At 63.9% G+C, this 56,472-nt stretch carries 49 protein-coding genes and 4 pseudogenes; 23 read left to right on the top strand and 30 right to left on the bottom strand.

Annotated elements, in window-relative coordinates:
- Window positions 1-113: 113 nt before the first annotated feature.
- Complete coding sequence (locus tag ACQR1H_RS18800) at window positions 114-929, bottom strand: NAD-dependent protein deacetylase (RefSeq protein WP_316238501.1); 816 nt, start codon at window positions 927-929, stop codon at window positions 114-116.
- Between the two features lie 110 nt (window positions 930-1,039).
- Between ACQR1H_RS18800 and ACQR1H_RS18805 the strand changes: the two genes are divergently transcribed.
- Window positions 1,040-1,192: a hypothetical protein gene (locus ACQR1H_RS18805; protein ID WP_316238502.1), complete on the top strand. Its 153-nt coding sequence runs from the start codon at window positions 1,040-1,042 to the stop codon at window positions 1,190-1,192.
- 6 nt (window positions 1,193-1,198) lie between these two features.
- Here the strand turns inward: ACQR1H_RS18805 and ACQR1H_RS18810 are convergent, their stop codons facing one another.
- From ACQR1H_RS18810 to ACQR1H_RS18830, 5 genes are read right to left on the bottom strand one after another with little or no spacing between them, the layout of a single operon-like run.
- Window positions 1,199-2,104, bottom strand: a complete 906-nt coding sequence (locus ACQR1H_RS18810; RefSeq protein ID WP_316238503.1) for a polysaccharide deacetylase family protein — start codon at window positions 2,102-2,104, stop codon at window positions 1,199-1,201.
- Window positions 2,105-2,108: 4 nt separating this feature from the next.
- Window positions 2,109-2,906 carry an ABC transporter permease gene (locus ACQR1H_RS18815; protein ID WP_434908002.1) on the bottom strand — a complete coding sequence of 266 codons (798 nt, stop codon included), beginning with the start codon at window positions 2,904-2,906 and terminating at the stop codon, window positions 2,109-2,111.
- Window positions 2,906-3,772 carry an ABC transporter permease gene (locus tag ACQR1H_RS18820; RefSeq protein WP_434884145.1) on the bottom strand — a complete coding sequence of 289 codons (867 nt, stop codon included), beginning with the start codon at window positions 3,770-3,772 and terminating at the stop codon, window positions 2,906-2,908. The genes ACQR1H_RS18815 and ACQR1H_RS18820 overlap by 1 nt, the downstream gene beginning before the upstream one ends.
- 2 nt (window positions 3,773-3,774) lie before the next feature.
- Window positions 3,775-4,845 (bottom strand): ABC transporter ATP-binding protein, encoded by a 1,071-nt coding sequence (locus ACQR1H_RS18825; RefSeq protein WP_315800662.1) that lies wholly within the window; start codon window positions 4,843-4,845, stop codon window positions 3,775-3,777.
- A complete protein-coding gene (locus tag ACQR1H_RS18830; protein ID WP_315800663.1) occupies window positions 4,842-5,876 on the bottom strand; it encodes an extracellular solute-binding protein in 1,035 nt (344 codons plus the stop codon). Before ACQR1H_RS18830 ends, ACQR1H_RS18825 begins: the two co-directional genes overlap by 4 nt.
- A gap of 197 nt (window positions 5,877-6,073) precedes the next feature.
- On the opposite strand from ACQR1H_RS18830, the gene ACQR1H_RS18835 reads away from it, so the two are divergent.
- Window positions 6,074-6,811, top strand: a complete 738-nt coding sequence (locus tag ACQR1H_RS18835) for a GntR family transcriptional regulator (RefSeq protein ID WP_315800664.1) — start codon at window positions 6,074-6,076, stop codon at window positions 6,809-6,811.
- Between the two features lie 15 nt (window positions 6,812-6,826).
- Here ACQR1H_RS18835 and ACQR1H_RS18840 read toward each other — a convergent pair whose 3' ends face one another.
- Window positions 6,827-8,899 carry an adenylate/guanylate cyclase domain-containing protein gene (locus ACQR1H_RS18840; RefSeq protein WP_434908003.1) on the bottom strand — a complete coding sequence of 691 codons (2,073 nt, stop codon included), beginning with the start codon at window positions 8,897-8,899 and terminating at the stop codon, window positions 6,827-6,829.
- 313 nt (window positions 8,900-9,212) lie between these two features.
- Between ACQR1H_RS18840 and ACQR1H_RS18845 the strand changes: the two genes are divergently transcribed.
- The 4 genes from ACQR1H_RS18845 to ACQR1H_RS18860 are packed head-to-tail and all read left to right on the top strand — an operon-like array spanning window position 9,213 to window position 11,777.
- Window positions 9,213-9,518 (top strand): BufA1 family periplasmic bufferin-type metallophore, encoded by a 306-nt coding sequence (locus ACQR1H_RS18845; protein ID WP_315800665.1) that lies wholly within the window; start codon window positions 9,213-9,215, stop codon window positions 9,516-9,518.
- A 39-nt stretch (window positions 9,519-9,557) separates the two neighbouring features.
- The gene (gene bufB, locus ACQR1H_RS18850) at window positions 9,558-10,478 is read left to right on the top strand and encodes an MNIO family bufferin maturase (protein ID WP_434908004.1); all 921 of its coding nucleotides are present in this window, start codon (window positions 9,558-9,560) and stop codon (window positions 10,476-10,478) included.
- Window positions 10,465-11,247 carry a DNA-binding domain-containing protein gene (locus ACQR1H_RS18855; protein WP_316215538.1) on the top strand — a complete coding sequence of 261 codons (783 nt, stop codon included), beginning with the start codon at window positions 10,465-10,467 and terminating at the stop codon, window positions 11,245-11,247. The genes bufB and ACQR1H_RS18855 overlap by 14 nt, the downstream gene beginning before the upstream one ends.
- Window positions 11,247-11,777 (top strand): DoxX family protein, encoded by a 531-nt coding sequence (locus tag ACQR1H_RS18860; protein ID WP_409997873.1) that lies wholly within the window; start codon window positions 11,247-11,249, stop codon window positions 11,775-11,777. Before ACQR1H_RS18855 ends, ACQR1H_RS18860 begins: the two co-directional genes overlap by 1 nt.
- Here the strand turns inward: ACQR1H_RS18860 and ACQR1H_RS18865 are convergent.
- From ACQR1H_RS18865 to ACQR1H_RS18875, 3 genes are all read right to left on the bottom strand, one after another.
- A complete protein-coding gene (locus tag ACQR1H_RS18865) occupies window positions 11,717-13,306 on the bottom strand; it encodes a hypothetical protein (protein WP_315800669.1) in 1,590 nt (529 codons plus the stop codon). The genes ACQR1H_RS18860 and ACQR1H_RS18865 overlap by 61 nt on opposite strands.
- Before the next feature lie 132 nt (window positions 13,307-13,438).
- The gene (locus tag ACQR1H_RS18870; protein ID WP_316215537.1) at window positions 13,439-14,947 is read right to left on the bottom strand and encodes a bifunctional class I SAM-dependent methyltransferase/glycosyltransferase family 2 protein; all 1,509 of its coding nucleotides are present in this window, start codon (window positions 14,945-14,947) and stop codon (window positions 13,439-13,441) included.
- 398 nt (window positions 14,948-15,345) lie between these two features.
- A complete protein-coding gene (locus ACQR1H_RS18875; protein ID WP_315800671.1) occupies window positions 15,346-15,843 on the bottom strand; it encodes a YchJ family protein in 498 nt (165 codons plus the stop codon).
- A 505-nt stretch (window positions 15,844-16,348) separates the two neighbouring features.
- On the opposite strand from ACQR1H_RS18875, the gene ACQR1H_RS18880 reads away from it, so the two are divergent.
- A complete protein-coding gene (locus ACQR1H_RS18880) occupies window positions 16,349-17,383 on the top strand; it encodes a hypothetical protein (RefSeq protein WP_434908005.1) in 1,035 nt (344 codons plus the stop codon).
- Window positions 17,384-17,424: 41 nt separating this feature from the next.
- Here ACQR1H_RS18880 and ACQR1H_RS18885 read toward each other — a convergent pair whose 3' ends face one another.
- Entirely contained in the window at window positions 17,425-17,760 is a 336-nt protein-coding gene (locus tag ACQR1H_RS18885) for an MmcQ/YjbR family DNA-binding protein (protein ID WP_434908006.1), read from the bottom strand.
- A gap of 192 nt (window positions 17,761-17,952) precedes the next feature.
- On the opposite strand from ACQR1H_RS18885, the gene ACQR1H_RS18890 reads away from it, so the two are divergent.
- A complete protein-coding gene (locus ACQR1H_RS18890) occupies window positions 17,953-18,561 on the top strand; it encodes a hypothetical protein (protein ID WP_434908007.1) in 609 nt (202 codons plus the stop codon).
- A 177-nt stretch (window positions 18,562-18,738) separates the two neighbouring features.
- Here the strand turns inward: ACQR1H_RS18890 and ACQR1H_RS18895 are convergent, their stop codons facing one another.
- Window positions 18,739-19,641, bottom strand: coding sequence for an HNH endonuclease (locus tag ACQR1H_RS18895; RefSeq protein ID WP_434908008.1), 903 nt, complete (start codon window positions 19,639-19,641; stop codon window positions 18,739-18,741).
- Between the two features lie 158 nt (window positions 19,642-19,799).
- Window positions 19,800-20,558: a DUF7168 domain-containing protein gene (locus tag ACQR1H_RS18900; protein WP_434908009.1), complete on the bottom strand. Its 759-nt coding sequence runs from the start codon at window positions 20,556-20,558 to the stop codon at window positions 19,800-19,802.
- A 460-nt stretch (window positions 20,559-21,018) separates the two neighbouring features.
- Here ACQR1H_RS18900 and ACQR1H_RS18905 point away from each other — a divergent pair, with 460 nt between their 5' ends.
- Window positions 21,019-22,074 (top strand): sugar phosphate isomerase/epimerase family protein, encoded by a 1,056-nt coding sequence (locus ACQR1H_RS18905; RefSeq protein ID WP_434908010.1) that lies wholly within the window; start codon window positions 21,019-21,021, stop codon window positions 22,072-22,074.
- 11 nt (window positions 22,075-22,085) lie between these two features.
- Window positions 22,086-23,261 (top strand): Gfo/Idh/MocA family protein, encoded by a 1,176-nt coding sequence (locus ACQR1H_RS18910; protein WP_434908011.1) that lies wholly within the window; start codon window positions 22,086-22,088, stop codon window positions 23,259-23,261.
- 563 nt (window positions 23,262-23,824) lie between these two features.
- On the opposite strand, the pseudogene ACQR1H_RS18915 reads toward ACQR1H_RS18910, so the two are convergent.
- A pseudogene (locus tag ACQR1H_RS18915) lies at window positions 23,825-24,040 on the bottom strand (hypothetical protein); the annotation flags it as partial.
- Between the two features lies 1 nt (window position 24,041).
- On the opposite strand from ACQR1H_RS18915, the pseudogene ACQR1H_RS18920 reads away from it, so the two are divergent.
- From ACQR1H_RS18920 to dinB, 3 genes and pseudogenes are all read left to right on the top strand, one after another.
- Window positions 24,042-24,686: pseudogene (locus ACQR1H_RS18920) on the top strand (SOS response-associated peptidase family protein); the annotation flags it as partial.
- Window positions 24,683-25,774, top strand: a complete 1,092-nt coding sequence (locus ACQR1H_RS18925) for a hypothetical protein (protein WP_434908012.1) — start codon at window positions 24,683-24,685, stop codon at window positions 25,772-25,774. The pseudogene ACQR1H_RS18920 and the gene ACQR1H_RS18925, both read left to right, overlap by 4 nt.
- Window positions 25,767-26,870, top strand: a pseudogene (gene dinB / locus ACQR1H_RS18930) (DNA polymerase IV). The gene ACQR1H_RS18925 and the pseudogene dinB overlap by 8 nt, the downstream one beginning before the upstream one ends.
- Before the next feature lie 29 nt (window positions 26,871-26,899).
- Here the strand turns inward: dinB and ACQR1H_RS18935 are convergent.
- From ACQR1H_RS18935 to ACQR1H_RS18955, 5 genes are read right to left on the bottom strand one after another with little or no spacing between them, the layout of a single operon-like run.
- Window positions 26,900-28,408: an SAVED domain-containing protein gene (locus tag ACQR1H_RS18935; protein WP_434908013.1), complete on the bottom strand. Its 1,509-nt coding sequence runs from the start codon at window positions 28,406-28,408 to the stop codon at window positions 26,900-26,902.
- A 3-nt stretch (window positions 28,409-28,411) separates the two neighbouring features.
- A complete protein-coding gene (locus ACQR1H_RS18940) occupies window positions 28,412-29,290 on the bottom strand; it encodes a CBASS oligonucleotide cyclase (RefSeq protein WP_434908014.1) in 879 nt (292 codons plus the stop codon).
- Window positions 29,287-29,787: a hypothetical protein gene (locus ACQR1H_RS18945; RefSeq protein WP_434908015.1), complete on the bottom strand. Its 501-nt coding sequence runs from the start codon at window positions 29,785-29,787 to the stop codon at window positions 29,287-29,289. The genes ACQR1H_RS18940 and ACQR1H_RS18945 overlap by 4 nt, the downstream gene beginning before the upstream one ends.
- Window positions 29,784-30,248 carry a hypothetical protein gene (locus ACQR1H_RS18950; protein ID WP_434908016.1) on the bottom strand — a complete coding sequence of 155 codons (465 nt, stop codon included), beginning with the start codon at window positions 30,246-30,248 and terminating at the stop codon, window positions 29,784-29,786. The genes ACQR1H_RS18945 and ACQR1H_RS18950 overlap by 4 nt, the downstream gene beginning before the upstream one ends.
- Window positions 30,245-31,120 (bottom strand): AAA family ATPase, encoded by an 876-nt coding sequence (locus ACQR1H_RS18955; protein WP_434908017.1) that lies wholly within the window; start codon window positions 31,118-31,120, stop codon window positions 30,245-30,247. Before ACQR1H_RS18955 ends, ACQR1H_RS18950 begins: the two co-directional genes overlap by 4 nt.
- Window positions 31,121-31,280: 160 nt before the next feature.
- On the opposite strand from ACQR1H_RS18955, the gene ACQR1H_RS18960 reads away from it, so the two are divergent.
- Window positions 31,281-31,604, top strand: coding sequence for a helix-turn-helix domain-containing protein (locus tag ACQR1H_RS18960; protein WP_434908018.1), 324 nt, complete (start codon window positions 31,281-31,283; stop codon window positions 31,602-31,604).
- Between the two features lie 59 nt (window positions 31,605-31,663).
- Window positions 31,664-32,509, top strand: a complete 846-nt coding sequence (locus ACQR1H_RS18965) for an ImmA/IrrE family metallo-endopeptidase (RefSeq protein WP_434908019.1) — start codon at window positions 31,664-31,666, stop codon at window positions 32,507-32,509.
- A gap of 726 nt (window positions 32,510-33,235) precedes the next feature.
- Here ACQR1H_RS18965 and ACQR1H_RS18970 read toward each other — a convergent pair.
- From ACQR1H_RS18970 to ACQR1H_RS18995, 6 genes are all read right to left on the bottom strand, one after another.
- Window positions 33,236-36,634 carry a TM0106 family RecB-like putative nuclease gene (locus ACQR1H_RS18970; protein ID WP_434908020.1) on the bottom strand — a complete coding sequence of 1,133 codons (3,399 nt, stop codon included), beginning with the start codon at window positions 36,632-36,634 and terminating at the stop codon, window positions 33,236-33,238.
- Between the two features lie 36 nt (window positions 36,635-36,670).
- Window positions 36,671-38,908 (bottom strand): DEAD/DEAH box helicase, encoded by a 2,238-nt coding sequence (locus ACQR1H_RS18975; protein ID WP_434908021.1) that lies wholly within the window; start codon window positions 38,906-38,908, stop codon window positions 36,671-36,673.
- Entirely contained in the window at window positions 38,877-40,208 is a 1,332-nt protein-coding gene (locus ACQR1H_RS18980) for an ATP-binding protein (RefSeq protein ID WP_434908022.1), read from the bottom strand. Before ACQR1H_RS18980 ends, ACQR1H_RS18975 begins: the two co-directional genes overlap by 32 nt.
- Window positions 40,205-42,517, bottom strand: a complete 2,313-nt coding sequence (locus ACQR1H_RS18985) for a TerB N-terminal domain-containing protein (RefSeq protein ID WP_434908135.1) — start codon at window positions 42,515-42,517, stop codon at window positions 40,205-40,207. The genes ACQR1H_RS18980 and ACQR1H_RS18985 overlap by 4 nt, the downstream gene beginning before the upstream one ends.
- Before the next feature lie 472 nt (window positions 42,518-42,989).
- A complete protein-coding gene (locus tag ACQR1H_RS18990) occupies window positions 42,990-43,205 on the bottom strand; it encodes a conjugal transfer protein TraD (protein WP_434908023.1) in 216 nt (71 codons plus the stop codon).
- A 1-nt stretch (window position 43,206) separates the two neighbouring features.
- Window positions 43,207-43,533, bottom strand: coding sequence for a conjugal transfer protein TraD (locus ACQR1H_RS18995; RefSeq protein WP_434908024.1), 327 nt, complete (start codon window positions 43,531-43,533; stop codon window positions 43,207-43,209).
- A 170-nt stretch (window positions 43,534-43,703) separates the two neighbouring features.
- Between ACQR1H_RS18995 and traA the strand changes: the two genes are divergently transcribed.
- Both traA and ACQR1H_RS19005 read left to right on the top strand, forming a co-directional pair.
- Window positions 43,704-46,715 (top strand): Ti-type conjugative transfer relaxase TraA, encoded by a 3,012-nt coding sequence (gene traA / locus ACQR1H_RS19000; protein WP_434908025.1) that lies wholly within the window; start codon window positions 43,704-43,706, stop codon window positions 46,713-46,715.
- A 126-nt stretch (window positions 46,716-46,841) separates the two neighbouring features.
- Complete coding sequence (locus ACQR1H_RS19005; protein WP_434908136.1) at window positions 46,842-47,045, top strand: helix-turn-helix transcriptional regulator; 204 nt, start codon at window positions 46,842-46,844, stop codon at window positions 47,043-47,045.
- A gap of 452 nt (window positions 47,046-47,497) precedes the next feature.
- On the opposite strand, the gene ACQR1H_RS19010 is transcribed toward ACQR1H_RS19005, so the two are convergent.
- Window positions 47,498-47,770, bottom strand: coding sequence for a DNA -binding domain-containing protein (locus tag ACQR1H_RS19010; protein ID WP_434908026.1), 273 nt, complete (start codon window positions 47,768-47,770; stop codon window positions 47,498-47,500).
- A gap of 133 nt (window positions 47,771-47,903) precedes the next feature.
- Here ACQR1H_RS19010 and ACQR1H_RS19015 point away from each other — a divergent pair, with 133 nt between their 5' ends.
- Window positions 47,904-48,479 (top strand): hypothetical protein, encoded by a 576-nt coding sequence (locus ACQR1H_RS19015; RefSeq protein ID WP_434908027.1) that lies wholly within the window; start codon window positions 47,904-47,906, stop codon window positions 48,477-48,479.
- Between the two features lie 58 nt (window positions 48,480-48,537).
- Here the strand turns inward: ACQR1H_RS19015 and ACQR1H_RS19020 are convergent, their stop codons facing one another.
- Entirely contained in the window at window positions 48,538-49,023 is a 486-nt protein-coding gene (locus tag ACQR1H_RS19020) for a hypothetical protein (protein WP_434908028.1), read from the bottom strand.
- 108 nt (window positions 49,024-49,131) lie between these two features.
- On the opposite strand from ACQR1H_RS19020, the gene ACQR1H_RS19025 reads away from it, so the two are divergent.
- The 5 genes and pseudogenes from ACQR1H_RS19025 to ACQR1H_RS19045 all read left to right on the top strand — a co-directional run bounded on the left by ACQR1H_RS19025 (window position 49,132) and on the right by ACQR1H_RS19045 (window position 54,586).
- Window positions 49,132-49,545 (top strand): hypothetical protein, encoded by a 414-nt coding sequence (locus ACQR1H_RS19025; protein ID WP_434908029.1) that lies wholly within the window; start codon window positions 49,132-49,134, stop codon window positions 49,543-49,545.
- Window positions 49,546-50,001: 456 nt separating this feature from the next.
- Window positions 50,002-50,394, top strand: coding sequence for a hypothetical protein (locus tag ACQR1H_RS19030; protein ID WP_434908030.1), 393 nt, complete (start codon window positions 50,002-50,004; stop codon window positions 50,392-50,394).
- Between the two features lie 105 nt (window positions 50,395-50,499).
- Window positions 50,500-51,648, top strand: a complete 1,149-nt coding sequence (locus tag ACQR1H_RS19035) for a hypothetical protein (RefSeq protein WP_434908031.1) — start codon at window positions 50,500-50,502, stop codon at window positions 51,646-51,648.
- An 18-nt stretch (window positions 51,649-51,666) separates the two neighbouring features.
- Window positions 51,667-52,327, top strand: a pseudogene (locus ACQR1H_RS19040) (SOS response-associated peptidase).
- Between the two features lie 1,308 nt (window positions 52,328-53,635).
- Window positions 53,636-54,586, top strand: a complete 951-nt coding sequence (locus tag ACQR1H_RS19045; protein WP_434908032.1) for a hypothetical protein — start codon at window positions 53,636-53,638, stop codon at window positions 54,584-54,586.
- A gap of 84 nt (window positions 54,587-54,670) precedes the next feature.
- On the opposite strand, the gene ACQR1H_RS19050 is transcribed toward ACQR1H_RS19045, so the two are convergent.
- The 3 genes from ACQR1H_RS19050 to ACQR1H_RS19060 form a co-directional block, all read right to left on the bottom strand.
- The gene (locus ACQR1H_RS19050) at window positions 54,671-55,048 is read right to left on the bottom strand and encodes a hypothetical protein (RefSeq protein ID WP_434908033.1); all 378 of its coding nucleotides are present in this window, start codon (window positions 55,046-55,048) and stop codon (window positions 54,671-54,673) included.
- Entirely contained in the window at window positions 55,032-55,190 is a 159-nt protein-coding gene (locus ACQR1H_RS19055) for a hypothetical protein (RefSeq protein ID WP_434908034.1), read from the bottom strand. Before ACQR1H_RS19055 ends, ACQR1H_RS19050 begins: the two co-directional genes overlap by 17 nt.
- A 140-nt stretch (window positions 55,191-55,330) precedes the next feature.
- Window positions 55,331-55,750 carry a hypothetical protein gene (locus ACQR1H_RS19060; RefSeq protein WP_434908035.1) on the bottom strand — a complete coding sequence of 140 codons (420 nt, stop codon included), beginning with the start codon at window positions 55,748-55,750 and terminating at the stop codon, window positions 55,331-55,333.
- Between the last annotated feature and the right edge of the window lie 722 nt (window positions 55,751-56,472).

The raw sequence follows: 56,472 nt of genomic DNA on the forward strand, positions 1-56,472 counted from the left end.
TGGCGATGCTCAAGACCGCAGAAGAATCCACGCCATGCACCATGTCCAGTCTGTCTGAACCGGACAGCCGTGGGTCAGGCCCGGCCATGACGGCGGAGAGAGGGTGGCCCACCCTAGTCCTGCAGCAGGAACGCCAGCGCCGCGTCGCAGGGCGCTTCGACCTTCAGCGACAAGAGATCATCCGCGCGGGTGCGGCCGAGATTGACGGCGGCGATGGGGATGTTGCGGTCGGCGGCGGCGCGGACGAAGCGGAAGCCGGAATAGACCATGAGCGAGGTGCCGACGACGAGCATGGCGTCGGCCTGCTCGACATGCTCGCGCGCGGTCGCGACGACCTCGCGCGGGACTGTTTCGCCGAAGAACACGACGTCGGGCTTGAGGATGCCGCCGCAGGCCCGGCACCCGGGCACCGTGAACGTGGCGAAATCGACGCCGTCGAGATCGGCATCGCCGTCGGGCGCATCGGCGGCGTCATGCGCCAGCCAGTGCGGATTGGCGCGGGCCAGTTCGTCCTGGAAGTCGGCCCGCGACAGCATGGCGCCGCATCCCATGCAACGGACGCGGTCGAGCCGGCCGTGCAGGTCGATGACATTGCTGGTCCCGGCGGCCTGGTGCAGGCGGTCGACATTCTGGGTCACCAGCAGCGCGCAGCGGCCCTGCGCCTCCAGCCGCGCCAGCGCATGATGCGCGCCGTTCGGCTGGGCGCGGCCGAAGCGGCGCCAGCCGACCATGCTGCGCGCCCAATAGCGGCGGCGCGTCTCGTCGCTGCCGACGAAGGCCTGGTAGGTCACCGGCGGCGTGCGCTTCCATTGCCCGTCGCCGTCGCGGTAATCGGGAATGCCGGAATTGGTGCTGCAGCCGGCGCCGGTCAGCACGACGATGCGGCGGTGGCTGTCGAGGAAGGATTTCAGCGCGGCGGGATCGACCATGATCTCGCAGATGTAGGTGGCCGTGGCGGACCGCGCCAGAGCGCCGCAACGCGGCGCTCTCGGTCTGAACCATTGCGCGCTCCCGGCCTTATCCCGTGGGAGGACCAGCCATGACACCACGCAACGGGCATGATCGCGGACTCTGGCCGCTCGACGGGCCGGCCGACGACGCTGACATGGACGACGAGCGCGACATCGCCACCGGCGAGGGCGGCACGATCGAGGTGCCGCTGACCGACGACGACATCGCCAACGACGATTGACGCAGCTCAGGCGGGCGGCGGCACCGTCGCCAGCCAGTGCCGGGCGATGTCGGCGCGCGGCGCGATCCACGCCGCGCCGCTGCCGGTGATGTGCTCCAGGATGCGGTCGAGCGCGCCGATCCGGCCGGGGCGGCCGATCATGCGCAGATGCAGCCCGATCGACAGCATCTTTGGCGCGCTCGCGCCCTCGCGCACCAGCCAGTCAAAGGCGTCGATGACGTAGTCGGCGAAATCGCCGCCGCGGAAACGCGAGCCGTTGAAGAACTGCATGTCGTTGCTGTCGAAGGCGTAGGGCAGCACCAGATGCGGCCGGCCGCAGACATCGACGTAATATGGCAGGTCGTCGTTGTAGGCATCGCTGTCGTAGAGGAAGCCGCCCTGCTCGACCAGCAGCCGCCGCGTGTTCGGCGAGCTCGCCGAGCGCGTGTGCCAGCCGAGCGGGGGCTGGCCGGCGACGCGCTGGATCGTCTCCACCGTGCGCGCGATCACGCGGCGCTCCTCGGTCTCGCCCATGCCGGCGTGGCTCTGCCAGCGCCAGCCATGCGCCGAGACCTCATGCCCGCGCGCCACGGCATCGCGGGCGAGCTGCGGCGAGCGCTCCACCGCGCGGCCGCAGGCGCTGACGGTGACCTTGACGCCGTGCGCGTCGAACAGATCCATCAGGCGCCACCAGGCCGCGCGCGTGCCGTATTCGAAATGGCTGTCGATGCAGGGGTCGGGGCCGTCGAGCCGGTGCACGACCTCGTAGATCGCCTCGTTGCTCGTATCGCCGTCGCACACCGAGAATTCAGAGCCCTCCTCGAAATTCACCACCAGCGACACCGCGACGCGGGCGTCGTGGGGCCAACGCGGATGCGGCGGCCTGCCGGCATAGCCGGTGAGATCGCGGCGAAAGGCAGGCTGTGAGGTCATCATGTCAATCCGCGGTTCCGGCCAAGCGGTGCAGGCCGACCAGGCGATCGCTGATCAGCAGCAGCACGAGCGTGCCGGCGAGAATGAGGGTGGAGAGCGCAGCCAAGGTCGGATCGGGCGCCTCCTCGATATATTGCAGCATGCGGATCGGCAGGGTTTTCGAACGCACGTCGGTGAGGAAGATCGAGACCGGATAGTTGTCGAACGAGGCGAGCAGGCTGAACAGCCCTGCGATCAGGAACGACGGCGCCAGCGCCGGCACCATCACGCGCAGAACGCTGCCGGCATAGGTGCAGCCAAGCGTGCGCGCCGCCTCGATCAGGGTGAAGTCGAACCGCGACAAGCCGGCAATCATGGTGCGCGCCACGTAGGGCAGCGTCACCACGAGATGGGCCACCAGCAGCGCGCTCCAGGTCGCGGTGAAGCCGACCATGCGGAAATATTGCAGCAGCGCGATGCCGAGCACGAGGCCGGGCATCATCAGCGGCGACACCAGCAGCGTGCCCAGCGCGGTCGCGCCGGGCAGCCTGCCGCGCGCGATGGCGATGGCGGCGAGCGTGCCGGCGACCATCGAGAGCGCGGTCGACAGCACGGCGATCTGCAGCGACAGGACCAGCGACGGCCAGAAGCCGTCGAGCCGGCCGATGCGGCCATACCAGCGCAGCGACGCGCCCGACAGCGGCAGATCGAACACCGGTGTCGGCGAGAACGAGGCGGCGGCGATCACGACCAGCGGCAGCAGCAGGAACAGTGCGAGGCCGATCGCGAGCACCCAGCAGATGATGATGGCGAGGCGCGACATCATTTCGGCTCCCGGGACAGCATCGCACTGAGCGCGACGACGATGATTGCGATCGCCAACAGCACGACGCCGGCGGCCGCGCCGAAGCCGGGCTCGCGCGCCAGCAGATAGGCCTTGGCGATGGTGGTGGCGAGGGTCGGATATTTCTCGCCGATGAGCAGCGTCGGCACCACATAGGCCGACACCGACAGCGAGAACACCAGCGCCACGCCGGCGATGATGCCCGGCAGGGTCAGCGGCAGGATGACGCGAAAGAACACGACCAGCGGCGAGGCGCCGAGCGTGGCCGCGGCTTCAGCGTAGCGGCCGTCGAGCTGCGCCACGACGGCGTAGATCGGCAGCACCATGAACGGCAGGAAGATGTTGACGGCACCGACGATCAGCGCGGTCTGGGTGAAGATCATGCGGATCGGATCCTCGATGATCCCCATTGCGATCAGCACCGTGTTAATGAGGCCGTCGCTGCGCAACAGGATGGTCCAGGCGAAGGCCTTGACGATGACCGAGGCGGCGAGCGGCAGGAACAGCGTGGCCAGCAGGATCGAGCGCAGCGGCCCACGTGCGCGGGCCAGCGCGAAGGCCGCGGGATAGGAGATGAGAAATGCGATCAGCGTCGTCAGCAGACCGAGCCGCAGCGAATTCCAGATGATTCCGAGATAATAAGGCGTACCGAGCAGCCTCGTGTAGTTCGCCGGCGTGATGCCGCCGTTGGCGTCGAGCACGCTGACGCCGAGCAGCAGCGCCAGCGGCAGCACGAACACCAGTGCCGTTATCAGCAGCGATGGCGCGACGAAGCCGAACGCCGCGAGCCGCTCGCGATCCGGCGCGGTCTTGACGATGGGCGCTGATAGCACGGCGTCGGTCATGGTCAGGTCTCGGCGGCGAAGGCGAAGGTTTCGGCGACGGGCCACGCGAAGCGGACCTCGTCGTGCACGCGCGGCACCTCGGCCTCGCGCCCCGACAGCTCGGCGAGCAGGCTCGCGCCGGCGCCGGCATCGACGTCCACGAGGGTCCGCGAGCCCTGGAACACGACCGACCGAACGCGGCCGGCCGCGGAGTTGGCGCCCTCTCCAACGCCGAGCCGCAGCTGCTCCGGCCGCGTCACCACGATCACCGAGGCCCCGGGCTGGAACGCGCCGCGCGCCGACAGACGGCCGACCGGCGTGACGACTTCCACCGTGCCGTCCTGCGCGCCGACCACCTGGCCGGCGATGCGCGTCGACAGCCCTACGAAGTTGAGCGCGAACAGGCTGGCCGGCCGGGCATAAAGCTCGCGCGGCTCGGCGAGCTGCTCGATGCGGCCCTTGTTCATGACCGCGACGCGGTCCGACATGGTCAGCGCCTCGTCCTGGTCGTGGGTGACGAAGATCGCGGTTGCCTTGACCTCCTGCAGCAGCCGGCGCAGCTCGACCTGCATCTCCTCGCGCAGCTTGCGGTCGAGCGCCGACAGCGCTTCGTCGAACAGCAGCACGTCCGGCTCGACCGCGATGGCGCGCGCCAGCGCGACGCGCTGCTGCTGGCCGCCCGACAGCGCCGAGATGCGGCGGCTGCCGAGATGGCCGAGCTTGACCAGCGACAGCGCGCGCTCCACCGCACGATCGATCTCGGCCTTGGGCGTGCCGCGCACCTTCAGGCCGAAGGCGACATTGCCGGCAACGGTGAGATGCGGAAACAGCGCATAGCTCTGGAACACGACGCCGACATTGCGCCGGTGCGGCGGCACATGGGTGACGTCGCGCCCCGCGAGCGCGATCGTCCCGGCGTCGGGCGGTGCAAGGCCGGCGATCGCGCGCAGCAAGGTGGTCTTGCCGCAGCCGGACGGGCCGAGCAGGGTCACCAGCTCGCCGCGGCGGATCGTGAGATCGACGCGATCGAGCACGGTCGCGGCGCCAAACCGCTTGGAGACCCCGCTGATGACGAGATGCGGCGCGCCGGTCATGTCATCTCCTTGCTCCAGCGATCGACCCAGCCGGCGCGGTTCTTGGCGATGAAGGCCCAGTCGGGCGCGAACAATGTCGCGGGATCGGGATAGCCTGAAGGCAGCGGCGTGGCCTGGTTGGTCGGCGCGATGAAGGCCGTCTTGGCGAGGATGCTCTGCGCCTCTGGGCTGAGGTAGAAGTCGATCACGGCGTCGGCGAGATCGCCGGCCGGCGCGCCGCTCACCTTGGCGATGCCCGACGGCATCGAGAAGCCGCCATCCTTCGGGATCGCGAGGTCGACCGGCGAGCCGTCGGCCTTGCGGATCAAGGTGTAGGCCGAGAACTGGCCGCCGATCATCCAGGCCTCGCCCTGCTCCAGCAGATTGATGGCTTGCGGGGCATTGGTATAGACGTTCAGCAGGTTGGCCTTCAGGGTCTTGATCTTCTTGAAGCCGGCGTCGATCTCGTACTGCGCCTCCTTGTAGGGCTTGCCGGTCTCGAGATGCGCGGCGGCGAGCAAGGTCCAGAACCCTTCGGTGTTGGACAGCGACGGCACGACGATCTTGGAATCGTATTTCGCATCCCACAGCTCGGCCCAGCTGCCAGGTGCCGTCTTCATGCGCCTGGTGGAATAGGCGATGCCGGCCCACGGCTTCTGATAGTTGGCCCACATGCCGTCCTGGTGCACGGCATCGCCGACAAGCTTGCCGAGATTGGGGATCGCCGAGGACGACATCTTGGTGATCAGCCCCTCGGCCGCGGCCGGCAGCATCACCGGATCGTCCATGATCACCACCGAGATCTTCGGGCTTGCCTTGTCGGCCTGCATCTTCTGCAGATTGGTCAGCGAGTTGGTGCCCTCATAGAGCACCTTGCAGTCGAGCTTCTTCTCCAGCACCGGAAACAGGTCGGAGTTGAAATATTTGGCGGCGCCGGCGGGGCCGCCGATCACGATCTCTTTCGGGGCGGCGCGCACCAAAGCGGGCGCGGCGAAGGTGGCGGCGAAGGCCGCACCAGTCTTCAGGAGGCTGCGGCGGGAGAAGGGGTGCATGAGAGGATCCCGTGTGAGCTGTCGCGTGGCGTGTCACCCGAGATCAGCAAGCGTCGTGCCAAATGTGCACATTTCTTGATTCGGCAATGAGATCAGCGTTCTGAGCTACCTCTCGATCCGCATCGTGCCCGGCCACGGGCAGAATGTGCACATTTTTTGGAGGTGACGTGCCGCGCCTTTGGGCCTAGCAGTTCGCCATGGCGATGCGAGCGCAGCGAATCGGAAAGGCCAATCCCGCCGAGGACGAGGCGGTGTATCAGGCCATCCTGCGTGCGCTGCTGGAAGGCAAGCTCAAGGCCGGTACCAAGCTCGCCGAGACGCCGCTGGCTGACATCTTCGGCGTGTCGCGCGAGCGCATCCGAAAAGTTTTGCACCGGCTCGGCGCCGAGCGGCGGCTGGAGATGATCCCGAACCGTGGCGCACGGGTGCCGCGGCCGACGCTCGATGATGTCAGGCGAGTCTATGAGGCGCATCGCGTCCTCGAGGCCGGCGTGCTCAGCCAGCTGGTGCTGCGGGTCGATGATCTCCTGCTCGCCCGGCTCGATGCGCATCTGGCGGAGGAGCGCGCGGCGGCACAGCGCGGCGATCGCGCGACCTCGGTGCGGCTGTCTGGCGCCTTCCACGTCCATCTCGTCGACTCCATCGGCAATCCCGAGCTGTCGCGCATGCTCGGCGATCTGCTCAGCCGCTCCTCGGTGATGGTGTCGGTGTACGAGCCGGCGGCGCAGTCGATCTGCGCGGTCGACGAGCACGGCGCGATCGTCGCGGCGCTGCGCGACCGCGACCTGATGCGCGCGATCGCGGTGTCGCGCGAGCACTTCCTGCATGTCGAAGGCCGGCTGCGGCTCGACCAGGACGCGGCGACGCCCACCCAGGATCTCGCCGCGGTGTTCGCCGGACGACGGCCGCTGCGTGGCAAGCGGCGCTCGGCCTAGCCGGGCCGGCAACCGCTACTTCGTGGTCAGCGCCGTCACCGGATGCCAATGATGATCCGGCCGCGTGCCTGCCAGGGGCCTGCAGCGCGCGATCATGGACTCGGCGGAGCGATCGCCGGGCTTGAGCGCGAGGACAGCTTCGAAGGCCGCGCTGGCAGCCGCAAAGTCCTGCGCGCGATAGTCACGCAGTCCGCGCGCGTAGTGCGCGATCCAGCGCATGTCCTGCGCGGCGACATTCTCCGCAAGCCCGACCAGTTCGTGGACGCGCAGGCCCTCCTCGCGGCCATAGACGGCGATGCGGTCGATCTCGCGGGTGAGAAACGCCTCGCCCGCCAGCCGCGCGGTGCCCTCGCCGATCAGGATGTCCGTGCCGTAGACCTTGTTGGCGCCCTCGAGTCGGCTCGCGACGTTCACGGCATCGCCGATCACCGTATAGTTGAGCCGCAGCTCGGAGCCGATGTTGCCGACCAGCATGGGACCGGAGTTGATGCCGATGCGGATCGCGAGCGGCCGGCCGTCATCGTCGCACAGGCGGCTGGCTGCAACCGCGTCCCGGCACGCCAGCGCGGCGCGGCAGCACAGACCGGCGTGATCGGGCTGCGCGGCCGGTGCGCCCCAGAACGCCATCACCGCATCGCCGATGAACTTGTCGATGGTGCCGCCGTGATCGACGATGACGGCCGAGATCAGATCGAGATAGCGCGACAGCAGCGGCACGACACGGTCGCCCATGCGCTCCGACAGGCCGGTGAAGCCGGCGATGTCGATGAACATGACGCTGAGCTCCTGGACATGGCCGCCCGGCCTGGCGTCGACGCCCTGCCGCAGCAATTGCCGGACGAGATCGGCGGGAATGAATTTTCCGAATGACGACAGGCCGCCGGCCATGTCGTGAATGGCGCTGGACAGGCTGGCGATCTCGCGCAGCCGCGACGGATGACGGCGCACCTGCTCGAGCGCGAAGGCCTCGATGTGGCGCAGTTCGGCCACCACGCGCCCGAGCGGCGCAGCGATCACGGCACGCGCCAGCGCGGCGGAGACCAGCGCCGCGAGCACGGCGCCGATGCCGAGACCGATGATCACGCGCCGCAGCGCCGCGTCGACCGGGCCGAGAAACTCCGCTTCCGGAATCACCGTGACCAGCGACCAGCCGGGAAACGGCAGCGCCGTGCGCGCCACCTCGAAGGCGCCGTCGCCCGATTGCACGCGGCCGCGCCAGGCGTCGCCGCCGTCGCGCGAGGACCGCATCGCCTGCTGCGCGATCGGCAGCAGCGGCTGAGGGACCTGCCCGGCATTGACCTCGTCGGCGGTCTCGTCGGGCGCCGCGACCAAGCCGCCGTCATGCCTCAGGATGAACGCGCTGCCGGTACGTCCGACCTGAAGCTGGGCGAGAAAGCGCGCGATGCGCGCGTGCTCGATGATGATGGCGAGCACGCCCTGCCGCTCCTGATAGACGTCGATCGGGCCGGCCAGCGCGATCGCCGGGCGTTCTCCGCTCGGGTGATGATCGACGCTGAACCAGCGCGGCTCTTCCGCGGCGAGGCTCTCCTTGAACCAGGGCTGGTCGGCGACCTTGAAACGGGTCGGCTCGAAGCGGCGTGACGCGAACTCGATGTCGCCGGGCACGACGTCGTATTCATCGACGCGGCGCTGGCCGGGGTGATCGGTCAGCGAGATCTCCATCATCTCCAGGCGCCGGTCGCCGAGCTTGTGGGCAGCGAAGAACGAGCCGTCGGGCCAGCCGAACGCCGCCGATGAGATCGTCGCCTGCGACTGCAGCTGCGACAGGAACACGAATTCGCGCTTGTCCGCCTCGCGGGTGTCGAGCACGTTCTGCAGGAACAGCGTGCGGATGGCAGTGTGCGCCGCGCGCGCCTCGCTGACGATCGCGCTCACCTCCTTGCGCACGGCGCTCGCGATCTGCGCATTGATGGTGCTGGCGAGCTGACGGCTGATCGCCTCCGAGGTGCGCCACCACAACAGGCTCGAGGCCAGCGCCGTCAGCAGGATCGCGGTCAGCACCAGCGCCGACACGGCGAAGCGGATGCTGACGGTCAACCGCTCGCCGGCGGCGTCTCGGCGCGGCACTCGGCTGTTTTCGCTCGCCATCATCGCAGGTCGATGTCCGATCGGACCGATCGGCGCGCGGGGCTGCGCCCGACGGGGAGCCGCCAGACTGCGCTCTCATGACGTGCGCCACCAATGCCGGCTGGCTAAGTCGATGATGCCTGCAAAGCATTGGCACTTCGAACCCGCCTGCGTTCGATTGGACGCAGCTCCGAAGCACGCAATACCGCTCACAGGGTCGTGAGCGGAATCGCCGCGTAACATTCTCGTGGCTGCGGGCGAAGGAGAGATGCGCATCGCCAAGCGAGCGATGCAGAACACGAGAGGAATTGTCATGCCCGCCAAGAGAACCGTCACCACGCTGGCGCTCGCCGGCGCCGTCAGCACCGCGCTCGCAAGCCTCGCAATGGCTGGGCCACTGACCAAGGCCGAAGCGGAAGCCGCAATGGCCGCCAAGAAGGAGAAATGCTTCGGCGTTGCCCTGAAGGGCCAGAACGATTGCGCCGCCGGTCCCGGCACGACCTGCCAGGGCACCTCCACGATCGACTTCCAGGGCAACGCGTGGAAATTCGTCCAGGGCGGCACCTGCACCAGCATCGACGTGCCCGGCGGCCGCAAGGGCTCGCTGAAGCCGATCTGATCGCTCTCGTTCACCCCAAGCGGAAAGCGGAGACGCAGCATGAGCACCGATGCCCCCCCTGCACCGTGCCCCACCATGCCGCTTCGCTTTCCGCCAACTCTCGGCGGCGTCGCCGGGACCAGCTTCAAGCCGTCGCACCTGACCGCCATCCTGGCCGAGGCGCCGCAGCGCGGCTTCTTCGAGGTCCATGCCGAGAACTACATGGGCGCCGGCGGGCCGCCGCATCGTCAGCTCGAGGCGATCCGCAGGGATCATCCGCTGTCGATCCACGGCGTCTGCATGTCGATCGGCGGCCCGCAGCCGCTCGATCGCGACCACCTCGCGCGCTTCCGCAAGCTCGTCGCCCGCTATCAGCCAAGCCTGGTCTCCGAGCATCTGGCGTGGTCGACGCACGACACGACATTCTTCAACGACCTGCTGCCGTTGCCCTACACGACCGCCACGCTGGCACGGGTCTGCGACCATATCGACGAGGTGCAGAGCGCGATCCGGCGGCCGATCCTGCTGGAAAATCCGTCGACCTACGTCGCCTTTCACGACTCGACGATGAGCGAGACCGACTTCATCCGCGCCATCGTCCGCGGCACCGGCTGCGGGCTCCTGCTCGACCTCAACAACGTGTTCGTCTCCGCGATCAATCATGGCTTCTCGCCACAGCACTATCTGGCCGACTTTCCGCTCGTCGCTGTCGGCGAGATCCATCTCGCCGGTCACGCCGTGCAGGCCGACGATGAAGGCGAGCCGCTGCTGATCGACAGCCATGACGGCCCCGTCGCCTACGATGTGTGGGCCCTGTTCGCCAGCGTGATCGCGCGCAACGGTCCGATGCCGACGCTGATCGAATGGGACAGCAACATTCCGGACTGGCCGGTGCTGAAGGCAGAGGCCGCGGCCGCGCAGACGATTCTCGATGACCACGCTCCCGGCTGCTCGCAGGAGGTGCGCGATGCCGCAGCCTGAGCAGGTTTCCGGCTACGCCGCCCAGTTCGCCGCGGCGCTGCTGACGCCGGATCGCGCGACGCCTGTCGCCGTCAGGGGTCCGCTGGCCAAGGCGGCCGGGCGTCGGTTCAACGTCTACCGCAACAACGTCACGGTCAGCCTGATCGAGTCGCTCATCGCGATCTATCCGGCGGTGCAGCGCATCACCGGCCCCGACTTCTTCCGCGCGATGGCGCGGGCGCATGTGCGCGAAACGCCGCCGGCGTCGCCGCTGCTCTTTGACTATGGACGCGACTTCCCCGCCTTCATTGCAGCGTACGAGCACGCCCGGACGATGCCGTTCCTGACGGACGTCGCACAGATCGAGCGGGCCTGGCTCGACGCCTATCACGCGGCGGACGCCGCGCCGCTCGACGGCGCCACGCTGGCGACGGTGCCGCCCGAGCGGCTGCCGATGCTGCGCTTCGCCGCTCATCCCGCCACCCGCATCGTGCGCTCGGATTTCGCGGCGGTCACGATCTTCTCGGCCAACCGCGGCGATGCCCCGGTGCCGCGCATTGATGGCTCGGTTCCGGAGGACGCGCTGATCACGCGGCCCGCGCTCGACGTCGTCGTGCGTCACCTGCCACGAGGCGGCGCGATCTTCGCGAGCCTGCTGGTCGCGCGGCAGCCGCTCGACGTCGCTGCGGAAGCCGCGTTCGAGGCCGCGCCGGAGTTCGATCTCGCCGCCAACGTAGCCGGCCTGATCGAGGCCGGCGCCTTCACGGACATCACTTTCGAGGACGCATGATGACGACGGACCACTCCATGGCGCCGACCCCGACGCTGTCGCTGCCTTCCCTCGTCGGCCAGGCCGTGCGGCTGCTGCAGAGCGCGACCCCGCTCACCCTGGTCCAGCTCGTCACTCGCATTGCGCTCGCCGTGCCGTTCTGGCGCTCGGGCATTCTCAAATGGGACGGCTTTCTCAGGCTGAGCGACACCGCCGTGACCCTGTTCAGCGACGAGTTCATGCTGCATCTACCCGGCGGGCCATATCACTTTCCCATGCCGACGGTGATGGCGTTCCTGTCGGGCTGCGGCGAGGTCGGCTTCCCCGTCCTGCTCATTCTCGGCCTCGGCACCCGCTTCGCGGCGCTCGGCCTGCTGTTCATGACGTGCATCGTCGAGCTCACAGTGCCCGACGGCTGGCCGATCCATCTGACCTGGGCGGCGATGGCGCTGGGCCTCATCGCCCATGGCGGCGGAAAGATCTCGCTCGATCACGTTCTCGGCGGGCTGTTCGGCGGCGCGCACCAGGGCAGCGCCAGCCGTGGCATGTAGTAGCCGCGCCACTCGCAGACCTCCTCGGGCCCCCTGCGCTTGAGCGCCATCTTGACCGGCTCGGCCTGGCTGATGCCGACATGGAGCGCGAGCAGCGCCGCGCCGATCGGATAGGCGAAGCGGGAGAAGCGCAGGTCCGACAGACGATCGAGCAGGACCATGCCGGCGATGATGATCAGGGGATCGGTGAAGACGAAGTACTCGACCTTCAGCCCGCGGCGGACGCCGAGCGTGTCGATGCCGATGGCCGCCAGCATCAGGAGGACGGCCTGGATGGCCGCCTGCCGCTCACCGCGGCGCCAGGCGATGACGATGCCGGGGATGACCAGCCAGGTCAGGAACACCGCGGGGCGGGCCGACGATTGCAGCACGAAGGTGTAGCGCCGGATGACCCCCAGCACCCCCGATAGCAGCAGGCCGACTGCCCCGGCGAGGCTGCCGGCGGCCTCGGGCGCGTCGACATAGGTGATCATCTTCTCGAGAGGATTGAGCACGACCACGACATCGTTGATGTCGTAGCTCAGCTTCAGTGCCAGCACGCCGAGGCTTGTGCCGGCCACCGCCGCCAGCAGTGCCGCGACAGTCTCGGCCGCGCTCACCCGCCACCGCCACGCGAAGCCGACCATGCAGGCCGCGACCACGCCGAGCAGCGCGAACTGATAGATGCCGAAGCGGCCGAACAGTATCGGCTTGAGCCCGGCAGCCGTTGCATTGACAGGATCGAAGCCGGCGGCGATCAGCGGCCAGGCGGCGATCGCGGCGACGATTGCCGCCACGGCTGCAACCATGACGGCCGCCCACGCGCGCGAGCTTTGCCAGAACGCCACGCTTGCGCTCGCCGCCGTCCCGAACGGCAACACCAGCACAGGAATGGCGGCGATCAGCAGGATCGCATGCACCTTGTTCTCCAGGCCGAGCATGCAGAGCAGCGCGGCGAGTCCGACGGCGAGCGGCCGCGCCAGGCTGGCGCGGCGCGCCACAGCGATCAGGATCATCAGCGCGAGGATGCAGAACGACGCCGCGATCATCTCGCTGCGCAGGATGCGCAGATGCATCTGCACGCCGCCGGAGAAGGCGAAGGCGGTGACGGCGAGCATGGCGATGCGCCAATCGGACACCAGCCGGCGCGCGGCCCAGGCAAAGGCGAGGATGATGCCGGCGGCCGTCAGCAGCGCGGCGACGCGTCCGGCATGGACGGCGCTGGTCATCGCCGCGTCGAAAGCGGCGCGGTCGGCGGGGATCGCCGACAACGTCCAGGCGTCGAGCAGGCCGAGCCGGTGCAGCAGCGCGAACCAGGTCTCGACCGAGAGGATGGTGAGATAGGCCGGGTGGTCGAAGAACACCTGCGCGCCGCCGTCGTTCATGGCGAGCGCGTTGTAGATCACCATGAAGTCCATGTCGGCATTGCGCCAATAGACGGTGAAATAGCCGGCGGTCAGGAACGACACGAGCGAGAGCAGCAGCGCGACCGCAACGCCGCCGCGCCAGCCGAACGGGGTGAGGCGGTCGAGCGCGTCGCGGCGCGGCATGTCCTTTGTCGCACAGTTCTGGCCGGCATCTTGGGAAGGGCCGTCACCGCGGATCACAAGCAGCTCCGGCGGGAACTCCAATGAAGCGCATCGGCCCACCTCGCAGGCGTGGTCCGCGCGCGCACGCCATCCTCAGATCGCCTTGATCTTGAAGAACGCGAACACGACCATCTTCAGCAGCATCCAGCCGTGGCGAAAGCGGGAGATCTGGGTTTCGCCATAGCTGCGCGCGGCGTAGCGGATCGGCAGGTCGATCGATTTCAGGTTCAGCTTCGAGGCGCCGAAGATCAGGTCGAAATCGCCGAACGGATCGAAATCGCCGAAATAGGCCTTGCCGGCCTTGAGCCTGACATAGTCGCTGCGGCGGAGCACCTTGGTGCCGCAGAGCGTATCGGTGTAGCGCTGATTCAGGAGCCACGAGAACAGGTAGGAGAAGGTCTTGTTGGCGATGAGGTTGAGGAAGCGCATCGCGCCCTCGTCCATCGGATAGACCAGGCGCGAGCCGTTGATGAACTCGCCCTTGCCGGAACGCAGCGCCTCGAAGAATTTCGGCAATTGCTCCGGCGGCATGGTGAGGTCGGCATCGAGGATCATCAGCACGTCGCCGCGCGCGGCGTCGAACGCGGTGAACACCGCGTCGGCCTTGCCCTTGCCAGGCTGGCGCATCAGCTTGATGTCGTGATCCGGGAACGCCGCGCGCACCCGCTCCATCTCCTCATAGGTGCCGTCCTGGCTGTGGCCCTCGATGAAGATGATCTCGATGTCGTTGCAGAACGTGGCGATGCGCCGGACCGCCGGCTCGATGTTGCCGCGCTCGTTGCGCGCCGGGATCACCACCGTCGCCGAGCGGACGTCGTCGCTGACGCAGCACATCGATCGCGATACCAGATAATGTCGCAGCGCCAGCGCGCGCAGGCCCGGCAGCACGCTGAGGAAGCGATTGGCGAAGCGGCCGAGGCCGTAGAGCCGGAGCGGCGACAGCACGCGCTGCTCCGATTTGACGGGATCGAAATCGGCCAGGTGCGCCAAGCTGCGCAGGTCGGCCGGCGACAGCACGTTCTGCTCCGGCTGCGGCATCCGCAGGCCCAGTGCTTCCGCAGCCTTCAGCAGCGGATACCAGAGGTGCGAGAAGTAGCCGATGACGAGTCGCGTCTCGCGCGTGCACAACGGGTGCAACTGCGCGATGAACTGCTGGCAGTCGTCGAGCGAGCCGATGGTGTCGAGCACCAGGATGACATCGAACGGGCCGGTGGCGGCGGCGAGCGTGGCCGGATCCTCCGCGTCGCCCAGAATGAAGGTCAGCTCGGGATGCCGGCTGCGAGCGATCGCGATCTGCTTTTCGCTGAAGTCGATGCCGACACCGTAGGACGGCGCGAGCGAGGCCAGCGTATCGCCGAGGCCGCAGCCGATCTCCAGCACGCGGCTGCCCGGCGGAATCAGGAAGCGCAGATAGCACGCATCCTCGCCGTGAAAGAACGCCGCCTTGTCGCGCCAGTCGGCGCGCGCATCGGCGAAATGGTTGGCATGGTCGAGGATGGCCGCCTTGCGCGGCGACAGCGCCTTCGTTGCCGGCGACAGGGTTGCGGCAACCTGCGGCCGCTCGCGTTCGTCCTGCCGGACCGCCTCGTCCAACTCCGCCACCTGATACCACCCCCGCTAGGAACTACGTCCTTCTAGGCCAGCCCGGTTGGGCGGAGTCAAGGCGGTGGCAGAGAAGTCCTCCGCTCTGTTGGCATCGTGACGCCCCGGCTCTGACGCGCGACGGAAACGAGCAGACATCCGCCGGCCACAATGAGGCCCGCGCGATCGTTCGCGCCGCATGCGTCCGATCTTTGCTTCTCATTCGCGCTCGCAACTAAGCGGGCGCGGGAAGACCGGCGACGCGGGACCGTCGTCGCGAGATTGGCGCCGGCGCCAGCGGCTGGAGCGCCGGCGCGCCGGCCTGCGCGGGGGCACGGAAGCACCTGACGAGTCCGCAGTCGCGGCTCCCCCCTCCTATCAACACAGCGATGCACCGCGATCGAGACATGCCGCCGCGCTCACCGCCCGCAGCAGAACTTGTATTTCTTGCCGCTACCGCACGGGCATGGATCATTGCGGCCGACCTTCGCGGTGGCAGCCGCCCGCTTCGGCTCCGTGACGGCGGCGCGCGCGTCACCCTCGACGAAGCGCCAGGCGCCGTCGTCGTCGCGGCGAAACTGTGAGACCTCGTGGTGCTCGATGATCTTGCCGTCTTCGCGATAGCTGGCGATGAAGCTGACGACGCCATCGGCGTCGCCGGGCTGGCCGCGGACCGACGAGACGATGCGCAGGCCGAGCCAGGTCGCGCGCGTCGCCCAATTCTTCGCCGCGACAGGGTCGAACGCAGCACGCCTGTCGGACGCGAGCGTCGCTTCGATGTAGCCGATGTCGCCGCGCGTATAGGCCGTGTAGCGCGAGCGCATCAGCGCCTCGGCGGTGGGCGGCATCGCGTCGCCAAGCAGATAGGGACCGCAACAGCGGTCGAAGGGAAGCTGTGATCCGCAGGGACATGGCATGAGGTGACGTGGGTGCTCCGATCCCGAAATGACATCATAGTGCGATCGAGAAGCGCCGGCACCTCTTCGTTCGATCAGTGAACAGAAGTATGCCTCACGCGGCGGTTGTGACTCCAAAGACGCAGGTCGCCAGCGTTCACCACTGCCACTGCCGCTACACGCGCGGCGCGGTTTCGAAACCGGCGAATCCGTGTTAACCATTGGTTTAGAACATGGGTGTTGGGCGCACGGCTGACCGGCCCGGCCCCGCGCGGACCAGAACCTTCCGGGCGCCGCCTCATTACGTGGCGCTTGTGACCGCAAGCCCTCCGCATCATCGGCGGACCAGGGCGCGGGAGACGCCAACGATTTCTTCGCGCGACGCCAGCCCGGCCGCAAGAACGAAGGCCCGCTTCGAGGCGGGCCGCTGCCCGATTCCCCATCAGACGTGCACCCGATGCCGGCGCGGTCAGCGCTGCGTGCAAACGCAGCGTCGCGCCCATCACGACCGATTGGAGCAGCCCCGATGGCTGATGAGTCCGTAGTCGCATCCATCATTCCCTGGCGAGAGCCGAAGACGGCCAAGCCGCGTCCGAAGCGCGCCAAGGTCGTCAAGCCACGCCCGCGGCCCCGAGCCGACAAGGCCGAGAAAGCCAAGATGGCGGCGCTCGACGACGAGATGCTCGCGTCCGAGACGCTGATCATGCCGGACTTCCTGGACTACGTGAACGAGCCGGCGAAAGCTCCGGCCGTTGCCGAGGCGTCGCGCACGGGGGCGGCTGCCAGCGCGGCCGCCGCGGCGATCCCGGCCGCAGCGCCGCCGGCCACGATACCGCCGCGCGATGCGCCGGCCGCGACCGAGGCCGAGGTCGTGCAGGCCGCCGCGCCGATCACGCCGACGAAGCCCGCGCGCGCTGGCATCACCGCCTCGTCGGTCCTGCTGCAACTGGCCGCACTGGCGCTGGCCGCGGTCGGCATGGCCATGAACGGCTGGTTCGCCCACTCGCTCGGCTCGAACAGCACCGCGGGCTATATGTTCCTTGCTGTCGGCGTGACCGCCGACCTCGTCGCGCTGGTGATGCCGACCTGCGCCGCTCGGCTGTGGCAGGCGCGCCACCGCGCCTCGGCACTGACCGGCTGGGCGGTGTGGCTGATGACCTTCGTGTTCGCGGTCACCGCCGGCATCGGCTTCGCCTCCACCAACATCAGCGACGTCACCTTGGCGCGCGCCTCGCGCGTGACGCCCGCGGTGCAGGCGGCGCAGACCGCGCTCGCCGACGCCATGACCGCGCGCGACCGCGAGTGCAAGGGCGGCGTCGGCAAGTTCTGCCGCGAGCGCGAGGCCGCCGTTGCCGAGCGCCGGCTGGCGCTGGACGCGGCGATGTCCACGGTCAGCCAGACCGCCGATCCGCAGACCGAGGCCGCGATCAAGCTGGTGGCGTGGGTGTCGCGCGGCGTGGTGAAGCCCTCCGCCGAAGACTTCGTCATGCTCCGCCTGATCCTGCTGGCGCTCCTGCCGCAGATCGGCGGCATCCTGCTGATGGTCGGGCGAAGGGTGTGAGAGTTCTTGTCGCCGCCGGCGATTGTTTCGCCGGGGTCGGCTCAGCGCCTGCTGCGGCCGCGTGAACGCGGCGGACGATGCGCGGCGCGCCACGCGCTCTCGAGCACGCTGCGCAGGCGAGCGGCGTCGACGTCGGCGAGCGACACGGTGGTCCAGCCCTGATCACCCCATTTGTTGGGGACCCGGCGAAACACGCCGGGCTGCAGGCCGGCATGGTGCTCCTGCTCGTCGGGCGAGAGCAGGACATTGGCGGATGCGCCATCGGCGGCGAGGGTCGCGAAGGTCCGGTGCAGCTTGAACGCGGTGCGATCGAAGTGAGGCGCCTCGGTCGCTCCGGCGAACGACAGGGCGAGAGTCCGAAATTCGTCACCAGTCATCTCGACGCGCCTCTTGCGATCCTGTTCGAGCGATACGACTAGCACCGGCCATGGCGGCCCGCCATTCGGGGACGCCGCCGCGCTGCACGCGAACGTGATGCCCAGCCCCCCCCCGGGGCCTTGATGCAGGTCAAAATTATACGACGCAGTTTCTATATGGCTTGTCGCAGGATGGATCAGAGGAGAGCAGCCATGCCGGCACAGAGCGCGATGCAGGTCTACCTGAACTGGGCCAGGGAGCGCCTCCACGAGATGGATGCCGCGCTGGAGTCGCTGGGGGTCAAGGCAGCCGAGGTCGAGGCAGCATCCAAGGTGAAGACCGAGGAGATCATGGCGGACCTGAAGAAGCGCCGCGGCGACCTCGAAGCCCTGCTCAAGACGCAGGCGGCGGCCGGCGAAGCCGCGATGGCCAGCGCGAAGACCGAGCTGGACGCGCACTGGGCCGGATTCGAGGCGCAGATGAAAGCCTATTTCAATGCCGCCGGCCAGCAGGCCGCGCAGCAGCAGGCGACCTTCAAGGACATCGCCGCGGCGCAGGCAACGGCATGGCGGGAGTCGGCCGACAGGTTTCGCGAGGCGGCGACCAAGGTGACAACGGTCGGCACCACCGATCTGGACGCCGTGCTGAAGCAGCTCAAATCCGACGCGGCAGAGGCCGGCGCCCATCTCGAGAAGCTGAAACAGACGGGCAGCGAATCCTGGTCGGTGCTCAGCGCCGCCCTGAGCGAATCCCGCAAGGCGTTCGATCAGGCCAATCAGGCGGCGTGGAATGCGTTGAAGGGCTCTGGCGGGAAGAGCTGAGGGCGGTACGGCCAGAACGCTGCGATCCATCATATGGCGGCGTCGCGAAGCTCGACGCCCCCCGCTGCCGACGGATGGACGAAACGTGACGGGGTCGAGGGAAGCCGCAGCACCGCCCCTAGGGCAAGCCTACCAGCGCGAGCGGACAGCGCCGGTCGGACTTACTCCCTGATCGAGTCACTGCTTGAAGCAATGACGGCGATGCCATTGCAGAAAGTGCGGGTGCGGTCGATCTCGGGCGCGGTCCGGAGCGAAGGCAACCCCGGACGGATTGATGAAGCCACGGATACGATCGATGTCGTTGACGTGCCGAGAGACCAGGATGGCGAGATCATCAGCAAGGCTGATCAATCCTCGGTCGAACATCCAATGGACCGTTCCCGACAAGGCCAGCCCGTTTTGCACGAGGTCGGGCCCGTTAGCCTCGACAGGGCGAATATGGGCCGCATTCACTTCGGCACGTCCGCCGCCGTTGATCAGTTTCAGCCCAGTGATTGCGCAACGCTCGCCATAGGCTCGCAGTACGATCTTGCGGAACAGGCGATCTCGGGCGATACGCGACGTTAGACGTTGGATGCGATCGCGGAGCTGCTCTGACACTAATGGCGCTTGATCCTCTTCAAACCCGTCAAGGGGGTGGCCGGCCTCCGGCACACGCGGCAACAAGGCGTCTCGATCATCCAGACCCCGCTCGATGATACGCTGAAAGTCCTCCGGCGAAATCGGCCGCACAGCCGCCTGCGCCCGGCCCGAGATCTTGCCCGCCTCGTTGAGCAGACCCCGTTCGATCGGACCGTTCTGCTCGCTGAAAGGAACCGGGCTGACGAACTCGAGGTATGAGCCGGGCTGAATGAGCGCGAGATACATATCGGGCGCCTTCGGATCTGGAATGATCCGCTCGACCCGAGCGATAGCGAAATAGCCGCGCGTTCCCAGCACTTTCGTCGGCTCTAAGTAGACAATCCAATCTCCGACACTGCCCTGCGCGCGGCCGAGATATTGTTTGGGAAATTGGTACTGCTCCGCCGGACTATCGTCGTAGATCGAATCAGTCCGATGCATGAAGACGCAGTAGCCCATGCAGGCAGCTTAACTGAGCGGCTGGGATGGAAGCAAATGTCATGGCCAGCCGAGATCGCCCCGTCGCTGCACTTAGGACGCTGGACGTCGATCCATGACGCAGCAACCGACTTGGGCCGTGCTTTGAGGCCCCATAGCCGACGTCGAACCGGCGTCCGTCAGCCTCGCTTTGAACTACGTGGCGGTGACGCGCCGCTCACGCCCGGACTGATCGCGAGCGTGGTGCCGGCGGCGCCTCCGGCCTCATAGGCGGCCGTCGACACCATCCGGCTCGTGCTGCGCGCCGACCTCAGCTTCAGATCGAGCTTGTCGAACTCGGCATCGACCACCGAGGTCTTGAGCACGACCAGGCCGCGGCCGGTGGTTTCGTTGGCCTGATCGCGGCTCGCCTTCATTGCCACCAGGCGGTCGGCGATCGACACCACCATGCCGAGGGCGAAGGAGGCATTGGCGAGATGCCGGTCCTGATGCCGGAACCGGCGGTAGTCGGCCGAGGTCTTGTAGCGGCCGAGCTCGGCGCGCACGGCGTTGTCGATCAATTCCGCCAGATAATGCGCAACCTCGACATCCGCCGGGAGGCCGAAGAACACATAGCTCGCCTCGCCGGCCGGGTTCTTCTCGCGCCAGACCCGGCAATCGCAGAAATGCGCGATCGCGCCGATGCAGTCGTCGAGCGGAATGCGCTTCTTGCGATGGGTCTCGTAGACCTTGCGCTCGCACGCCGACGCCCGCAGCTCGAGGTCGGACAGCGACAGGTCGTGGCGATCGAGCAGTTCGGCGACCTTGGCGGCCGCGGACAGTGCCTCGTCCTCGGTGCAGCCATTGGCGATGGTTTTCGCGCGCAATGCCTGGATGCGGGCCTTGAGCCTGTCGAGGGCGACAGGATCAGCGGCGGGACGATCGAATGTCTGGCTCACCGGTCAGGCTCCAAAGACAGCGCGACAGGATGGCGCCACGGACACGAGCATCCACCACAGACGGCGACGATCGACGTCGTGTGATCCCTCGTTCTCATCAATGGGCGGAGCGTCGTGCGTCCCAGGCCAGTGACATTGCATGCGTCATTCATGGTGCAGGTGAGCCGTTGGAGGACCGCAATCGACTTGGCTCGTCATTGGCAGATGGAGCGACCGGGGACATTTCGCACACGGCACTCATCGACTGTATCTCACGGTCCTCGCGCCTTGAAAAGCCTGGCGGGGGGATGCCGAGGACGGCGTTACGGTCGGCATTGCAGTGCGCGCAGCGCGAGCGTCCGATGCTGCAAATTGAGACTGGTGGTGAAACGCAGAGGGGTTCCAGCGTGGCGGACGCGCCGGTGCGATGGCACTATCGGCCAGCGAGCACGCGCGCATCCACGGGAGAAGGGAGCATGCGATGAAGCAGATCAAAGGTCCCGCCATCTTTCTCGCCCAGTTCGCTGGAGATGCGGCGCCTTTCAATTCGCTGGATTCGATTTGCGGGTGGGCGGCCTCGCTCGGGTATGAGGGGGTTCAGATCCCGAGTTGGGACGGCCGGCTCTTCGATCTTAAGAGGGCGTCCGAGTCGCAGGACTATGCCGACGAGGTGAAGGGCATTGCAGCGCGCCACGGATTGGCGATCACCGAGCTCTCGACGCATCTCCAAGGCCAGCTCGTTGCCGTTCACCCGGCCTATGATGCGGCCTTCGATGGGTTCGCGGCGCCGGAGGTTCGTGGCAATCCGACGGCGCGCACCGAATGGGCCATAGATCAGGTCAAGCGGGCGATCCTGGCGTCAAAGCGTCTTGGGCTCACCGCACACCCAACGTTTTCCGGCGCCTTGGCATGGCCCTACATCTACCCGTGGCCGCAGCGTCCACCTGGTCTCGTCGAGGCCGCGTTCGACGAGCTCGCGCGGCGCTGGCGGCCGATCCTCGAATATGCCGAGGACCACGGAGTCGATCTCGCCTATGAGATCCACCCCGGCGAGGACCTGCATGACGGCGTCTCCTACGAGATGTTCCTGCAGCGGGTGGGGAATCACAGGCGCGCCAACCTGCTGTACGATCCCTCACACTTCGTTCTGCAGCAGCTCGATTATCTCGCCTACATCGATATCTATCACGAGCGCATCAAGGCGTTTCACGTCAAGGACGCCGAGTTCAATCCGACCGGGCGCCAGGGCGTCTATGGCGGATTCCAGGGCTGGGCCGATCGGGCCGGCCGCTTCCGCTCGCTCGGCGACGGCCAGGTCGATTTCGGCGCGATCTTCTCGAAGCTGACGCAATACGGCTATGGCAGCTGGGCCGTGCTGGAATGGGAGTGCGCCATCAAGCATCCCGAACAGGGTGCGCGCGAGGGCGCCGAGTTCATCAGGAGCCATATCATCGAGGTCACAGAGAAGGCTTTTGATGATTTCGCCGGCTCCGGCACCGACGACATGGCGAACCGCAAGATGCTGGGCCTGTCCTGAGGGAGGAACAGATGGCCATCGACGCAAGCCATGAAGCCGGTCGACAGGCGCGCATCCGGCTGGGAATGGTCGGCGGCGGACAAGGGGCCTTCATCGGCGCCGTCCACCGCATCGCCGCGCGCATCGACGACCAGTTCGAGCTGGTGGCCGGCGCGCTCGCATCCGATTCCACCCGCGCCAAGACCTCGGCCAAGGAGATCGGGCTTGCCGATGATCGCGCCTATGGCTCGTTCGAAGAGATGGCCAGGGCCGAAGCGGCGCGCGCCGACGGCATCGAGGCGGTTGCGATCGTCACGCCGAACCACATGCACGCCCCGGTCGCGAAAGCCTTCCTTCAGGCCGGCATCCATGTGATCTGCGACAAGCCGCTGACGACGACCTTGGCCGAGGCCGAAGAGCTGGTGGCCCTAGTCCGATCGACGGGCAAGGTGTTCGTGGTGACGCACAACTACACCGGCTATCCGATGGTGCGGCAGGCGCGGGCGATGGTCGCGAGCGGCGAGCTCGGCGACATCAGGCTGGTGCACGCCGAATATCTCCAGGACTGGCTGACCGAGCGGCTGGAGCAGAGCGATCACAAGCAGGCGGCGTGGCGCACCGACCCCGCCCGCTCCGGCCCGGGCGGCTGCATCGGCGACATCGGGACGCACGCCTACAACCTCGCCTGCTTCGTCAGCGGGCTCGAGCTCGATGAGCTGCTCGCGCAGCTGTCGACCTTCGTCCCGGGGCGTCGTCTCGACGACGACGTCCAGATCCTCCTCAGATGGAAAGGCGGCGCGAGGGGCATGCTGTGGGCGAGCCAGGTGGCGGTCGGTCATGAGAACGGCCTGACCTTGCGCGTCTCCGGCAGCAAGGGCGGCCTCGAATGGGTGCAGGAGAATCCAAACCAGCTCTGGTTCACGCCCTATGGACGCCCCAAGCAGCTTCTGACCCGCGGCGGGGCGGGCACGCTCGGCGCGGCCGCGCGTGTCACCCGACTGCCCTCCGGCCACCCCGAGGGCTATCTCGAAGGCTTTGCCACCATCTACGCCGAGGCCGCCCACGCCATCCGCGCGGCCAGGGTCGGCGAGAAGCCGGATCGCGACGTGCTCTTCCCGACCATCGAGGACGGCCTGGCCGGCGTGAAGTTCATCGATGCAGCCGTCAGATCATCGGCCGCCAAGGGCGCGTGGATCCGGATGAGTTGACGCCGACACGCCGTCCCGAAGCTTCTGGCGTTATAGGCGCTCGAACGCCAGCCGGAAGACTGCAACGGACATCTGCGAACGTTTTGCTGGCGGAGAGGGAGTCCGCGCTTGTCAATGCAATTCTCATTGTTTTTCAATGACTTCGATGCATCTGCGTGGCAGCTGCCCATTGTGCCACCCGCATCAAACCGCCGGATTGTAGCGGAAAACAGCGAACGATTGGGGCCAAAAGTGGAAGGCCGGATCACTGAGGCGAGTGTTGCCGGAGCATCGACATGCCCTTTCACCGATCACAGAAGCACTCGCTGGCCGCATGACCCTGCGGGCAGCTTATCCAGGCTCAAGCTTGAATTCATCAGAAGTCCCTGGGAACCAGCCCCAAGAGGTGGAAGGCTTGCGGCCAATCGAGACCGCTGATCTGGACGCTACTCATCGAAATCTACCGCCGCAAACCGGTACGACGTTGAAAAGACGACCTCAGCTTCGCCAATAAGTGACTGTCGATCCCGTCGTAGTAGCATACCCATATTCGAGCCGGCTCGCGGCCTCGACGGTTCCCACACCTAGCTCAGGATTCGAGCCGCGAGGGCAGCTTTATCCTGCGGTAAGAAGCGACCATGGTGGTGCGCCACCATATCGGGTGTGTCCTGAATAGCGTAACTGGCCTGCTCGTATGAGCCTGTCTGTTTCAGAATATGCGTTGCTAGTACATCGCGAACGTTATGTGGCCCATGGGGTAGAAGACCAGCAATTGCACCGCGACCAGTGTAAGGATTGTAGAACCTCCCCTCGATGCCGGGCATCTTTCCGGACTATCCCGCGCCGGTCGTGCGCAACGCCGCGGACGGACGCGAGATCGCGATGGCGCGGTGGGGCATGCCGAGTTCGCAACGGGCGCTGACGGACGCGACCAAGAAGCTGCAGGCCAAGGGCAAGACCGTCGACTTCAAGGAACTGCTCCGGATGGAGCCGGATTCCGGAACCACCAACATCCGCAACGTTAACAGCGCGCACTGGAAGCGGTGGCTCGGTCCGGAGCATCGCTGCCTAGTGCCGTTCAATTCGTTCGCCGAGTTCAATAAGGCCGAGGGCGACGACATCTGGCTCGCGCTCGACGAGACCCGTCCTCTTGCCTGCTTCGCCGGCATCTGGAACAACTGGACCTCGGTGCGGAAGGTCAAGGAAGGCGAGCCCACCAACGACCTCTACGCGTTCCTGACCACCGAGCCGAACGCCGAGGTTGGCGCGGTCCACTCGAAGGCGATGCCCGTGATCCTGACGACGCCGGACGAGGTCGAGGCCTGGATGACCGCGTCCGCAGACGAAGCGCTCAGACTGCAACGGCCGCTTTCCGACGGTACACTCCGGATCGTCGCCCGCGTGAAGGAGGATCCGGTCGCGTCGGCGGATGAATTGCGGTCATGAACATTGCGGATCTGACTTTCGACATGGTGCGCTCGTATGCGGAAGCGTGCCGCGAATTGCATGACTACATCGCAGATCTTCAGCAAGATGGTTTCGGTCTCGTCGTAATCCCCTCACGCGGAGCTCACCCCTTCTTCGATGGCGCCAATCGTCACGACTACGAGACACGGCCGAGAGAGATGCCGATCTCGCCCTTTCAACTCATAGACACCCTGTACCTGCCGTTCACCGCGGATTTTGGACAAGCGAGCCCATTCGAATCCAGAGATATTCGCCGATATTGGTCGCGCACGCTTGCCGCGATAGTTCACCGCGACACAGAGGACGTCGCTTATCGCCTGCACGAATATCTTCGGGGAAGTTCCAAAGGATTTGCCATCGGCGACACGTCCATCAAACCGGCGAGCTCCGAGAAATTCATATTCGTGGATACCGTCGTATCCGGTCGCGCCATCTGCGAGATTTTCGACGCATTCGACGAGTACGGGCTCACCGATTGCCATTTTATACTTCTGGTCGACGAGCGAGGCAAAAGGCTCAAAGCCGAGTACAGGCGTCGCATCGATGAGATGACTCTATCGCAACGAGCAACAGTCATTCAGGTCGAGAAGATATTCACGGAGGACGAAGGGCCTGCGATGAGTGGCATTTGGACCGTTACGTTTCCGGATATCATGGAGCACGCCCGCAAGATGATACCCGAATTGGCGAATTCAAACGAAGTCGGCGCCGGCCTCTACTACTTCGAGGTCGCCAACCGTGAAGATTCATCGAACCTCGATTTCACAATCTCGAACGCGATTCTCTCCACCATGATCGGGACCGCTGTCGCCGCCGGTCCCGACCACGTCGTCAAACGATTTCTCGAAGATTTTCAGCAGCACATCGCCGCTACAAAGCTCCAGAATCAGGCTCGCACGAAAAATGTCGCTGATCTGCGCATATTCAAAGGGCTGCCTATCGATTCGACCGACATTTCCAGCTCGCACGTTATTCGCGCTCACATGGCGCCGACGCGAGCGGAGAGATTTCTCAGAAACTTTTTGGCGGGCCACAAGACGCCTGAGCATCGGCCGTGGCATGACTGACGATGCCGACCAATCTTCCCTCATTCCTCGCCAGCGCAAGATCATCCACGTCGACATCAACGCGTTCTATGCTTCGGTCGAACAACGGGACAATCCGGAGCTCGGCGGCAAACCGGTCGCCGTTGGCGGATCGCGCGATCGCGGAGTGGTGGCAGCCGCGAGCTACGAAGCCCGCAAGTTCGACGTCCGATCGGCCATGCCTTCGGTCACCGCGCAGCGGCAGTGTCCGGATCTGATCCGCCGTAAAGCCGCGCTTCGATGTCTACAAGGCGGTCAGTCAACAGATCCGCGCGATCTTTGAAGAGCACACGCCGATCATGGAGCCGCTGTCGCTGGACGAGGCCTATCTCGACATCACCGACAATATGCAAAACATTCCGCTGGCGCGCGACGTCGCGCTGGCGATCCATGCCAGGATCAAAAAGGTGACGGGTCTCAACGCGTCAGCCGGCATCTCCTACAACAAGTTCCTCGCCAAGCTTGCCTCCCACCACCGCAAACCGAACGGCCAGTACGTCATCACGCCCGAGACGGGTCCCTCGATCGTCGAGGCGCTGCCCGTGGGCAAGTTCGACGGCATCGGACCGGCGACCGGCGCGAAGATGAATTCCCTCGGGCTCCACACGGCCTCGACATGCGCAATCAGACGCTGGAATTCATGCAGGCCAACTTCGGCAAGGCCAGTGCGTTCTACTACTGGATTTCGCGAGGCGTCGACGACCGGGAGGTCCGCGCCAACCGGATCAGGAAGTCGATCGGCGCCGAGAACACTTTTTCGAGCGACCTCACCGATTTCGACGCCTTGGCTGCCGAGCTGCAACCGCTGATCGACAAGGTGTGGCGTTACTGCGAGGACAAGGGGACGCGCTGCCGGACGGTGACGCTGAAGGTGAAGTTCGCCGACTTCGAGATCATCATCACTCGCAGCAGGTCCGGGCCCGCCGCGGTCTCGAGCCGGAACGAGCTCGAGCGCCTCTCGCTCGCGCTGCTGGAGACCGAGATGCCGCTTCCCAGATCGGTACGCCTCCTGGGCGTCTCGCTATCTTCGCTGCAGAGCGACGAACAGGAAGAGCCGCAGCTCGGCCTTCCGCTCTGAGAACGGCGAGGCGACGGCCGCTAAGCGCGCTACGGCAGCTCAAGGCCCACGCTGTAGTCGCCATCGCGCAAACCATCGAAATCCCACTCATAGATCGAAACGGGTCCGATGGCAGCTTCGCTCTGGCCCAGAAAGAATGCGAAGGCGTTCGGCCCCGCGATGAAGAGATGGACACGGCGCGGTCCGCCCTTGGCCGAAGCGCGTATCGCGCCCAACAAGGACAGCGCCAACGCCGCCGCGTGGCTACCCGATCGCACGCTTTGGTAGGATGGGCCGCCAACGGGGCTTGCCGTCATCAGCGTGCCGACGGCGGCGAGCTTCTGGACGTACTGGCTGACCGCGGGCGCCACGTCGTGCGTCAACGAGACAGCGACCGCGAGGTCCGTCCCGTCGGCGTGGACAGCCTCCTCGACGGTGGTGAGTGTCGGCCAGGCAGGATCGAGCGGCTTGTCCGCCGCCGACCAGATGTGACGCCCGCCGGCTCGCTGCTCGATCTCGATGGCCTTTCCGGACTTGACGTTGAGGATCGCGCCCACGCCGAATGCCAGAGACACATGCGTGTCGAGGATCAGACGGAGCTGGTCCTTGTCGCGCGCGGACTGGATCAGAAACTGCCGCAGTTCGGGGTACACCGTGGCCTTCCAATCGGCCGGGTTCCGGATGTAGCGCCCATCGAAATGCGGGACGAGATTCACCGATTCGTCGCTGCGCGCCTCGATGTCGTCGATGGGATGCATGAAGGAGCGCACGCCGAGCGTCTTGGGCCTCGGCGATGACGGCGCGAGAAGGTTTTCGTCCGCAACGAGGTCGCGAAACGAGGCGGGGTCGAACGTGTTGCGGCCCTGCGCATGGAGCTTCCTGATCAGATCGTCGTACAGGAAGCCGGCCTCGGACAGCGGCACTTGACGCATGCCGACCGCCGCGAAGCGGTCATTCAGCCGTTCGCGCAGGTCGGCGCCGGACTCCAGACGCTGCGAGATGGCCAAGGTCCGCGCCACGAGCCGCAGCGCGTCGTGATCGATGCCGAGATGCCCCGACCATGCGTCGCGCACCTTGCCCATCATGCTTCTGGGCGTGGTGCCGTCGAACAGCCGATCCAGATCGAGAGCATGAGTGTGCATGCGGATCAGGCGGGACAGCGCGTCGTCCGCCTGCGGCCGCCAGTTCGTCACCAGCCGCAACCGCGCGCCCACGCCGTTCGGCGCGTGCTGAAGCTGCGCCGCAAGAGCCCGCTGGAGAAGCGACACGGATTGGGCGTTCGAGAATGCGGGATCGATGAGGTCGAGGTGGCCGAACTGCCCGGGCGTCGCGTGCCACTTGCATTGGAGGTGGTCGCGGAGGATTTCGTCCCCATAGTGGTCTTGCGGGCCCTCGCCGGCCACGTACTCCACTGTCACGTCGTCGAACGCGCGCGGTCCACTCTCGAAACTCACGCGCGCGATGCCTTTTTCCGGCACAAGCAATTGCGCCGCAAAGAACCAAAACATCCGCGCCTGGAAATCGTCGCCTTGACTTCTGACCGCTACAGCTTGCGTCATGTTCTAGCTCTTCGGAAAGTAGCGACCCATGATCGAGGCCCACACCGCCAGAGCTTCGCCCTGCTTGCCCTGCTGCGCCAGGCGGACCGCCCGGGACGCTTCGGTCTCGGCACGCCGCAGCGCCGCCTCCGCCTTCTTGATCAGATCCGGCGTCATCTGGTCCGAAACCGGCGGCCCCAGGCCGGCGGGGTCCTTCCACTCCTGCCGGATGCCTTCCAGCGCGGCGGCGAAGAACCTGCGGACCTCGCCGGGATAGGTCGTAAACGGGTCGTCGACGAGGTCCTGCGCCATCACCTCGATCAGAAACGACGGCTTGATGGGCTTGTCCGCCGAGCGATTCCAGCGCTTCAGCATCTTGACGAGCGGCACCCACTTTCCGTTCAGGTTCTTGTTCTTCGTCGTGGACTTCTCGGCGTGGATCTCGGGATCGGTCTTGATCCACTTTCCGAGATCACGGTCCGGGATCTCGTAGCAATCGGAGAGTTCGATGGCGGGCACGGCGTCGATCGACAGGACCTTGCCTTCCTTCTCGGACGTATTCCTCTCGAACTCGACCGTGGCGCAGCGGCGCCCCGGCTGCACGGCGTCCTTGCCGAACTCGCCGCGCAGGCGATCGACGAACGCGTCGAGCACCTCGCTCGGCGCCTTCGAGCGCCAATGCTGCTCCTTCGAGCCAAGCGTGAAGAAGATGTCGACATCCTTCAGCGGCTTCGTCTTGGTGTGCCGGTCGTAGGACCCGGTGAGGAAGTCGCGGTCGATGTGGAATCCGCCGCGGATGCAGTCGCGCACTTTGTTGTGCTTGCGGATCGTGTCGGTGCGCTCGGTCTCGCTGAGTTCGAGGCGCTGACGGAAGGTCTCGAATGCTTCGTCCACGGTGATCATTTGTAATACGCCATCGATGCCATGATGTCGGGGGTGGAGACGATCGTGCCGGCCTCGCGCCTGACCAGGCTGCCGAGCGCCTTGAACGAGGTCCAGGACAGGTTGCCGGGCAGCGCCGCGCCGGCACGCGGGACCAGCAGAACTCGGTAGATGCAGCCGGCCGGCGGCGTGCTGGTCTTGGCGAACGAGCCTTCGAGGAACTCGCGGTCGACCCACATCTCGTCGACGCCGTTGCCGTCGTAGCGGATCGGAAAATCCCAGCGACCCGCGGCGGCGTCGCTGCCCGGCTTGTAGAATTCGATGACGATCTTTTCGAGGTCGCCCCGCTCCAGCAGATCTCGCGCGCCGGCGTCGACCCAATCGGTCCAGGCGTCGAGTAGCGCCACGGGGCTCAGATCGTAGTACGAGATCAGATACTTCAGCACGTTGCGCATCTTGTCGGACACGTATTTGGCCGTGTGCGTGCGCGAATAGGTCGAGGTTAAGGTGGCGCTCATGACTTGCCCAGCACTCCCCAATCGATTGCGAGACCGTCGGCGGCGGCCTTCGTCGCCTCCTCGTCCGCGGGCGGCGACGCCACGTCGTGGACGCTGATGCGCGGCGCCCGGCTCTTGAGCGCGTCGTTCATCCATGTCACGTCGCCGGCTTCGGTCGGCGCCGTGATCTTCCAGCCGCTGCCGCCGGTAGGATTCCAGGTCAGCTTGTCGATGGTGGTCCCGAGCTCGATGGCGTCCTCGTTGTAGCGGCAATAGATCACCAGCCGATCGCCGTTGCCCTTGACGACGATCGGCACCGTCGCCGGGTGCTCGTCCGCGATGAGCGACTCCATGATGCTCGCCGCGGCCTTCAGCGTCGCCGCGTCGGGCGTGTCGGCACCCGAGATCAGCGCGACGATCGCCGACCACGTCTCGCCTGCGGAGCGCACCGGAACCGAGGCGATCTCGCGTTTGACCTTCATCCGAACTTCTCCTGCGCCTTCTCGATCTCGAGCGCCTGCTTCAGCGCCTTCAGCACCTGGTCGGCCTGCAGCTTGTTGAGGTCGCGCGCGGTCTCGACGCTGGAGGCGGCGGCCGAGATCAGCGCCTTGCGCAGGCGGCGTCCGTCGAGTCCGTCGGATGCCTTCACGAACGCGGGGATCTGACCGTTCAGCCCCGAAAGCTTGGGCCACTGCGAGGCGAGCGTGGCCAGCGTATCGCCGATGATCTCCTGCCGCGCATGCGCGTTCGGCAGACCGATGTCCTCGACCAGATCGGCACGGGACAGCAGCGCGCGATCCACGGCCTTCGGGAAGTTGGTGGTTGCGATCAGCAACGTGTTGCGGTGCTTGCGCGAGAGCAGGTCAATGCCGGCCAACGCCGCGTCGGTCGCGCGATGCGCGTCGACGGGATTGGTTTCGAGGCTCATGCGCTGCCGGTCCGCCGCCAGCGTCTCGACCTCGTCGAGAAGCACGATGGTCGGTCCGTGCGCGGCATGTTCCGGGATCAATTGGTCGAAGATCTTCGAGACCTCCTTCTGGCTCTTGCCGTGCGATGCGCTCCCGAGCGCATGCGGATCGAGCTGGAGGAACTTGACCTTCTTCGGCTTGAGAGCCTCGGCGACCTGATTGGCGAGGCCGCGCGCGAGCGTCGTCTTGCCGGTGCCGGGCGGCCCGGCGAGCACGATCAGACCGTGGACCGGTACGCGCTCGAACGGGAAGTGCTGGCGGAGCTGGAAGGCGAGAAGCGCCTGCGCGACGAGGCGGGTCCGAACGGCGTCGTCCAATTTGATGGCCGCCCAGGCGGCGGCGTAGTCCGCATGCGGCAGTTGGGCTTCATCGCTAATGGCGTCCATTTTGCCCCCTCGGCGGCTTACGACCGAAGTCGTTTGGTCGTCCGATTAGGACGATAATATCCATACAGATAAATCGGACGATTGATTCTGTCAAGGTCGGCGCTATAGACTCGTCCAATTGAATCGGACGGCCCGATCTCGGGCTTTTGAAGGGCTTAGGATGTCGCTGGCGACGAAGTTGAAGGAGCTGCGGGTCCGCAAGAAGCAGTCGCTGCAGGATGTCGCGGACGCGATCGGCGCCTCGAAGACGCATGTCTGGGATCTGGAGACCGGGCGGAGCCGCAACCCGTCGGTCGACCTCCTGACGAAATTGGCCACTCATTTTCAGGTCCGCATCGCCGATCTGGTCGGCGAGAACCCGAACGCGGCCGACGAGGACGAGAAGCACGTCGCCCTGTTTCGCGAACTCAAGCAGCTTTCCGATCCCGACCTCGAGACCATCCGGATCCTGATGCAGCGGCTCAAGGACGCCGATCGAAAGTAGCGCATATGCAGATCTCGCGTATCGACCTGGCCGACAAGGGCTCGCCCGAGGGGCTCGTGATGGCCATCCTCAAGGCCGAGCCGAGTCTGCCCATTCCGGTTCCGATCGAAGAGCTCTGCAGGCGACTCGACATCCTCGAAATCGAGGCGCTAACGACACAGGGCTTCGAAGGCGGCCTGCTGACCGACCGCGAGCGCAGCCGCGGAATCGTCCTCGTCAGGAACGGCGTGTCGCCGCAGCGTCGCCGGTTCACCATCGGTCACGAGCTCGGACACTTCTTGATGCCCTCGCACGTGCCCGACGAGGAAGGCCGCTTCCTGTGCTCGCAGCGCGACATGGCGATGCTCAGCCCCAAGGAAGGCGACCGTCGCGCGAAAATGGAAGTCGAGGCAAATCGGTTTTCGTCGCTGGTGCTGATGCCGCCGCCGAGACTGAGGGCTGAGATCGGCAATCGCGCGCCGAGCATCGAGCACATGCTCGCCCTCGCGACGAAGTTCGACGTGAGCAAGGACGCGATGGCGCGCGCCTACGCTGAATACCATTCAGCGACGATCGCCTTCGTTGTCGTCCGCGACGGCAAGGTGGGCGCGGTCTACCGCAACAAAACCAGATTTCCCTTCGTCACCGCGGTGCGCGGCAAGCCGGTTCCGGAGCGGTCCCTGTTCTACCGGAAAGGACTGAGGGTCGGCGTGCCCAGCGACATCGACTCACGCCTGCCCGACAACTGGATCGACGTCGAACGCGGGCGGCGGGCCCCGACGATGAGCGAACAGGTCTACCTGCAGTCCAACGGCTTCGCGTTGATCATGCTGTGGTACGAGCCCGCGGACGATCCCGATTTCGATGAGGATGGCGAACGGACGGCCAAGGAGCGGCTGCAGAATCGTCTAGCGCGCTTCTCCTGAATAGAAGTGTACAGAGACGCACATGATCTGAAGCCAATCGTAGCGCTATTGATCGTCTGTGCCGATTTCGAGCTGCCCGACATCGGAATCTGCGTTCCTGACTTCGCGACCCCGAACATCGATATTGCCGCCTCATCTGTCAGGGCATTGGGCGTCTGTGGATCTATACCGTTCGGTCGCCACCGCTCGCCTAAGATAAGCGCGCCCGTTTGCTCGGTTGTTGTAGTCTCCACAGAGCGCTTCGAAAACCGCCTCGGTCTCGATGTCGTTCCATGCCCACTCCGTGGAGATCCAGTGCTCGTCGTAAAAGCCGTCGAACCGGTACGCGTCCTGGTCATGATGGAAAGCGATGAGCCCTGGTGTATTTAGACCCAGCGCCCCAGGCCTGCATTGGACTAAATCCTTGGCTCCCATGTCACTTTGCGGTTGCCTGTTATCGGCCGGGAAATTGTGAGCGGAGGCCGCGAAGCGGAATTGCGGATTTGACTGGCCGTCGGAGCATAGTTGTTTCGGCATGACGAAGCTCCGAATTTGATCTGTGCCCCATGGAAGGTAGATCTGAACCGATGATCCAGTCCCGCGAACACGCCAGCAAAGAAGGTCTGATTGGTTTGCGGAAGGCTTAAAGCTGGATCGGTGCACCGCTCGCTGCATCGTCAGGGCGGTCGACCCTGACTTCTCGTCCGTTGAATTTAGTTCACTGGATTCCCGTGTCTCGGAAGGACCTCAAGCCAAGCGCGTCGATAACTCGAGATATCGACAGAACGCGTTCGCCAGCTGCATCTGTCTCGGCGTCCGACACTCCGCTTCGAAGAGCCGCGGCGACGCGATGATCGCGCAGATGCATTTCGCTCGCGAGGTCGCGACGTTCAATCGGTTTGCGCTGTACAGAAACTCCATGCCTCGGGGCGCATCCGCATGACCCGACGTTGTCATCGAGTAGATCACGATCGGAGCCTCGCGACCCTGGAATTTGTCGACTGTCCCTATTCGCGCGCCGGGAATGCGCTCCTGCAGTTCGAACACCTGCGCATTGTATGGAGCTATGATCAGGATGTCGTCCAAACCGACTGGCGCCTCCACCCCTTCGCGGTTCGTCCAGGTCGTCCCGCATTGCAGTATCTCTCCGACCAAGTCACGAACGCAGTCGGCTTCTTCCCGCGACGAGCTCTGGTTGCCTTCGTGCTCGACAGGCAGATATCTAAGACCCGATCCTTGGAGGCGTCCGCAGGATCGGATCGACTGGTTGTCCAGTCCGGGGCGCGGATAAAGACGACTCTCGTAGAACATCTCTGAATTGAACGAGCATATCGACGGATGCAGGCGCCACGTCTCCGGCAGGAATAGTCCGCGGTCGGGGGGGACCGTCGCATGAACACCGAGAATATGATCGAGGGAAGATACATCGACGGCGTCGGGATGACTGCCTTGGATCGGCTGCTCGAGCTGCCGGGGATCTCCGAGGAGAACAATACTCTTAGCGGCCTGGGACACGGCTAGCACGTTCGCTAGCGACATCTGCGCGGCCTCGTCGATGAAGAGAACGTCGACGCTTCTTGCCGCATCGGTCCTTGCCCAGAACCAGGCCGTCGCGCCCCCGACGTTGCAGTCCGAATGCAGGGCGTCGAGAAAGTCCGCGTTGTCGGACGTAAACCGAAGAGGCGGCCGGTCATCCTCCATTTCTGATACCTTCTGGATACATCCGAACTCGATACCTTCTTTACGGGCCGCCACGAGGACCTCGTCCAGAAGGTTGCTGATCACTTTGTGGCTGTTCGCGGTTATGCCTACGGACCTTCCGTTCTTCGCCAACGCGCAGATCATGCGAGCGCCCGTGTATGTCTTGCCGGCTCCCGGTGGTCCCTGCACCGGCAGGACGCTTTGGTCGAGATTGAGCGCGGCTCGAATGGCCGCGGTGAGCGTCTCCTCGCCCTCGACCTGAAACGCTTGTCCGCGCAGCCGAGGCGCGACACGCCTGAGTAGATCCCGCGCCGCCTTGTGATCGCCGTCGCCCTCGATCCCGTGGTCCGCCACATACTCGCCGAGCCGCATCAGGGAATCGGCGAGCACCTGAGTGTCAACGTAGCTATGGGCGAAGATGGCCTCGGGATGATACGTCGCCGTATCTCCGCGCTTCTTGATGTCGATCGTTCGTTCGTCGAGTGAAATCCCCACCACGCGCCCGAACTTGTCGCCTCCGATGCTCCTGAGTTCATCACCTTCCCGGATGTCCGTGTCCTGAAGTAGGAACGAGTACCGGTGGATGGGTGCCTTGGCGGTGCCGCCCACCTGGTTCAGGAAGGTTATCTCCGACAGGCCATCGCGCTCGTGAAGCAGGTCCTCGGCGGACAGGTCGCGGAGCCGGAAGTATTCCCACCAGACGGCTTTCTTCTCCCGGCCGTGCCAGTCGAGCATGAAGGCGAGAAGCCAGCGGGCTTGCTGTTCGGGGCTGCGTTGCAGGACGTCGTCCGGCACACCGAGGGTGAGCCGTGCCACGAGTGCGGCGACCTTCTTGTGCCACTCGTCGAGCTCGACGCTGATCTCGGCGGTCGGCCTCGCCGGCCGCTCGACTGTCGCGCCGCCGGCGACCACGGCCGTTCGAACCGTCTCTAGCCAGCTCCGCAAAGCTTTGGTCGAGACGCAGTCGTCGCGATTGTATCCTTTGATCGCGATCTTATCGGCTTCAGGAACGCCCGATGGGTCGGCGAGTTCCAGCCGCGCCTGCGTCCGCGCCATCACGACTGCGACGTCTGACAACGGCACGCTCCGGACAAAGCCATAGAGCGGCTCGAGCTTCTTTATCGAATAGCTTTCCACGCTCGCCCTGATGGCATGGCGTACGACCGAGAAGAGATCGACGAAGATCTCCCCTCGTAGAAGATTGTCGACTTCGTTTTCGCGGGTCGCGTAGCGTCCCATCAGACGCTTCATCGCCGCCGGTTCGTATGGGGCGAAGTGAAAGATATGCAGGCTCGGGTATTCCTTCAGACGCAGCGTCACGAAGTCGACGAAACGTTCGAACGCGGTCCGCTCCTCCTGCCTGTTGGATGCCCAGTCTCCGACGTATCGCTCCGCCCCGTCCGCATCGATGAAGACGTATCCGAACAGAAATTCGAGACCCCCGTCGCCCACGAACGGATCTCCTTCGAAGTCGAAGAAGATGTCGCCGGGCGAAGGCTCAGGAAGACGCGCCAACCCGAACCCCGGCACCGGAGCGAGCGTTTCGTACAGGATCTTACCGGCTCTGATCCCTTCGATCTGGATTCTCGCCTGTTCGCGTATCTTCTCGAAGCTCTTGGCGGCACCGCGATCAGGTCTCCAGGGAAGCGGCAGAGGGACCGCCGCGAGCTCCGTGGTGGTGTTGACCCCTCGCCTTTCCAATTCGCCGATTTGGGATTTGCTGATGCCTGCGACCAGCGACATGTGGTCGTCGGCCCTTCTTCTGTCGTCGCACTGGCGGCGCCAGCGGCAGATTTCACAATGCTCGATCGGTTCGGGATAGGCGGCGACGGCGTCCCGGCCGGAGACGGCGCGCTCGAGGTTGGCCCTCACATGGCGGTAATAGGCGGCGTAGTCGGCGACGCGATGCTCTTCGGGCGAGAAATCGTTTCCCGGCGTGACGACGAAAGCCGACTCAGGCTCGCAACCCTGCATCTTGGAAAGAAGATCGGAGTACAGCGATATCTGCAGGACCGTGTTGCCCTTCGTTTCCCGGGACAGCTTCGTGTCAGTCACCTGGTACGACCATTGACCCAGTCGGCTGGGCTTCTCCACGCGAAGAAGGACGTCGGCCCGCCCGCTCCATACGCCGTCTTGCAGTGCCGCCTGCACTATAATGGGGTCGCCCCTGCCGAGGGCTTCGCGAGTGGCGGCAACCGAGGTCGCGTCCACGCCCACGCCGTCGATCAGGGTAGCGACCGTACCGGTCGAGGTCAGGTGATGGACGTAGTCGCGCTCGTGCAACGCACCGCGCTCCGCCAACGTCTCAAGCACTGGGTCCCAGATCTTCGGCTTGGCAAGCTCGCCGTTCGCCACCTTAACGTCGAGCGCGGTCAGATAGCGGCAATTCAGATGCCCGACCAGATCACCGGCGCTGAGAAAAAGCTTCCCATCCGCTTTGTGCATACTGCCTCCTCACCGATCGCGATCGCCTTGAATTGGCTACGCGCCGGCGGCCATCGCCGATATCTCGGCTATCCGGCCGCGGTTCTGCTTGGCCCACAGCAAGCGCGCCAATCCTTCAGGCACCTGCTCTCTGAACTTTCCGGTCTTGACGTTAGAGACGAAGTCCGAAACGTCCGCCGGATCGATCTCACGCATCTGCGCGAGCTTTTCCAAGATGGGCCGGAGTTCCTCCTGCGTGATCTTGGAAACCGACACGCCCAGTTCGTGCACGCCGGATTTGAGGCCGGCCATAGCTAGAGCCGCGCTGAACACTGCCGTCGCCTGAGAACCCCGCCAGAGAAAGAGGTGCGTGTCCCGGTCTTCGGGCACCAGCGAGCGGTGCTGCAAATCCAAGTTCTTGAACATCTCGCGCCCTTCGGACAGAAGCTTCCGAGCCTTCTCGTCCAGATAGGGCGGCACATCGTTCGCAAGATAGACCGATCGCATTTCCGCCACCAGCCTGTCGTGTGCGGGTTCGCCGGAAGCTGGTTCGAAGCGCGGGACGACGCCGCCCGGATGCGGCGCGACGACCAGCGTCATCGTCTGCTCGTCAAGGTCCTGCACGACCCATCGTCTCCCGGCGAAGACGACCAGGCCGTCCTTATGGACGGGATGGGTGATCGGCAGCGTTCCGAGAGTCCGCCCGCCGACCGTCAGCCGCCACTCTTCGCCGGACTCGAAAACCGCGAAGAAGCTGCGCGACTGCGCCGCTTTTTCACCCTCCTGTCCGAGCATGAGCGTACCGTCCGCGGCCTGCTCGACGAAGCGCACGTCGCGTGATCCAAGATGGCGCAGCAGGTTCACGAAGTCGTTGGTCGAGATAGACGCGAAAGGACCAGGTCCACACAGAAGGTCGTACAGCGGCTTGGGTCTGATGCCCCCGCGCTCGACGATGACGGAAAGTACCTGGTGGATCAGCGTCGAAGCGATCTCTGGAGATGTCCCGGCTTCCTCGACGAACCCCTGGAGAAGAAGCCTGACGACCGCGACGGACCTGATGGTGTTCGATCGGAGGCGGTCCAGTATCCCCGACTTCCGATCGATGTTTGGTTCTCTCAGGTAGATGCGCAGGACCGACGGCGTACCGCGGCGTCTGCCGGTCCGACCGAGTCTTTGCCTAAGCGACGCGAGCGAGCGCGGCGCTCCTATCTGAGCGACTGACTTCACCGAGCCGATGTCGACGCCTAACTCGAGTGTCGACGTGCAGACTGCTGTCGTGGGCCGCTTCCCATCCTTGAGGCGATCCTCCAACTCCTCCCGCAATGTCTTCGAAAGGCTGCCGTGGTGAGGATAAAATTCGTTTGGCACGTTCAGCTTTTCGGAGCGTCGGCGCAGCCGGTCAGCCGTCGATTCCACAGTCCGCCGCGATCCTCCAAAGATGAGATTGTTTTCACCTCGCAGCGTCTCGAACAGATGATCCGAGATCCAATCGAGCGCGATTCGATGCGGCAGGCCGTCCTCGCTCTCCGTCCCTCCCTCGGCGTGATCGGGATCGTCGAGATCGGGCGGCTCGACGTATCCCCTGACCTGGAGCCTCAGTTCCGGCGCATCGGACTTCGCCAGAAGTTCAGCCACACGATCCGGATCTGTGGGCCGCAGCCAGGCGCGCGCTTGCCCCAGATCACCGATCGTCGCAGAGAGACCCACCCTCCGCGCCGGGCGGGCCGCCATTGCGTCGATGCGGCGGAGCAGGCTCGCGACATGCAGTCCTCTCGGTCCCTGGAGGAAGGAGTGGAGTTCGTCGACGACGATAAACTCCGCAGCCGACAACAGGCGCTTGGCGTCAGCAGGACGGCGGACGAACATTGCCTCGATGGACTCCGGCGTGATGAGCGCGATGCCGTCCGGCTTACTCATCGCTTTCTTCTTGTCGGCCTGCGGCGCATCACCGTGCCACTTGACGACGGGGATCTCCATGCTTTCGCAGAGCTCTTCCAGACGCCTGAACTGATCGTTGATGAGTGCCTTAAGCGGGCTTACGTACAGAACCGAGAAGCCGGACGCCCTCCTGTCAGCTATCGAAGTCAAGATCGGCAAAAACGCCGCCTCGGTTTTTCCGGCGGCGGTTGTCGCCGCAATCAGGATGTCGCTGTCGCCGTCGAGCACCTCGACGATCGTACGGGCCTGGATTTCGCGCAGTTCGTCCCAGCCCTGGTCGCGGATCCAGCGGCGGATCTTCGGGTGGAGCCGGTAATAAGCGGCTTCAAGTCCCGATGCGGAAACTGGTGAGCTCATCCTCGTCTCCCGGTTGCGGTCCGCCCTCGGGCACTATCTCCTCCTGGCCGTGCAAATCGGCGGCGATCTGAACTTGCCCCAGCAGATCCTGCCACTTGGCGCCGGGATTCTGCTCCAGAACCGAAAGCAACTGGACGAACGCCTTCACCGTCGTCCGGGGCGTCCGGAAATACGCTTCACCAATCCGGCGATCGCAATGGTTCATGAACGCCTTCAGAGCCTCGTCCGGCACCAGATTGTTGGAGGGATCGCCTCCTGCGAAGACGTTCCTGATGTTCGACAGCAGGACGAGGAGGTCCTCTGGCGTCAGGCTCTGGAGGTTGATGACCGGTCCCGAAAGGTCCACGAGACCTCCCGTCGCGAACTGGTTCTCGGCGAGACGCGACTGCAGCGCTTCGTAGCTGAATAGCCCTCGCCGGGTGTCCATCAGGAACGGTGGCGTTCCGCACATCATGAATCCGATGTTGGACGTATTCCCCTGGAGGGCGTCGTTGACGATGCGCAGAATCTGCTCGAAATTCAGCTTCCGCGCCTGGGCACTTTGCAGCTTGTAGATGTTCACCATCTCGTCGAACACGACGAAGAGCCCGGCATAGCCGGCCACCTTGGTCAGACATGCGAGCGATTTCAAAGAGTCGTACACGCTGTCGTCGTCGATGATCGTACGGACGCCGAGCGACTTGTTCGCCTCTGTCTTCGTCGAGAACTCCCCGCGCAGCCAGCGCAAGGCAGCGGTCTTGAGTTCGTCGTTCGACGTTTCGCTGCCGCGCCAATAGGCCTTTAGGACGGTCGCGAAATCATAGCCGCCGACGAATTCCCGTATCGGCGCCAGCCTCTCGTCGATGATCTTCTCGACGGCGATCTGCCGCTCGCTCGCCTCCTTCACGGCGTCCGTCACCAACCGCTCCACGACGGCCGCCAACGCGCCGCCTTCCGGCTTGGTCCGCGTAGCCATGTTCCGGACCGCTTCGGAGTACAGTGCTCTTGCCTGGCCCCCTCCGGCATGGATGCGGCGGTCGGGCGCTAGATCGGCATGGACGGTGACGCACTTCCGCTCCAGCGCGATCAATCGGATCAGGTTCGCGAAGAAGGTCTTTCCGGCGCCGTAGTCGCCGATCACGAACCTGACGGCGGCCCCACCGTCAGCAACACGGTCGACGTCGCGAAGGAGAGCACCGATCTCCGCGGCTCTGCCGACCTGGATGTGCGGAAGGCCCACTCGCGGAACCACACCTGCGCTGAGCGCCTGAATGATCGTATCCCGTTCCTTCGGCTTGATTGCCTTCGGCGCCTTGCTCATGTCGTCGTCTCTCTCAATTCGGCCAACCGCGGCCGAAGCTGGGGCGCCATGACGATCTCATCACCCTCCTCCAGCAACGGCTCGTCAAAGTGGTCGAACGACCAGTCATTGATGCGTTCAAGAGCGCCTTCGGGAAGAAGCTTCATCGCGCGTGCGCGCTCTTCGAATTCGGCTTTGGGAATGGAACCCTTGAGTTCGATCTGCTCGAGCAGTTCGGTGTGCTGGCGGTCCAGGCCTTCGAAGGACGCACCATTCGCGCCGGAAGCTATAGGCGTCTCGACCTCGGAAGGCACCGGTTCTTCCTCGAAGATGTTCGCCAGCAGTTCGGAAACGGCCGCCGTTTCCCGTTGCGTCCGGGCGAGACGCACAGCATCGATCTTCACGCCAGCAGCATCATCATCGGGCAGAGCGGGAGCTTCTTTGGGAATCGGAATGCCAGCCTCGCGCCTTTCGTCCGAGACCGCCACAGGTTCGTCGCTTCTTGGCGCCGCCCGGTGCAGTTCGGAATAGACCCGCTCCTTAGGCAATCCCAAAGACTTGTGCAGCCGTTCGAGAAACTTGACGTCGTCCGCATCGACGTTGCCGCTGCCACCCACGACGGCAAGCGCGGCGTCGGCGATCGCCTCGCGTTCGGCATCGCTCCGTTCCGCCAGCCGCTTCATTACCCTCGACAGCTTCGGCGGACTGTTGAAGGTCGTAACGGCGAAGGCGATAAGGCGGGCACGCTCGATCGCGCCGAGGTCGTTTCCGTCTCTGATCCCGGCGATCACACGGGACATCTCGTCTCCGGATGTTTGGCCATCCGCCGCCGCGGCGAGTACGGCGACTTCGACTTGAGCCTTCATCGAGCGGTAGGCCAGACGCTCGAAATCGACGTGACCGCCGCCTGGAGCGCTGAATAGGAAAACCTGATCGTCCAATTGCGGAACAGCGCTACCGAACCTGCGATCCGGCTCGATGGCGATGTCGACGAGATCAAGCACCTGACTCAATTGGTCGGCGAGACCCGGCGCCACTTTGTCCCGCACCTCGAAATTCGCCGCCTGTAGAACCGTCCGCATCTTGCTGCTCGCGCGGCCGTGGCCGCCCATGATCTCCGACAGACGCGCCCTGAATTGGTGCAATGCCTCGAACCCGATCTCCGACAAGAGATCGGCAGGAAGCATGAGCGCGGCCTGCACCGAATTTCTCGCGTCCGGCCGCTTTCCCAGCAAACGGCTGAAGCTATCGAGCTCGTCGGTACAATCCTGCAGCAGCTGCCTCAAGGGCTCCGGTGATATCGTCGTCTTTACGATGTCCGGATAGGCCCTGTGTGGTCCCTCCACCTGGACGCTGAAAGCGCCGCTTGCCGCTTGATATCGGACGTCGATGCTGCCCGTCGTCTCGACAACGAACCCTTCGGGGAACTTCGCCCGAAACCGGAGGTGCCACAAGGCGACGAACTCGTCGAAGCAACGGACGGCGGCCGTGCGCAGGTAGACGTCCTGCAGCGCCAAGATCCAGACAAGGGCGTCCTCCGACAACAGAACCCGCGACTGCGACAGGCGGCGTCCCAAATGGATACGCACGCCGAGGTCCATCTCAGACGAATGCGTCCGTTCAGGCGACAATGCGGGGATGGGAAGCGGAATGCCGGCCGCGCATCTCGCTGCATCGAGGAAACGTTTCGCATAACCTTGGAAGGAGTCGCTGTCCGTTCGCACCGCCACAAGTCTTTCGACTTCGGCGATGAGTTCCGGAGCGCTGGCAAGATCCCGCTCAACGAACAGCCGGTGCTCCAATCCGTAGAAGAACAGAAAGACATGCCCGATGCCGTACGAGGTCGACCGACGCCCTGTGGACATCCAATCGAGAAACGCGCGCCTCGCAGCAGGAGACACGTCGGCGTAGGACGGCCAGTAAGGCATCGAATTCCCAGCAACGTCCGGCCTGGGCGATTTCGCGCTAAGCTGCGGGTTTACAGCGTAGCCGTCTATTTCACGGTCTTCGAAGGAGAGAGCGCGTCCGAGATAGAAGAGCCCAGAGGATATGTCCGCGCCTTGAACCGTGACCATTTCCCCCGATCGAACCCACCTGGCCAAGCTCGGTCGCTCGCGAGAGATACCTGCGTTGGATTGTCCTGACCTGGCCTTCTGCAGGGAGCCAATCCTCGCCATGCTTTCGACCGGGACCGGAGACTCCTTGCGCTTTCCGAACCTGACAAGAAAGAAAACGAGCGCGAGAAGGACGCAAATCGTCCCAATCGCAGCCAGATGTTCCATGACAAACTGGTAGACCGCCGTCAGGACCGCGAAAAGCGCGGCCAGCACGATCAGCAAGCCAGTTCCAGCGTTTGATCCTCTCCTACGCCGCCCCATACCCCGTCAGTCCGATGTCCGGTCGACTTATTAAAGGCATAGCGTGTGACGGGCGACCAATGCAATCGACCATTCTTCGATAAGACCCGCCAGCAGCTGCTCGCGATATCGGGCTTCGTAATGTTGAAACTGACGTAATCCTTTGATTAGGCGTACGTTTTCAATCGCATCGAAATTGATCGCCGGTCAGCTGACTGTCCGGAGAAGTGACATCCGCGAGCCTCATCAGGAGCACGCGTCTGACAGGCGGTAATCAGGGACGTCGAGAAGCTGTGCTGCAGGCTGTCCCGCATATTCTTGCCACCGCTCCCAACTCGAGCAACAAACCGAAGCGCCTTCGCGTTCTCCCGAACAAGTGCACCGCCTTATCGGGCCGTCCACGTCATCGCGTTTTGGTGCCGCCAAACATCACGGTGGTGCGACTTCAGTCGTTCTCTAGAGCGTACTTCCCCTTTGCGGCCCAGAGCGCTCGTGCCCGTTCGCCCTGGTCGCTTTGGAGCTTTTCGGCCACCCACAGTAACGCGCCGAAGATGGTTGCGCGGTCGCTGGTGAGGTTGAGAAGGCCGGCTTTGACGACGAGGCCACCCAATTCAATGAGCTGCCGCGTGCGCTTGCGACGTTCGACCTGCCAGTTGCGCATGTCAAGCCGTGCCCTTGCGGACTGATGCCGGTTGCGGGCCGCTCTGTTGCGCAGGAGCGCCATCTGTGTTGCGGTCAGGTGCCGCCGAAGTGCGTCGTGCTCTGCTTTGAAAGAACGCGGCCCCGCGCTTGGCCCATGCCTCCTTCTTTCCGGCCTCTTTCGTCTCGGCCAACACAACGAGCGCGCCCACGAGTTCGTCAGCGCTGAGCGCGTCAGCTCCCGTAGCAATGACGAGCTCGCCCAGCTGTCGCACCTTGCGGGTTTTCAGCTCACGTGCCTTATCGTCGAGCGCTTTCAGGTCAGCATCAAAGTCCCTTGGTTTGCGCATGGTCGCCTCCATCGTGTCGATGGGAAAATGATAGCCGAGTGCCGATCGCAATGCTGTAAGGTCGTCAGGACGAGCTGAGACGGAGTAGTCCCTCCCGAGATTTTTTCGAGGGAGGGCGCGCTTATACGTCGTTCCGACGTGCGCTTCGCTGTGCCAGTGATCTGATCGCGATGGCGATCTATCATCTTCACGTCAAGGTCATCGGCCGGAAGGCCGGAAGCAGCGCGGTGGCTTCGGCGGCCTACCGCTCGGCCTCGCGGCTGCGCGACGAGCGGCTAGGCCGTGATCAGGATTTTTCCGGAAAGCGCGGTGTCGTCCATTCCGAGGTTATGCTGCCGGAGAGCGCGCCGGACGGATGGGGCGATCGCGAGCGGCTTTGGAATGCTGTCGAGGCGTCCGAAGTCCGTAAAGATTCTCAGCTGGCCCGCGAGGTGGAGTTTGCCCTTCCGCGCGAGCTGAGTGAAGCGCAGGGCATCGAGCTCGCCAGGGACTTTGTCCGGAGCGAGTTTGTCTGTCTCGGCATGATCGCTGACCTCAATGTGCATTGGGACAGGGCCGAGGACGGTATGCCCAAACCTCATGCCCATGTCATGCTGACCATGCGCGTACTCGACGAGAACGGATTCGGCCAAAAGGTACGAGGCTGGAATCGCACCGAAGTGGTTGAGCGCTGGCGGAAGCGCTGGGCCGAGCTTGCCAATGAGCGGCTGGCCGAGCTCGACATTGACGCGCGGATCGACAATCGCAGTCTGGAAGCCCAGGGCATCGCGCTGGAGCCACAGAGCCAGATCGGTGCGCCAGCCAAGCGGATCGAGGTGCAGGGCATCGGGGGCGAAGGCGGTAAGGCCGACCGCGCCGAGATGCACCGCGAGATCGCACGGAACAATGGCGCGCGGATCATCGCCGATCCCTCGCTTGGACTGGACGCCATCACCCAGCAGCAATCGACCTTCACACGCCGCGACCTCGCCAAGTTCGCGCACCGGCACAGTGACGGGCTCGACCAGTTCAACGAGGTGATGGGCTTGATGGGGGGAGCGCCCGATCTGGTCGAACTCGGCAAAGACACCCGCGGCGAAGATCGGTTCACTACCCGCGGAATGATCGAGGTCGAACAGCGGCTGCACCGGGCTGCTGAACGGATGGCGGAACAGCAGCGCCATGCGGTTCGCGACGTGGACCGGCGAGCCGCTTTGGCGCGCGCGGAAGCGCGAGGCCTGGTGCTTTCGGGCGAGCAGGCAGAGGCACTAGCACATGTCACGCACGGGCGCGATCTCGGCATCGTCATCGGCCATGCCGGGACAGGAAAGAGCGCGATGTTGGGGGTGGCGCGGGAGGCCTGGGAAGCGGCAGGCTTCGAGGTCCGGGGCGTAGCCCTGTCCGGCATTGCCTCCGAAAATCTCGAAAGCGGATCGGGCATTGTGTCGCGCACGATTGCCAGCCTCGAGCATGGCTGGGAACAGGGTCGTGATCTGCTCAAAGCGAGCGATGTGCTTGTCATCGACGAGGCCGGCATGGTGGGCACGCGCCAGCTCGAGCGCGTATTGTCCCATGCGGCCGACGCCCGCGCAAAAGTGGTGCTAGTCGGTGATCCGCAACAGTTGCAAGCGATCGAGGCGGGCGCGGCATTCCGGTCGATCCATGAGCGTCACGGCGGAACGGAAATTGGTGAAGTGCGGCGTCAGCGCCAGGACTGGCAGCGCGACGCTACGCGCGATCTTGCGACCGGCAAAGTAGGCCACGCGCTCGGAGCTTACCGCTCCCACGGGATGGTGCATGAGGTCGAGACCCGCGAGCAGGCACGCGGCGATCTGATCGAGCGCTGGGATCGCGGTAGGCAGACATCGCCTGATAGCGGCCGGATCATTCTCACCCACACCAATGACGAGGTCCGCATCCTGAACGAGGCAGCACGCCGGAGGATGCGGGCCGCCGGCGATCTGGGTGAAGAGGTGCGTGTCACAGTCGAGCGCGGCGCGAGAGACTTCGCCAGCGGGGATCGCGTCATGTTCCTGCAGAACGAGCGCGGGCTTGGCGTCAAGAACGGCACGCTCGGGACGATCGAACGGATCAGCGCGCAATCCATGTCCGTGCAGACCGACGATGGCCGGTCCGTGCGCTTCGAGTTCAAGGATTACAACCGGATCGACCACGGCTATGCGGCGACCATCCACAAGGCGCAGGGCATGACGGTCGACCGCGTCCATGTGCTGGCGACGCCGGGCATGGACGCGCACAGCAGCTACGTCGCGCTGTCGCGGCATCGCGACGGTGTCGACGTGCATTATGGCCGTGACGATTTTGCCAATGCGGATCGGCTGACTCGCACGCTTTTGCGCGATCGCGCCAAGGACATGGCCTCGGATTACGACCGTGCCGATCCGGTCCAAAGCTACGCCGAGCTGCGTGGGATCACGTTCCGCGGGCGCGTGGCCGAGATCGTGCGCAAGATCGTGCCGGAGAAGCTGCGCGGGATGTTCGACGGCCTGCGCTCACCTGAGGATACTGTCGGACCGGATGACGGACGGCGGCCAGCGCAGGAAACGCCGGAACGGGAAAAGGGCGGTACGCGTGCCGAGCAGCGCGACATAGAAGCGCCGGAAAGGAAGGCGGCGGAAGCCCCCGAAGCGGACGCACGCCGCGCGCGGACCCAGGCGCTCGTGCGCCACGCCCGCGCTGTGGATGCCATCTTCACGGTGCAGGAGATGGGTGACGCGGCCAACCCTGCGCAGATGAAAGAGCTGCAGGCGGCACGCAAGGCCTTCGAGGAAGTGCGGCCCTTTGGCTCGCACGACGCCGAAGCCGCCTACAAGAAGAACCCGGAGCTGGCTCGTGAGGCGGCCGGTGGCCAGGTCAGCCGGGCTGTGCGCGCGCTCCAGCTCGAAAGCGAATTGCGCATCGATCCGAGCCGCCGCGCCGATCGCTTCATCGAGCGCTGGCAGAAGCTCGAACAGACCAGTCGGAGCCTGTATCAAGCGGGCGACATGACCGGGTACAAGGCCACGCGCACAGCCATGGGCGATATGGTCAAAAGCCTCGAACGCGATCCACAGCTGGAATCGCTGCTCGCGAGCCGCAAGCAGGATCTTGGCATCGCCTTCGAATCGGGCCGCCGGCTCGGTCAGGAATTGGCGTTCACCCATGGCATCGACCTCGGCCGTGGCCGAGGCCTCGGAATCTGATTCATCCCGTATGCCGCCATTCCTACGCCACACCCGGCGACCTGCGAGATCCTCTTGTCTATCCGCAAATGTTTGCTGTCTGGTCTCAGAAGTTTTCAGAAACAGCTGGCAAGAGGCATCGCCACCGTGCGCGAACCAGACCGTATCATCCGGCTGAAAACTGTCCTCGCCAGAACCGGCCTGTCCCGGTCCACCATCTACCGCAAGATCGCCGAGGGCACGTTCCCGGCCCAGCTCAAAATCAGCACCCACGGCTCGGGCTGGCATGAATCCGATATCAACCGCTGGATTGCAGATCCAGCTGGATGGCGCCCGGACAGAGAACGATGAAGATACAGCGACAAGTGGAAGCGCGCCGTTTTTATGGAACGAAAGAGCTGCCGGCACCGTCAACGATGGACGCGTTTTCGCTAACCGGAGAGACGGTCGACGTGTCGATCTAACGTATCGCGCAGACATGGTCCAAGCAGATTGACCATGTGACTTTTAATCATGGGGTCCCGGGTTCGAGTCCCGGCGGGCCCACCAAATTCCCCGCATTATCATAGACTTACCGCATCGCAGAAAAGGCCACACGTGATCAACCCGGTCCGTGTGGCCAATTTGTGCCCAAAACGCTTACGGATGCCAATCGCTGCCCTGCATGGCTCGCGGGCGTTCGATTGCTCAGACCGAGAATTGCTACAGACCATGCTATGATTGGTTCTCTCAACGTGTCGCTGGAGTTAGCGCCCCGCCTGCTCCGATGATCCAAAGCCGTCGCAGCAATCAGGCAACCCCGATCAACTTGGCGACCGCAAGAACCCCTTATAGCCCTCCTCTGACAGCCACCGCGCCCGCTCAAAGTGGCTGTGATATGCGCGCCGCGTCCGATCTGGCTCCGCGTCCGAGTCACGATGCAGCACGATCCGCGCCACCTCGCGCCAGTCGGCCCCCTCCTCGGCTGCATCGAGAAGCCGGAGGTACGTGACGAGATGCTCCTCGTCATACTCAGTCAGGACTTCATCGGCGGGTGCCAGGTCGGCGACATCTGGATCAAGCGGCGGCTTTTGCATCGGCGCTCCGGGAGGACTGACGATCTCGACGGCGAAGTTTCCGCCCATCGACGCCTTTACCAAGGCGAGCCGGAATCTCGCAGGGCTTATCACGTGAGCTTGACGGGCTTACCTCTTGGGGTTGAATGGACCCATGAAAGCGGGGGCTGTCATTGTTCTGCTGGGGCTCACGGCCCTGGTATCTTATTCGGTTGGGCGGCAAGGTGCGCCCGGCAATGGCACTCCTGCGCCCACTCCTGCCCCCGCCGCGCAAGTCGCCGTGAGCAAGCGGGTGGAGTTTGTTGCCGTCCCGACCGAGACCGCCAGCCCGTCGATTGCCAAACCGGAGACGACTGCCCGTCCGATCAGTCAGACGCCCACAAGTCTTACCCCGGCAGCCAAGCAGGAAGGCGATCGCCAGCCAGCGCCGACACCGACCAAGCTCGCGCTGCCAGAGAAGCCCGCCCAGCCCGATACTAAGCGCAAGGTGGAGACCGCGCTCACTGCCGCCGCCATCGTCGCGATCCTTATCAAGGCCAGCCGCGAGCAGTACTACGCCACGGGTCACCCCTGCGCCTGTCCGGATGATCTGATGAGAAACGGCAGGGCTTGCGGGGCACGCAGCGCTCATTCAAGGCCCGGAGGCGCGTCGCCTCTGTGCTATCCGGGCGACGTCAAGCCGGAGATGATTGAGGACTATAGACGTCAAGCGGCGCAGGCCAGCCGATAAAATCGGGTCGAGAACATCAGCGGGCATGGGCTCCCACTTCAGCGCCCCCCACCCGGCATCAACCCTGAGGCTTCATTCCAAGGCGCTCGCCGCACATGCTGCCGTAGGCTCCGACCACGCCGAGCAAGCCGTCACCTGCGTTCGGGTCCTCGGTGTTGAGCTGCTCAATGATGCCGGTCGGCGATGTGACCACGCTGACCTTGCAAGCGTATGTCTTCGCGCTTCTGTCGCTCGTCAATGTTGTCTCGGTCGCCAGCTGCCAGACGTGGGACGATTGACCGCTGTTCATCCGGAAGCTGCTTGTCGGCGGCCCCCACTTCATAACCAGAGTATCGACATTCTTCCCGACGTATTCCTGACCGAGGCGCGCACGGACCTCCGGCGCAGACGCTGCACATGCACCCAATGCGGTGCAGATGGCCACCACCCCAAGCAATCTCATTGGCTCCCCCTCTGATACCAATGAAACGGAATCGTTTGGCTCTGGCAACACCCAAGGTAGCGCCGCGAACCGTTTTCCCGACCGATCGCTGGCATTCGGCATCGCGCCGATTGGCTAGAGGTCACAACGTCCCGCAGGTTGCGCCGCGCCTGTGCACAGCCCCAAGACCTAGCGGCTTTTCCAAAGCGGCGATCGGCGGGATCATGGGTCATGAGCACCAAATCGCGCGAACGCCTCTACGGGACGGCCATTCGCATCGCAACGGAGCAAGCCGCGCGCGCCCGCAAGCAAGCCGATCGCCTCGCCTGCATTGCCTGGAACAAGGTCATGCTTGGAGCTGGCGGTCCGGCGCAGCCGTCGCCGACGCTCGGCGATGCCTTGAACGCGGGATTCGGCTATCTGGAGGTCCGATGCTTCGGCTGCGACACCAACCAGACGGTGGCCCTCGACATCGTCCGCCGACCGAAGCTCACGCCCATACACGAGCTGGAGCGGTACATGCGCTGCAAGGACTGCTCGCAGCTCCGAAATTATCCATTCAAGCGGAGTGCGTTGGTCGCGTTGCGCGAGACCAAAATGTCGGCCAGCGATCCGCCATTGACCCTGAGGCCCAGCACCACATAGTCGCGGCAAAGAGGTCTCTCGAATCACGCCTAGCGCTACTCATCCTATTGATCTCGCCGCTCGCTTGCGATTTGATAGCGATCGTTGTTCTCCGCTCATTTGCGTCAAGAATGCTTCTGAATCACTTGTAGGGGGGACCGTGACCGTGCGTTCATTATCGCTCGCGCTATTGGTCGTATTGTCTATGTCGACTTGGGCGGCAGCAGAATGTGTTTGTCAGTGTGTAAATGGGCAAATGCAGCCGCTTTGCCAAAGCTCAATCGATCTGCCACCCATTTGCCCACCTTCGATTTGTCCTTTGGCGGGTCCTTCCATCGCTCCAATCAATCCACCGACCATCCCACCCATAGGCACGTCCGTATGCCGACAAGCCAGGGTTTGCGATACGTTCGGAAATTGCCAATGGCAACAGGTTTGCAGATAGTGACTCAACGGTTGGTGACCGGACCGGTTAAGATGACCGTGCTTGTCGGCCTCTTAGCCCTGTTTCTTTCGGCTTCGGCTGTGCAAGCTGATCAGATTGTCCTCGCCTGCATCGGAAGCATCAACTATCCCGCCAATCCTCCGACGAAAATCGACGGCGATAGCGCGGTGGTAGACTTTGATTCTCAGACATTTAAGCCGCCTATCTTCCCAGCGTACAAGATCACCAAGATCAGCAATACCAATCTGAGTTTTGGGCTTGACACTAGCGAAACGTCGGTGTTCGGCAGCATCGACCGAATATCAGGCAATGTTTCAATGACCGTTATGAGGCCGGAAGAACGGAAGAAAATTCTATCCGGCGGCAGCGCAAAGATGCTGTCTTGGATGACCGCTAAGTGCTCTCCAGCAAAGCGGATGTTTTGACGGCCATGCCCCCGTCACGCGATGTATGTAGCTACTTTACCAGCGACCAAGCCGTAGTCCCCGCGCTGTCTGGGATCGTCCGCCGCCGAAGGCAGCCGGCTATCCATGCTCGTGGTATGGCCGACGACATGCGCTGCACTGCTACTTCGCAGCTATCCGTACAAGCGCAGCGCGCTGGTCGCGCTGCGGGAAACCGCGATTTCGACGACGCATCCGGCCTCGATATGGTGGCCGGGGGACGATGATTCCATGCTCGAACAACTAGGTATCCTAGCAAAGTCTGCCTTGGCCTGGGTTCGATTAAGCTGGAATCGGCTGAGATGGCGCTTCATCTCGCGCAGTCCGATCGCATCAGTACCATGGTCAGCAATTCGAAGGGTTGGGCAATCTAAGCTTCTTTCATTGACGATAGTTGTTCCCTTCCTCGGATCGCTGCTGCTCTTCAATCAGCACATCGTGGACCTGCTAACGTTATCGCCCGATCTTGTCCGACATTGGTTCAAGTTGCCCTTGGCGGCATCGGAGGGAGCCGCTCGCCAGCTAACAATTTCACGGCTCTACTTTACGTATTTTGGACTCACCTTTCTCGGCTTTGGATCAGCACTCTTCACCTTGTTCTGCCCTCAGCTTGTAAAGCAATACGCATCGCCACTCGAATGCGTCCAGGCTGAGACGTCGCTAGTGACAAGATCGCGCATTGTCCTGATCGTGTCGGATGTCGCCAACGCTTACCTTCAATGGGTTGACGATGATCCGCTCGCAAGATCGATAATCCAGCGGATAGGACGACCAAATGATTTCATCGATCTATGCTCAGTCGCCCTAGTAGAAGTATTTTCAGACATGCCCCCAGAGCAATTTGGAGAGGAGCCGCCCGCTGAGCCTACGGCTCAGCCCGACGAGCCTACGGCTCCTCCTAACGAGCAGATCGAGCAAGACGGCCCGTTTGGCTTAACGACTGACTATGACGATGACCCATTTTACGACCATCGTGGTCAACCTGCCCCTGACAAGATCGCGGCTACGTTGCTAAGTGGCCGACGCCTCCTTCAATGGTTCGTAACCGGATTTAATGAGGTGGCAGGAAGCGAGAAACACCGCAACGATATGCTCGCACTGCAATACATGGCAATGGATAACAGCAAGCCACTATTGCGCGTCATGGTTGCGATCTTTTATGGGCTAGGGTTTGTGATTTTGACTGTCCCCACGATTAGCACCTTTGTCCAGATAACGTGGCGCCTCATACGCTGAGTTCAACGTCGGCCTAATATGTGTAATCTCTACAGCATCACAACTAACCAAGCCGCGATCGCCGAGCTATTCCGCGTCGTCCGCCGATACGAAGGCAACCTGCCGCCCCTGCCCGGCGTGTTCCCGGACTATCCGGCACCAGTCATCCGCGGCAATGACGACGACCGCGAGATGGTGCTGATGCGCTGGGGCATGCCGCCCCCCGCCGCGCACGGGTGGCCCGCCCGTGACCAACATCCGCAATACGTCCTCACCGCATTGGCGCGGCTGGCTGAAGCCGGGCCATCGCTGCCTCGTGCCGTTCAACAGCTTCGCCGAATACGCGCCAGAGCCGAATCCACAGACGAAGAAAAAGGACGTGGTTTGGTTCGCGCTCTCGGATGACCGCCCCTTGACCTGCTTTGCTGGTATCTGGACCGAGTTCAAAGGCGATCGGGGCCCCAAGTCCAAGCCGGTACCCGGCCCCCATCTAGTCTATGGGTTCTTGACGACCGAGCCGAATGCCGTTGTCGCGCCGATCCATCCTAAGGCAATGCCGGTGATCCTGACCACGGCCGAGGAGCGCGAGGTCTGGCTGCGCGCGCCATGGGATGAGGCCAAGGCACTGCAGCGGCCGTTGCCGGATGACGTGCTGGAGATCGTCATGCGTGGGACCGAAAAAGAGGACCCGGCTCAGTGACGGTCACTTTCATCCCTGCCACTCACGTTAGGGTCGAAGTTCAACTAGCATTCTAGCACTTATACCCATTGTTGCAGCCAAGCCCAAATGGAAGACCCCCATCATATCGGGAGAGACTCCGTACAGATAAAGCAGAAGCGCGAGCGCGCCGCCGAATACGGTAGCTGCTGTGATCCGGTACTTGGTTGTGTTTGGTCCCGATGAAGTCAACGGATCAGCGGAGCGCATGTCTGCGGAGGGAGGAGCGACAGCCTCATATCTTAAGGCAAACTCGGAGGCGGGTTCTTCAAGAAAGCTCGGTTCGTTTGGATTCCACCGAGACGGTTCCGCCCCAGCGGCGCGGCGTGCAAGGGCGGCAGCTTCTCGGTCCACGTCCTCGGCCTGCTCCAGCGCTCGGCGGAGTGCAGCAGTGAGTCCCAGCGACGGGTCTCGGGATTTGGAAACGTCATCATCAGACATGCAGAAACCTCAAGCTCACAGTGGGTCGCATTCGAGTAGCATTCATCTGCTTCTTCCCGAACGACTGCCCCACAGAAGAGGAACGCCATAGTAGGCGGCCAAGGCTGTAAAAATGTCTGCGGCGCGCGTGGGATCAAGGAATTCCGGACCGATGTGGAACACCTGGGCTCCTGTCGCCAAGAACGCACCCGCTGCCACGGCTCTACCGAGCACCCGGCCGGCGGCGTCGGAATATGCAAGCCATCTCTGGGGCGGTGTCATTTCCTCCCAAAGCTCGGCGCTGGTTTTCTTTGCCTTCGGTGCTTTCGCCAAGGGTCCCCACCTCGCCCTAGCGCAATCTTAGATGGCAGGAACGATAAACGCTAGTGCGAGAGAGGGCGAACGCTTCGGGGCACGACGGGTCCGATCGCAAGTCTCTATCAGCGGTCAGGCATGGGAGCGCTGGATGCCCAGATTTCCCCCGGCCGTCCCCCTAACAGAGCGTCTCGAAATATGTTGCAGTGCGTCCATTCCGCTGCTCACAATTAACTCGCCTCGCATTGTCGCGGTCGTCGCGCCGATTGATCCAAGGCGGTGCCGGTCATTCTGACCACGGCCGAGCAGCGCTAGGTCTGGCTGCGCGCGCCCATGGGACGAAGCCCCGCGGACTACAGCGAGCGCTGCCAGACGGTTTGCTTATGATTGTCGCGAAAGGCTCGGCGAAAGAAAACATTCCCGCTGTTTCGGCCGGAAACGGGTCTTGATCCGGCGAGGCCACCTGGTCGAGAAAGTTCTCTTTGCGATCCGACGCCGACGCCGTAGTAATTAACTGTGCAGACGTGCAACCTTTCTTGGAGGCCTGTACGCATCATGAACTCATTGTTTGATAACGCGATTCAATCGTTACAGATCGGCATTGAGGACTACGAGCACAACGACCCAAAGCGTGCGCTTTCAGCCGTGCGGAACTTCTATGCCGGTACGCTTCTGTTGGCAAAAGAGGTTCTCGTGCGGAAAGCCCCGAAGGCCTCCGTCAAAGATGTTCTCGGAACCAGGTTCTCTCCGGTCCTTGACGGCAACGGTGGCGTGACATTCGAGGCAAATAGCAGAACTGTCGATTTCCACGAACTCGGCGAAAGGTTCAAGGCGTTTGGCCTGAGCATCAATCGATCGGCGCTCGGCGACCTCAACAACCTAAGGAACGACATGGAGCACTTCTACACCAATGCTTCCGGTAAGAAGGTTCGAGAAGCTATTAGTCGCGCGTTCCCCGTGGTGGTTGACCTGTTCAAGCATTTACGCGAGGAGCCCTCGAAGCATCTAGGCGAAGCTTGGGAGGTCATGCTGGACGTCAAGGCGGTCTACGATAAGGAACTAGCCGAGTGTGAGGCGAGCTACGCCAACGTCGACTGGAAATCTGAAAGCATGACCAAGGCACCTCGCATTTGCCCGCAATGCGAATCACGTCTTGTTCATTGTAAAGATCCGAACGTCACAGACCACGGAGAGGTCTATTCGACATGCCGGCAGTGCGGTGCCGAGATCAAGCCGCACGAACTGATGGAGGCAACACTCAAGAAGCGCTTCGAGAATGATAACTATTCTGCTGCTCTTGAGGGCGGCGAGCCATCTTTGTACAGATGCCCAGAATGTAGCTATATGACGTATATAATCACCGACCATGAAAATGGGTGCGCTTGGTGTCAGCTGGAGCTTGGCGAATGCCTGAGATGTGACGCACATCTGACACCAGACAATGTTGCCTGGGATACAAACCAGCTGTGTAGCTATTGCGATCACATTATGTCCAAAGACGATTAGGATGGACCAGAGCAGCGAGTTGCGCAGCATCCATTCTCGGACACTCCTCCAATCGAGATCGTTCTGGTTGCGGATCAGACGGGCTTATGTTGAAAGGAGCGCGTAGCGGAGGATGCGGGTGATGCCGGCGTGCCTCGTCGTCAGCTGGACCGGTCGGGTTGAGTCCGCCGCCAGCGGCTCGAACCCGCCATTCGATGCCGTCGCGAAGCTCTGGACGATCTGACCCGGAATGTCGCGCTCGCCTTCGCCTGCCGGCGTCAACTCGTAGCCCGCCTCGGTCAGCTCGTTGATGATGGACGATCCGGGCAAGCACTCGACGATGACGGGGTTGGCTCCGGGTAGCGATACAATCCAGCCGCCGCGTGCCGTCACCCATCTGTTGAACGCGGCGAACTCCTCCAAGCGGGTCTTCTTCGCGGCGACGCCAATGGGAATGTAGCGCGTCTCATCCTTGGGTTTCATGAGCGATCGCCATTACTGCGTTGACATACTGCTGCAACGTCTCCCGGAGCCCGGCCACGTCGCGCTTGGTGTTCTTGGGCAGAAACCGCATGGTCGTGAGCCGCACGACGACATTGGCGGCAAGGTCCTCGACGTCTCGCAAGGCGTAGTCCTGACGGGTGGGGATCGATCGCCCTTGCCCGCATCGAGGCGCGCCGGAGGAGGTCTTGTGTTGGTCTCCGAGATGCGCCCGTTGCGCTTGCCGCGCTTCTGATTCATCGCGTCCCTCCTCAAAAGGTCTTATCAAAAATTCTCGATACCATTCCTGATGAATTGCCGCAGGTCAGAACTGTATGTTGGAAGGTCTTCTTCTCGGAATCGCAGGTCGGTCCGCAGAAATTCGGAGTGATACGACAGGTGCAGCTTAAGGTTCTTTTCCCATTCATCTCGGTCGAATTCCAGCAACTCCTCGGCGGCCCAAAGAAAGTGGGCGACAAACCATTCGTACTTATCCTTATTGATAGACGGCTTCCCGTCAGCCAGATCGGGATACTGGACACACAGCTTCAAGAACTCGCGAAATGTTGCATTCGCCGTGGTCTCACGTTGGTTCTGCCGGTTGAGATGAAATTGCCGCCACGCGATCGCAACGGCAACCACCGCAACGAGCGCGGTGACGAGCGGCGCGAGCTTGGCCCATTCCCGAGCGTCATTGAGCGTCATGTTCCGCCCTTCCCCGGTCGACAAGAACATCGGTGGCAACAATTCTACCCCTTTTGCAGCGGCATGCGATGGGACGACCGTTAATAGTGCAGCGATTCTGTGCTGTCGAAACGAGGCAGCGTTGCATGGCCAGAGTAGCGACAGCAACAATAACAACACGGGGCGTTTACGGTTGAAGAGACAAAGGCCGCCGAGTTGATCAACCCGGCGGCCCCGAACCATGCCTCAGAAATGATGCTCTGCCCTCAGCGCTCCGGACCCCGCACTGGCCCATGGTGTGGGCGCTCGCTCTCGTCACTCGCGCGCTCGGCGTAGCATCGGCAGCCAACATGCCCGCATCGCTCATAGCCCGCAAGGCAGACGGCGTCGCTGTCGACACCCAAGTTGGGAGTCCGACCACCCGAAAACGGGTCCCATCTGCGCGGAACGGGTCCCCCTGGATACGGGTGTGGTGGCGGAGAGGGGGGAACAGATTCTCCGAGGAGGTTCGATCTAATACGGCCCTGCCGGTGGGATGGGTCCCCCTCCCACCCCCCGGAGGCGGGCGGCTGCCGCGGCGCGGCGGCAACACCATCGGCATCGATCGGTAGTCCGGTGTCCCGCTTCCCGAAGGAATGAGAACGTCATGATTTCAATCACGGAGTCCTGGGTTCGGCTCCCAGCGCGTTCACTCCCCGCGCATCGATTATCCCGACCTCCGACGTGATCCCGTTCCGAGCCAC

Source organism: Bradyrhizobium sp. HKCCYLRH2015 (assembly GCF_051168215.1).
In the GTDB taxonomy this organism is placed as follows: domain Bacteria; phylum Pseudomonadota; class Alphaproteobacteria; order Rhizobiales; family Xanthobacteraceae; genus Bradyrhizobium.

Excerpts from the sequence above, each read along its gene's own strand:
- ACQR1H_RS18955 (WP_434908017.1), bottom strand. The coding sequence starts at position 31,120 with ATGGACGCCATTAGCGATGAAGCCCAACTGCCGCATGCGGACTACGCC.
- ACQR1H_RS18940 (WP_434908014.1), bottom strand. The coding sequence starts at position 29,290 with ATGATCACCGTGGACGAAGCATTCGAGACCTTCCGTCAGCGCCTCGAA.
- ACQR1H_RS18895 (WP_434908008.1), bottom strand. The coding sequence starts at position 19,641 with ATGGGCTACTGCGTCTTCATGCATCGGACTGATTCGATCTACGACGAT.
- ACQR1H_RS18910 (WP_434908011.1), top strand. The coding sequence starts at position 22,086 with ATGGCCATCGACGCAAGCCATGAAGCCGGTCGACAGGCGCGCATCCGG.
- ACQR1H_RS18905 (WP_434908010.1), top strand. The coding sequence starts at position 21,019 with ATGAAGCAGATCAAAGGTCCCGCCATCTTTCTCGCCCAGTTCGCTGGA.
- ACQR1H_RS18890 (WP_434908007.1), top strand. The coding sequence starts at position 17,953 with ATGCCGGCACAGAGCGCGATGCAGGTCTACCTGAACTGGGCCAGGGAG.
- ACQR1H_RS18860 (WP_409997873.1), top strand. The coding sequence starts at position 11,247 with ATGACGACGGACCACTCCATGGCGCCGACCCCGACGCTGTCGCTGCCT.
- ACQR1H_RS18990 (WP_434908023.1), bottom strand. The coding sequence starts at position 43,205 with ATGCGCAACTGGCAGGTCGAACGTCGCAAGCGCACGCGGCAGCTCATT.
- ACQR1H_RS18820 (WP_434884145.1), bottom strand. The coding sequence starts at position 3,772 with ATGACCGACGCCGTGCTATCAGCGCCCATCGTCAAGACCGCGCCGGAT.
- ACQR1H_RS18885 (WP_434908006.1), bottom strand. The coding sequence starts at position 17,760 with ATGACTGGTGACGAATTTCGGACTCTCGCCCTGTCGTTCGCCGGAGCG.
- bufB (WP_434908004.1), top strand. The coding sequence starts at position 9,558 with ATGAGCACCGATGCCCCCCCTGCACCGTGCCCCACCATGCCGCTTCGC.
- ACQR1H_RS18815 (WP_434908002.1), bottom strand. The coding sequence starts at position 2,906 with ATGTCGCGCCTCGCCATCATCATCTGCTGGGTGCTCGCGATCGGCCTC.
- ACQR1H_RS19060 (WP_434908035.1), bottom strand. The coding sequence starts at position 55,750 with ATGACGCTCAATGACGCTCGGGAATGGGCCAAGCTCGCGCCGCTCGTC.
- ACQR1H_RS19035 (WP_434908031.1), top strand. The coding sequence starts at position 50,500 with ATGCTCGTGGTATGGCCGACGACATGCGCTGCACTGCTACTTCGCAGC.
- ACQR1H_RS18945 (WP_434908015.1), bottom strand. The coding sequence starts at position 29,787 with ATGAGCGCCACCTTAACCTCGACCTATTCGCGCACGCACACGGCCAAA.
- ACQR1H_RS18960 (WP_434908018.1), top strand. The coding sequence starts at position 31,281 with ATGTCGCTGGCGACGAAGTTGAAGGAGCTGCGGGTCCGCAAGAAGCAG.
- traA (WP_434908025.1), top strand. The coding sequence starts at position 43,704 with ATGGCGATCTATCATCTTCACGTCAAGGTCATCGGCCGGAAGGCCGGA.
- ACQR1H_RS18810 (WP_316238503.1), bottom strand. The coding sequence starts at position 2,104 with ATGACCTCACAGCCTGCCTTTCGCCGCGATCTCACCGGCTATGCCGGC.
- ACQR1H_RS19015 (WP_434908027.1), top strand. The coding sequence starts at position 47,904 with ATGAAAGCGGGGGCTGTCATTGTTCTGCTGGGGCTCACGGCCCTGGTA.
- ACQR1H_RS18880 (WP_434908005.1), top strand. The coding sequence starts at position 16,349 with ATGGCTGATGAGTCCGTAGTCGCATCCATCATTCCCTGGCGAGAGCCG.
- ACQR1H_RS19010 (WP_434908026.1), bottom strand. The coding sequence starts at position 47,770 with ATGCAAAAGCCGCCGCTTGATCCAGATGTCGCCGACCTGGCACCCGCC.
- ACQR1H_RS18995 (WP_434908024.1), bottom strand. The coding sequence starts at position 43,533 with ATGCGCAAACCAAGGGACTTTGATGCTGACCTGAAAGCGCTCGACGAT.
- ACQR1H_RS19020 (WP_434908028.1), bottom strand. The coding sequence starts at position 49,023 with ATGCCGAATGCCAGCGATCGGTCGGGAAAACGGTTCGCGGCGCTACCT.
- ACQR1H_RS19030 (WP_434908030.1), top strand. The coding sequence starts at position 50,002 with ATGACCGTGCTTGTCGGCCTCTTAGCCCTGTTTCTTTCGGCTTCGGCT.
- ACQR1H_RS18855 (WP_316215538.1), top strand. The coding sequence starts at position 10,465 with ATGCCGCAGCCTGAGCAGGTTTCCGGCTACGCCGCCCAGTTCGCCGCG.
- ACQR1H_RS18845 (WP_315800665.1), top strand. The coding sequence starts at position 9,213 with ATGCCCGCCAAGAGAACCGTCACCACGCTGGCGCTCGCCGGCGCCGTC.
- ACQR1H_RS18865 (WP_315800669.1), bottom strand. The coding sequence starts at position 13,306 with ATGCCGCGCCGCGACGCGCTCGACCGCCTCACCCCGTTCGGCTGGCGC.
- ACQR1H_RS18830 (WP_315800663.1), bottom strand. The coding sequence starts at position 5,876 with ATGCACCCCTTCTCCCGCCGCAGCCTCCTGAAGACTGGTGCGGCCTTC.
- ACQR1H_RS19045 (WP_434908032.1), top strand. The coding sequence starts at position 53,636 with ATGAACTCATTGTTTGATAACGCGATTCAATCGTTACAGATCGGCATT.
- ACQR1H_RS18875 (WP_315800671.1), bottom strand. The coding sequence starts at position 15,843 with ATGCCATGTCCCTGCGGATCACAGCTTCCCTTCGACCGCTGTTGCGGT.
- ACQR1H_RS19025 (WP_434908029.1), top strand. The coding sequence starts at position 49,132 with ATGAGCACCAAATCGCGCGAACGCCTCTACGGGACGGCCATTCGCATC.
- ACQR1H_RS18975 (WP_434908021.1), bottom strand. The coding sequence starts at position 38,908 with ATGAGCTCACCAGTTTCCGCATCGGGACTTGAAGCCGCTTATTACCGG.
- ACQR1H_RS18980 (WP_434908022.1), bottom strand. The coding sequence starts at position 40,208 with ATGAGCAAGGCGCCGAAGGCAATCAAGCCGAAGGAACGGGATACGATC.
- ACQR1H_RS18825 (WP_315800662.1), bottom strand. The coding sequence starts at position 4,845 with ATGACCGGCGCGCCGCATCTCGTCATCAGCGGGGTCTCCAAGCGGTTT.
- ACQR1H_RS18950 (WP_434908016.1), bottom strand. The coding sequence starts at position 30,248 with ATGAAGGTCAAACGCGAGATCGCCTCGGTTCCGGTGCGCTCCGCAGGC.
- ACQR1H_RS18805 (WP_316238502.1), top strand. The coding sequence starts at position 1,040 with ATGACACCACGCAACGGGCATGATCGCGGACTCTGGCCGCTCGACGGG.
- ACQR1H_RS18925 (WP_434908012.1), top strand. The coding sequence starts at position 24,683 with ATGAACATTGCGGATCTGACTTTCGACATGGTGCGCTCGTATGCGGAA.
- ACQR1H_RS18965 (WP_434908019.1), top strand. The coding sequence starts at position 31,664 with ATGGCCATCCTCAAGGCCGAGCCGAGTCTGCCCATTCCGGTTCCGATC.
- ACQR1H_RS19050 (WP_434908033.1), bottom strand. The coding sequence starts at position 55,048 with ATGAAACCCAAGGATGAGACGCGCTACATTCCCATTGGCGTCGCCGCG.
- ACQR1H_RS18970 (WP_434908020.1), bottom strand. The coding sequence starts at position 36,634 with ATGCACAAAGCGGATGGGAAGCTTTTTCTCAGCGCCGGTGATCTGGTC.
- ACQR1H_RS18935 (WP_434908013.1), bottom strand. The coding sequence starts at position 28,408 with ATGACGCAAGCTGTAGCGGTCAGAAGTCAAGGCGACGATTTCCAGGCG.
- ACQR1H_RS18835 (WP_315800664.1), top strand. The coding sequence starts at position 6,074 with ATGGCGATGCGAGCGCAGCGAATCGGAAAGGCCAATCCCGCCGAGGAC.
- ACQR1H_RS18800 (WP_316238501.1), bottom strand. The coding sequence starts at position 929 with ATGGTCGATCCCGCCGCGCTGAAATCCTTCCTCGACAGCCACCGCCGC.